This is a genomic window from Pseudomonas helleri, from assembly GCF_001043025.1.
GTDB classification, from domain to species: Bacteria; Pseudomonadota; Gammaproteobacteria; order Pseudomonadales; family Pseudomonadaceae; genus Aquipseudomonas; species Aquipseudomonas helleri.
The window spans coordinates 288,358-345,415 of record NZ_JYLD01000005.1 but is presented as its reverse complement, the minus strand read 5'-3'; the positions used below and the strand labels follow the sequence as shown (position 1 = coordinate 345,415).

Below are 57,058 nucleotides of genomic sequence, written 5' to 3'. Positions count from 1 at the left end.
TGGGATATATACGTTAACTACATAAAAACAGCACGCTGATTACTGTCTATAACTGCCGATAAGCCTCTCACACTTGTAAGTGACCAAGTAGACCCCGCGATTTGGCATGGCATCCCCTAATCGGCCCCTCTCCTTCGGGGATCGTTATTTTCAGGAAACTGTAGTCGCTGACGAGGAACGAAGGCTGCGATCGACTACGATCGACTGCGTGGTTTAACGGGGCCTTTTGGATCAAGATCAAAAGATCGCGAGCAAGCTCGCTCCTACAGTGGGTTAATAACAATCAGTTATTTTGTATTTGAGAGGCGCTGTCGCGGTCATTAATACACAGTTCGAAGTCGTCGGACTCCATGCCGGGTTTTCCGTAGTACGTAGCAATAGCAGGCGGTCATTGATCAACGACGTGATGTCGGCGCCGTCTGCGACGATGCGAAAGGTGGGTGTCATAAGTGCTCCAGACGACAAAAGCCCCGCACAAGGCAGGCCGTAAAGGGCAAAACGGCTGCATTGCGGGCAGTATGTATAGAACATGACCACACGTCATACACTGCCAAGGAGTCGCTAGGTTTGGCTTTGAGGATGGAGTAGGATTAAAACCTACTCAGCCCGGGAGGCTTATCATGCGCAGCACTCAGCAATTCAGTATCACTCTGCCCATTCAGATGGCAGAAGCGGTGAAAGCTAAAGTGGCTGCTGGTGAGTACGCCACTGAAAGCGAAGTCATTCGTGATGGCCTACGAGCGTTGATGGCCCGTGACCGCGCGCTGGAAAGCTGGCTGGTCAGCCAGGTAGCTCCCGCTTACGATGCCCTGAAAGCAGACCCTTCTCGAGCAGTAAGCATCGATGAAGTGCGTGCCCGGTTAGCAGCAGAGCATCAGAACGCAACGACCGAATCTTGATGGCGTATTCCATTGAGTTTTCACCTGAATCTTTGGAGCAATTGACGGCGCTCTACCGATTTATAGCCACGGCGGCGTCCCCAGAAGTTTCCAAACGTTACACCGACGCTATCGTGGCCTACTGCGAAGATTTACGAACGTTCCCCCTGCGAGGAAATCAACGCGACGATATACGCCCGGGTCTGCGTATAACGAACTATCGCAAGCGGGCCGTGATTGCTTTTGCCGTTGATGGCAAGCAGGTTTTTATCATTGGCATTTATTACGGCGGGCAAGATTTTGAGACGGCCTTGCTGTTCGAGCCCGATGATTAGCACACAACAAAAAAGCCCCGTAGACGTTAATCTACGGGGCTTTCGTATGTGGAGGCCGAAGCCGGAATCGAACCGGCGTGGGCGGATTTGCAATCCGCTGCATAACCATTTTGCTATTCGGCCATTGCGCTTGAAACTTCTGTTTGGAAGTATCAAAAGCAAGGAAATTTGCGATTTGATCGCTACAACTCTTTGATTCTTCAGCTATTCAGGTAGTTGCCCCGAGCTGATGGCGCGCATTATGTACTAGAAGATCGAAGCTGGCAACCCCCTGAATTCTAATAATTTTTAGTGTCGGGTCTCACCCTGTAGTCGTTGACGAGCCTGCGAGGCTACGTCTGTAGAGTGCGGTATTCGCGCAAAGTCTGTGTGAGTCTGGGTTTCGCAATTATTCAGTTGATCGTGCTGTCAGGGTTTACGATCGCTGTGCAATCTGACGTAGCCTCGCAGGCTCGTCAACGACTACGGTTTGCAGGAAATTATTGGGAGCTTCCTCTTGCCCCATCACGCGCATCCACCCAAGCTATGCGCCACATGATTTAAGACCGTCAGGGAATAAGGGATATTCACATGCGCATTTTAGTCACCGGCGGTGCCGGCTTTATTGGTTCGGCTCTGATCCGTCACTTGATTAAAGACACCTCCCACGAAGTGCTCAACGTCGACAAGTTGACCTACGCTGGCAATCTGGAATCGCTGCAAAGCATCGCTACGGACACCCGTTACGAGTTCGTTCAGGCTGACATCGTTGATCAGGCGGCGATGAGCGCCGTTATTGAGCGCTTCCAGCCGCAGGCGATCATGCATTTGGCGGCCGAGTCGCACGTTGATCGCTCCATCGATGGCCCATCGGACTTTATCCAGACCAACATTGTCGGCACTTACAGCCTGCTTGAGGCCACTCGTGCTTATTGGTCGACGCTTGCAGAACCTGCAAAAAGCGCCTTCCGTTTCCACCATATTTCGACCGACGAAGTGTATGGCGACTTGCATGGCGTTGATGATCTGTTCACCGAAACCACGCCGTACGCGCCAAGCTCGCCTTATTCGGCCAGCAAAGCGGCATCTGACCACTTGGTGCGCGCCTGGAACCGCACTTACGGTTTACCGGTACTGGTAACTAACTGCTCGAACAACTATGGGCCGTTCCACTTCCCGGAAAAACTGATCCCGCTGGTCATTCTCAATGCGTTGGCCGGTAAACCGCTGCCTGTATACGGCAATGGCCTGCAAGTGCGCGACTGGTTGTTCGTAGAGGACCACGCCCGCGCCCTGCTCAAGGTGGTGACGGACGGTGTGGTCGGCGAGACATACAACATCGGCGGCCATAACGAGCAAAAGAACATCGACGTGGTGCGCGGCATCTGCGCCTTGCTCGAAGAGTTGGCACCTGAGCGCCCGGCCGGTGTCGCGCAGTTCGCTGACTTGATTACCTTTGTTCAGGACCGCCCCGGCCATGACCAGCGTTATGCCATCGACGCCAGCAAAATCGAACGCGAGCTGGGCTGGGTACCCGCAGAAACCTTTGAAACCGGCCTGCGCAAAACCGTGCAGTGGTACCTGGACAACCTGGAATGGTGCAAACGCGTTCAGGACGGCAGCTACCAGGGCCAGCGTCTGGGCTTTACTGACGCCAAGGATCTGATTGCATGAGCCGCACCGCCACGCCTTTAAAAATCCTTATCAGCGGCAAGACCGGCCAGGTGGCCGTTGAGCTGCAAAAGCAGCTTGGCGATGTGGCCGAGTTGATTGTGCTGGGCCGTGATGAGCTGGATTTGAGCCAGCCCGAGCAGATCCGCGCACAGGTTCGCGCCCATCGCCCGGATTTGATCATTAACGCCGGTGCACACACGGCGGTGGATCTGGCAGAAAGCGAGCCGGACTTGGCGTTTGCCATCAATGGCACCGCGCCGGGCGTTTTTGCGGAAGAAGCCAAGGCGCTGGGTATCCCACTGATCCACTACTCCACTGACTACGTGTTCGATGGCAGCAAGCCCGGGCCTTATACCGAAGACGATCCAACCGGCCCGCTGGGCGTCTACGGCAAAAGCAAATTGGCGGGTGAGCAAGCGATCACTGCAGTGGGCGGGCAGCATTTGATCCTGCGCACCAGTTGGGTGTACTCCACCCACGGCAAGAACTTCCTGCTGACCATGCAGCGTTTACTCCCGGAAAAAACCGAGCTGCGCGTGGTGGCTGACCAGATTGGCGCACCGACCTGGGCCGGCACCATTGCCAGGAGCACGCGCGCGTTGATCGAGCGCTGGCAAGCGGGCCAGGCCGGCGCATGGGGGGTGTACCACCTGACAGCAGCCGGTGAAACCTCCTGGTTTGGTTTTACCCAAGCCATTGCCGAGCACCTGACGGCCCAAGGCAAAACGTGCGCCACCCTTGAGCCGATACCGGCCAGCGCCTACCCGACCCCCGCGGCCCGCCCGCAAAACTCGCGTCTGGACTGCAGCCGCCTGGTCCGTGAATGGCAGGTCAGCCAGCCAGACTGGCGCGCCGCGCTAAATGAGTGCTTGACCGAACAGCGCTAAAACGGGTTCAGGCTATTTCAGCATGCCGTGGGAGCGGGCTTGCTCGCGATTGCATCGACAGGGTGAAACATCCATACCGAGTCATCTGTATCGCGAGCAAGCCCGCTCCCACGGGTCTTATATTCGCCACAAAACTTGCCTCGCGATCTTTTGATCTTTCCGTACCTCCCGCGTATTACACCCCGCCCTGCCCCGTACCTACAGTGAACTCCCGTAAAAGTAGGAGGTAATCCAAATTCCTACCGCCAATAGGTTTTATGCCTGCGCGAGAGAGGGACTTAGCTGACTTTAATCCTAGGGGTGCTCACGTACAGTCTCGCCGCCGTTAACGAACGGACTGACAAATCTCTTGGAGCTTTACGATGAAAAAAATATGGATGCCTGTCGCATTAGTGGCAGCAGTTCTGGCCACCAGCGGTTGCATGAGCCACAACGTGAGCCAGCCAAATGCTCCAATCGCGGGTACTGTCACTGCTGACCTGAAAGCTAACATTGAAGTGGGCGGCGAGATCACCGGCCAATCGTCTTCGGACATTCTGTTCGACGTGCTGAAAATCAGCGGCGACAGTGAGTTCGCAGACGGCGTGACCTATGGCGGCCCTGCTCCTGCTTTCAGCCTGCCAGACCCAGTGTCTGCCACTAAAGCAGCTGCTGCTTACAAAGCGGTCAAGAGTTCGGGTTCGGATTTGATCGTCGCACCTCGTTACGCCGTGTCGGTTGAAGACTACTTCATCTTCAAGAAGGTGAACGTGACGGTTACCGGTAACAAAGGCACCATCAAAAACATCCGCTAAGCGGAGTGTTGCGTCAGGCCTGCGGTGCAGCCTACGTCGCTCGGGCTGATTCCCCAGTCAGCACATACCCTGTTCAAGCCAATTGACCTGATGATTGGCCTGGACCGCGAGCGAACGGTGTGCGGCAGCCTGGCTCGGCGGGACATTTGTCCCGCCACCTTTCTCAAATAACCACGTTGCGGATAAAGCGAACCACTTCATCGCCGTCATTGCGGTAGGAGTGCGGTTTATTGCTGGCGTACATATAGAACTCCCCTGCGCCGAACGTGAACGACTGCTCGTCAATGACCAGCGTCAAGCGCCCTTCAAATACGTATAACTGCTCGCTCCAGCCGTCGGCATCAGCCTGCGAGTGGTATTCGTCGCCCGGCACCAGGGTCCATTCCCATAGCTCAACCTCTTTACAGGCCACCGCCTTGGCCAATAACACCGCCTTGCTCGCCGTGCTGTTGCCGGCCCACGCCAGTTCGTTGATGCGACTCGGGTCAACTGAACCCGGCGCCTGAATCAAATCACTGAACGCCACGTTCAACGCCTCTGCCACGCGATCAAGGGTGCTCAGGCTGACGTTTTTCTCGCCGGCCTCTATCGCAACCAGCATCCGACGGCTGACACCCGACAAATCAGACAGGGCACTTTGGCTAAGGTGAGCGAGCAGCCTCAAGCGCCGAACGTTCTGACTGACGTGCTGCAATACCGAAGTACGTTGCATGAAACCTCTCTGTGACGAATCAGAATGGGGAATTTCGTTGGGCACTATATTGCTCACTCTATGGGGGTGCGCAGTATACTGCTCAGCTTTGACGCATTGTGCGTCTCTCATCTTGTGGCGTGCAAGGTTATGTCAACGTTGAAAACTTCCAGGCTCGGGTCGATAACGGCTCGTTTCAGTAAAGCAGAATGTGTACTGATCCTGATCACCATGGTCTGGGGCGGCACCTTTTTGTTGGTACAGCATGCATTGACGTCCAGCGGCCCGATGTTTTTTGTCGGCCTGCGCTTTGCTGCCGCGGCGACGATCGTGGCACTGTTTTCCTGGCGAAGCTTGCGCGGTTTCACACGACTTGAGCTTAAAGCCGGGTTTTTCATTGGTACGGCAATCATGTTCGGTTACGGCTTGCAAACCGTAGGCCTGCAAACCATTCCCAGCAGCCAGTCGGCCTTTATCACCGCTCTTTACGTACCTTTCGTGCCGCTGCTGCAGTGGCTGGTACTGGGCCGCAGACCCGGCCTGATGCCGAGTATCGGTATCGTGATGGCGTTTACCGGCTTGATGCTGCTGTCCGGGCCCAATGGTGCAGCGCTGAACTTCAGCCAGGGCGAAATCGTGACCCTGATCAGTGCTATCGCCATCGCCGCCGAAATAATCCTGATCAGCGCCTATGCCGGCAAAGTCGATGTGCGACGGGTGACCGTCGTGCAGCTCGCCACCGCGTCTATTCTGTCATTCTTGATGGTGGTGCCGAGCGGCGAGGCCATCCCTGACTTCTCTTGGCTGTTGCTGATCAGCGCGGTGGGCCTGGGGGCTGCTAGCGCGATTATTCAAGTGGCGATGAACTGGGCACAAAAAAGTGTTTCACCGACCCGCGCCACGCTTATTTACGCGGGCGAACCGGTATGGGCCGGAATCGTCGGGCGTATCGCCGGGGAGCGTTTACCCGGCATCGCATTGCTCGGTGCGCTATTGATTGTTGCAGCGGTGATCGTTAGTGAGTTAAAAACAAAAGGTAAAACGCCCGGCGAGTCGGATGAAAAGCAAGGTAATCAAGCCTGCGAGTGATGCCTTGGCACTACATTCACCCGGTTAAACCTCATCTCCTGGCATGACTCGCCCCCACGTATGGGGGCGACGCTCGCATCACGCAAGCGGGTCAATAAGGAAGAGACCTGGCTCGTTGTTAAAGTTTTGCACACATTTTGTAGGATTCATCTACAGATACGTTGTTGGTGATCGTCAAGTCGCCACGTATGATCGTTCGCAAACTCCTGCAGATTAGAAGCCTATGTCCCTGATAGTTCTACTGCTTCTGCCATTTATTGGCAGCTGTCTGGCGGCTGTTTTGCCGCACAACGCACGTAACAGTGAATCACTGCTGGCCGGTTTGATTGCTCTGATCGGCTTAGTTCAAGTTGCCCTGCTCTATCCACAAATCGCCCATGGTGGGGTGATTCGTGAAGAGTTCATGTGGCTGCCGAGTATCGGCCTCAATTTTGTCCTGCGCATGGACGGGTTTGCCTGGCTGTTCTCGATTCTGGTCCTGGGCATTGGCGCGCTGGTGTCTCTGTACGCCCGTTACTACATGTCACCCGAAGACCCGGTGCCGCGCTTCTTCTCGTTTTTCCTGGCGTTTATGGGCGCGATGCTCGGCCTGGTGATTTCGGGCAACTTGATCCAGATCGTATTTTTCTGGGAGCTGACCAGCCTCTTCTCGTTCCTGCTGATCGGCTATTGGCACCACCGCTCTGACGCCCGACGCGGCGCCTATATGGCACTGATGGTCACTGGCGCGGGGGGCTTGTGCCTGCTGGCGGGGGTCATGCTGCTCGGCCATGTTGTCGGCAGCTATGATCTGGACGTCGTGCTGGCCGCAGGCGACCAGATTAAAGCTCACAGTCTGTACCCCATTCTGTTGCCGCTGATTCTCATCGGCGCCCTTAGCAAAAGTGCACAATTCCCGTTTCATTTCTGGTTGCCCCATGCCATGGCGGCGCCGACTCCGGTTTCGGCTTATCTGCACTCAGCAACCATGGTCAAGGCCGGGGTGTTCCTGTTGGCGCGCCTGTGGTCGCCCCTGTCCGGCACCGAAGAATGGTTCTGGATTGTCAGCGGCGCCGGGGCCTGCACCCTGGTGCTCGGCGCGTACTGCGCAATGTTTCAAAACGATCTCAAGGGCCTGCTGGCCTATTCGACCATCAGTCACTTGGGCCTTATTACCCTGCTGCTGGGCCTTAACAGCCCGCTGGCGGCCGTTGCGGCGGTGTTCCATATTCTCAACCACGCCACCTTCAAGGCCTCGCTGTTCATGGCGGCCGGGATCATCGACCACGAAACCGGCACGCGGGATATTCGCAAGCTCAGTGGCCTGTTCAAACTGATGCCGTACACCGCCACACTGGCGATGGTGGCCAGTGCGTCGATGGCCGGTGTGCCGTTGCTCAACGGTTTCCTGTCGAAAGAAATGTTCTTCGCCGAAACGGTGTTCATCAACTCCACAGCTTGGGTCGAAATTGCCCTGCCTGTCATCGCCACCATTGGCGGTACGTTTAGCGTGGCCTACGCGCTGCGCTTTACCGTGGATGTGTTCTTTGGCCCGCCTGCTACCGACCTGCCGCACACCCCGCACGAGCCGCCGCGCTGGATGCGGGCGCCGGTCGAGTTGCTGGTGTTTACCTGCCTGATGGTCGGTATCTTCCCGGCCCACACTGTCGGCCCGCTGCTCGCTGCGGCCGCGCAACCAGTGGTGGGGGGAGACCTGCCCGAATACAGCCTGGCCATCTGGCACGGACTGAATGCCCCGATGATCATGAGCCTGATCGCCATGTCCGGCGGTATTGTGCTGTACGTGTTGTTGCGCAAGCAGCTCAAGCTTGAGCGCTTCCCGCTGCCGCCGCTGATCAAGTACTTCAACGGCAAGCGTTTCTTCGAACGCAGCATGGTGGTGATCATGCGTCGGGCGCGGCGCGTCGAGCGGCGCGTGAGCACCTTGCGCCTGCAAACCCAGTTGTTCCTGCTGGTGCTGGCGGCGGTGGTTGCCGGGCTGATCCCGATGCTCTACAGCGGCTTGAGCTGGGGCGACCGGCCGAACATTCCGGGTTCCATTGTGTTTGTGACCTTGTGGCTGCTGGCAATTGCCTGTGCCATCGGCGCTGCCTGGCAAGCCAAGTATCACCGTCTGGCCGCTTTGACCATGGTCAGTGTGTGCGGCTTGATGACCTGCGTGACCTTCGTCTGGTTCTCGGCGCCGGACCTGGCCTTGACCCAACTGGTGGTTGAGGTGGTGACCACGGTACTGATTCTGTTGGGCCTGCGCTGGCTGCCACGGCGGATCGAAGAAGTCTCGCCGTTGCCTGGCACCCTGAACAAAGCCCGTATTCGTCGTCTGCGCGACTTGCTGTTGTCGATCGCCGTCGGCGGCGGCATGGCGGTGCTGTCGTATGCCATGTTGACCCGGCAAACCCCGAACCACATCTCTTCGTTCTTCCTCAGCCGTGCGTTGCCCGAAGGCGGCGGCACCAACGTGGTGAACGTGATGCTGGTGGACTTCCGCGGTTTCGACACCCTGGGGGAAATCACCGTACTGGCCGCCGTGGCCCTGACCGTGTTCGCCCTGCTGCGCCGGTTCCGCCCGCCCAAAGAAAGCATGCAATTGCCTGCCCAGCAGCGCTTGCTGGCCAAAGACGTGGTCACCGACCTGGTGAACCCGCGCAGCGCCAGCGACACCGCCCTGGGCTTCATGATGGTGCCTGCGGTGCTGGTGCGTTTGCTGTTGCCGATTGCGTTTATGGTCTCGATGTACCTGTTTATGCGCGGTCACAACCAGCCGGGTGGTGGCTTCGTCGCCGGCCTGGTGATGTCGGTGGCGTTCATCCTGCAATACATGGTGGCCGGCACGCAGTGGGTCGAGGCGCAAATGAGCCTGCGGCCGCTGCGCTGGATGGGTACCGGGTTGCTCTGTGCAACGTTGACCGGGCTGGGCTCGCTGCTGTGGGGCTACCCGTTCCTGACCACCCATACCGCGCATTTCAGCTTGCCGGTGCTGGGTGAGATTCACGTGGCCAGTGCGCTGTTTTTTGACATTGGTGTGTTTGCCGTTGTGGTCGGCGCCACGCTGCTGATTCTGACAGCACTGGCTCACCAATCGGTACGAGCCCATCGTCCCGCCCTCCAATCCAAGACGGGAGCTGCCTGATGGAAGAAGTTATCGCTATTGCTATCGGGGTGCTTGCCGCCTCTGGTACCTGGCTGATCCTGCGCCCTCGAACCTTTCAGGTGGTGATGGGCCTGTGCTTGCTGTCGTACGGGGTCAACCTGTTTATTTTCAGCATGGGCAGCCTGTTTATCGGCAAGGAGCCGGTGATCAAAGAAGGCGTGCCCCAAGACTTGCTCAACTACACCGACCCTTTGCCGCAGGCACTGGTGTTGACCGCCATCGTCATCAGTTTTGCCATGACCGCGCTGTTTCTGGTGGTCTTGCTGGCCTCTCGCGGCCTGACCGGTACCGACCATGTGGATGGCCGGGAGCCTAAAGAATGAATTTGATGCCGCATTTGATAGTCGCGCCCATCCTGCTACCGCTGTTTACCGCTGCGTGCATGCTGTTACTGGGCGAAAAACATCGCCCGCTCAAAGCCCGTATCAACCTCGGCTCGACCCTGCTCGGGTTGTGCATTTCGATCACCTTGCTGCTCTGGACTCAACAAAACGGCAGCCCGGCCTCGATAGGCGTGTACCTGCCGAGCAACTGGCAAGTGCCGTTCGGCATTGTGCTGGTGGTGGATCGCTTGTCGGCGCTGATGCTGGTGCTCACCGGGGTGATCGCCAGTTGCGCGCTGATGTTCGCCATGGCCCGCTGGGACCGCGCCGGTTCCAGTTTCCATGCGCTGTTCCAGATCCAGTTGATGGGGTTGTATGGCGCTTTCCTGACCGCCGACCTGTTCAACCTGTTCGTGTTTTTCGAAGTGTTGCTGGCGGCCTCTTACGGCCTGATGCTGCACGGTTCGGGCAAGGCACGGGTGTCGTCAGGCCTGCATTACATCGCGATCAACCTGCTGGCTTCGTCACTGTTCCTTATTGGTGCGGCGTTGATCTATGGCGTCACCGGCACGCTGAACATGGCCGATCTGGCGTTCAAAATCCCCTTGGTGCCCGAAGCCGATCGTGGCCTGTTGCACGCCGGTGCGGCCATTCTGGCCATCGCCTTCCTGGCAAAAGCCGGCATGTGGCCGCTTAACTTCTGGCTGGTGCCCGCCTACTCCTCGGCCAGCGCGCCGGTAGCAGCGCTGTTCGCGATTATGACCAAGGTCGGGATCTACACCGTATTGCGCCTGTGGACGCTGCTGTTCTCGGGCCAGGCCGGGGCGTCGGCCTACTTTGGCAGCGACTGGCTGATCTACGGCGGCATGGCAACCATTGTCTGCGCCGCCATTGCCATCCTCGCGGCCCAGCGCCTGGAGCGCATGGCCAGCCTGAGCATTCTGGTGTCGGCCGGCATTCTGTTGTCGGCGGTGGGCTTTGCCCAAACCAACCTGATTGCGGCGGCCTTGTTTTATCTGGTCAGCTCCACCCTGGCACTGAGTGCGCTGTTCTTGCTGGCCGAGCTGATTGAGCGTTCGCGCTCGTCCATTGAAGCGCTGGACGAAGAAGATGCTGAAGCGTTGCCAGCCATCGTTGAGCCGCCCCCACGCGGGACCAACCTGGACGACGAGCAAAACGTCGTGGTCGGGCAGATCATTCCGTGGGCGATGGCATTTCTGGGCTTGAGCTTTATCGCCTGTGCCCTACTAATTATTGGCATGCCGCCGCTGTCCGGGTTTATCGGCAAGCTCAGCTTGCTCAACGCGCTGCTGAACCCGGCCGGGCTGGGCAACGATATAAACGCCCCGGTGTCTACCGCCGCCTGGTGCTTGCTGGCTCTGTTGATTCTGTCCGGGCTGGCTTCTTTGATCGCCTTCTCGCGCATGGGCATCCAGCGCTTTTGGACGCCGCTGGAGCGGCCATCACCGATTTTGCGTCGCCTTGAGTGCGTGCCCATCGTAGTGCTGCTGGCGCTGTGCGTGGTCCTGACGATCAAGGCCGAGCCGCTGTTGCGCTTTACCCAGGCCGCCGCCGAGACCTTGAGCAACCCTGAGCGTTATGTGCAGGCGGTGCTGGAGTCTCGCCCTGTGCCTGGCCCCACAGCCAAAGCGGCGTTGCAGGAGGTGCAGCCATGAAGCGTTTATTCCCGGCACCGTGGTTGTCCCTGGCGTTGTGGGCACTGTGGTTGTTGCTCAACTTGTCATTGAGCGCGGGCAATCTGTTGCTCGGTGCAGCGCTGGGCTTTTTGGCGCCGATCATGTTCGCGCCCCTGCGGCCCCTGCCGATTCACATCCACCGTCCGGGTGTGATCCTCAAGTTGTTCTTTTTGGTGGGGCGTGACGTGATCATGTCCAACATCGCCGTGGCCTGGGGCGTGCTCAATGCTGGCAAGCGCCCGCCACGCTCGCGGTTCATCAAAATCCCCCTCGATCTGCGTGACGCCAACGGCCTCGCGGCCTTGTCGATGATCACCACGGTAGTGCCGGGTACGGTCTGGTCCGAACTGGCGCTGGACCGCAGCGTGCTGTTGTTGCACGTCTTTGACCTGGATGACGAAGCGCAATTTATCGAGCACTTCAAAACGGCTTACGAGCGCCCCTTGATGGAGATCTTTGAATGAGTGCCCTGCTCTCCAATGCAATCCTGATCAGCCTGTTTTTCTTTAGCCTGGCGATGGTGCTGACCGTGGTCCGCCTGTTTAAAGGCCCTTCGGCCCAGGACCGGGTTCTGGCGCTGGACTACCTGTACATCGTGGCCATGCTGATGATGCTGGTGCTGGGCATACGTTATGCCAGTGACACCTACTTCGAGGCCGCCTTGCTGATCGCCCTGTTCGGGTTTGTCGGGTCGTTTGCGCTGGCCAAGTTCCTGCTGCGTGGGGAGGTAATTGAATGAATTCCGTCAGCGAGCTGTCGCTCTGGATCGAGATACCGGTGGCCGTACTGCTGGTGGTCAGCAGCCTGTTTGCGCTGTTTGGTGCCATCGGGATGCTGCGCCTCAAGGACTTTTTCCAGCGCATGCACCCGCCTGCACTGGCTTCAACCCTTGGCGCCTGGTGCGTGGCACTGGCCTCGATTGTGTACTTCTCGGCACTTAAATCGACACCGGTCTTGCACGCCTGGCTGATCCCGATTTTGCTGGCGATTACCGTGCCGGTGACCACCTTGCTGCTGGCCCGCACGTCATTGTTTCGCAAACGCATGGCCGGTGAGGATGTACCCGCCGAAGTCAGCAGCGGCGGGCGCAGCGAAGGTGGTAGCTAACTCCACCCTGTAGGAGCGAGCTTGCCTCGCGATCTTTTAACGATCAAAAGATCGCGAGACAAGCTCGCTCCTGCAGGTGGGGTTACATCCAGCCCAGCCAGCTCCAGTACGTCGCGCCAAACAGCAGCATCAGCAGGTAACCCACCACGGTGACTATCAAGCCGACCTTGGCAAACTGCTTGGCGGTGAAGGTTTGTGTGCCCAGGCACACCATGTTTTGCGGGGCGTTGATGGGCAGGATAAAGCCGTAGCTCACCACAAAGCCCAGCAACATGGTCATGCCCAAGCGGCTGAATTCACCCGGCAAGGTCTGCAAGACCGCAATCAGAATGGGCAGCAAGGCCGATGTCAGCGCCGTCGCACTGGCAAAGCCCAGGTGAATCAAAATCAGAAACGCCCCCAGAATCGCAAAAATCCCCAGTGGCCCTACCTGATCCAGCCCGGTGTTATGCACCACCTGCCCGCCCAGCCATTGCCCCGCCTGGGTGGTCAGCAACGCCGTCCCCAGGCTGATCCCCACGCCGAACACAATCACCGTGCCCCACGGGATACGCGACTGCACGTCCTTCCAGGTCATTACCCCGTAACGCGGCAGCAACAGGATCACCAACCCGGCGTAGGTAATGGAGGTGGTGTCGAAGCTGTGCAACTTGCCTTCCGTGGCCCAGCCCAGCAACAGCGCGATGGAAACCGCCATCAGGCGTTTCTGCGGCCCGGTCATGGGGCCCAGTTCGGCCAGTGATTTTTCCACGGCTTCTTTACCGCCCGGGATGCTGTCGCTTTCCGGCGGGAGCATTTTCAGCACCACAAACAGCAACACCGCCGACATGATGATGGCCCACGGCGCACCGGCGATCAGCCAGTCGAGCCAATTGACCCGTTCGCCGAGCATCTTGTCCATAAATCCGACCGTCAGCAGGTTTTGCGCGGCGGCGGTTTGAATGCCGACGTTCCAGATACTGGTGCCCTGCGCCACCACAATCATGATCCCGGCGGCGATGTTGGAGCGCTTGTCGACGCCAAACGCCAGAATCACCCCCATCATGATCGGCACCACACATGCACTGCGCGCCGTGGCGCTGGGCACCACCAGGCTGAGTAGAATGGTCACCGCAATCGCACCGATCAAAATGCGCCGAGTGCTGGTGCCGATGCGTGACAGGGTCACCAGCGCAATGCGCCGATCCAGCCCGGTGTGGGTCATGGCCGCCGCAATAAACAGCGCGCCGGCCACCAGCGCCAGTGCGGCATTGGAAAACCCGGTGAGGGCCATGGTGATCCCGGCGTTGGTGCCGTAGATTTTCGACGGGTCGGCCAAGGTGGGTGCCATGCCAATCAAAAACGCCATCAGCGACGTGATCATGATGGCGCTGGCTTCGTATGACACCGCTTCGGTGATCCACACCACCACGGCAAACACCAGAATCGCCAACATCCGGTGCCCGGCGACCGGCAAGTCGGCGGGCAACGGCATCATCAAAACGCCCACCATCGCCACAATGGCGATGACCAGACCTATGGGTAACTTAACTTTCGCCGTTGCCGGCGGCGGGGTCGTAGCGGGCGCGTTCACGGCCATCTCCTTGTGCTTGAAAACGCATGCAGCATAGGTCAAGGACGCGGGTTTCGCGTTGATGCTTGTCAGGTATTTATTGAAGCTCACACCAAAAACTGTGGGAGCGGGCTTGCTCGCGATGGTCGTTAACGATGACGCTTCTTTGCCGGGCAAATGAGGCGCACTGAAGCGCATCGCGAGCAAGCCCGCTCCCACCCTTGAGCCGTGTTGCTCTTAGATGAGTCAGCGGATTTTATAGTGAAACGTATTGCGCACCCCAGGCACTGTCACTGCCTGACCATCGACGATGCGCGGCTGATAGCGAAACGTCGCTGCCGCCACCAATGACGGGCGAATAAACGCCGGGTGGCAGTCACCGACCACTTTGGGGCTTTCGACCTTGCCCTGCGGCGTCACCGAATACTCAACCGTGCAATCGCCCTCAATGCCTTTGTCCAGCGCGCGCTGCGGGTAGTCCGGGGCCTGTTTGCTGATCGGCAAGTATTGCCGCACATCCGCCGCCGCGGCCGCCTGTTGCGCACGCCTGGCGTTATCCACTGCCACTCGGGCTTGCTGCGCAGCCGCTTCAGCCGCCACTTGCTGACGTTGCATCTCGGCCTGCTCGGCGCGTTGTTGGGCCATTTTTTGCTGCTCTTCTTTGAGCTGCTTTTGCTCCTCTACCCGTTTACGCGCCAACGCCGCCTGTTCCAGTTTGCGTGCCTGTATCTGCGGGTCCGGCTTGGCCACTTCGGGCTTGGTTTCGACCACCGACGGCGGCACTACCACCGGTTGTGGTGCCGGTTCAGGCGGCGCCACCACAGGTTCCGCTGGCATCATCACCAAGCGGGTTTTCAAGGTACTCGGCGCGGGCGCGGCCATTTCGTGCTCCATGCTCCAGCCCAGCACTAAAAACGCAATCACCGCACTGTGCAACGCAACCGTGACCGCCACCGCCTGGCTGTTGTGCCAGAGCCGGGTCCAGGGCAGCGGCCGGGTCTCAACGCGCCCGGCACTCATCAACGCGGCACTCATTGCGGGGCCTCTGTGACCAGCCCCAGGTTGGTCACGCCGCCTTGTTGCAAGGCCGCCATGGCCTTGACCACGCTGCCGTAACCGGCGTCGTTGTCGGCACGAATATACACCTGGGTGTCGCCGTCTTGCGCCACCACCTGGCCGATTTTGGCTTGCAGCTCTTCAAGGCTGACGGCGCTGTCGGTCTGGTTTTTGGTGTCCAGTTCACTGCCCAGGTTCCAGTAGTAGCCGCCATCGGCCTTGACCGACAAGGTGAGGATTTTCTGCTGGGTATCATTGGCCAACGCTTCACTGGCGACTTTGGGCAGGTCAATTTTGACGCCCTGGGTCAACATCGGCGCAGTCACCATAAAAATCACCAGCAGCACCAACATCACGTCGATGTAAGGCACTACGTTCATTTCGGCCTTGGGCCCGTGTTTGCGCTGTGGTCGAGCAAGCATCTTCAAACTCCCTGTTAAGCGGCAGCGGCCATGTTCCGTGAACCCGCATGAAAGCCACGGTACAAGCGCATTTGCAGTTCATTGCCCAAGCTGTAATAGCGGGTCAGCAGGGTTTGCCCACGGGACGAGAAACGGTTGTAGGCGATGACCGCCGGGATCGCGGCAAACAAGCCAATCGCGGTGGCGATCAAGGCTTCGGCAATGCCCGGTGCCACAGTCGACAACGTGGCCTGTTGCACCTGGGACAAACCGATAAAGGAGTTCATGATCCCCCACACGGTGCCGAACAGACCGATATACGGGCTGACCGAGCCAACGGTGGCCAGAAATTGCAGGCCTTTTTCGAGGCGGATTTCCTGCTCGGTAATGGCTACATACAGCGAGCGTTCGATGCCTTGCATCAGCCCGTCAGCATCAATGCCCGGCTGCTGGCGAAGCTGCGCGTATTCGCTGTAGGCCGCGACAAACACCTGCTCGGCACCGGCATCCGGGTTGCTGGCGTCGCGGCTTTCACGGTACAGCGCGCCCAGGTCACCCGGCGCCCGCAAGCGCTGGGTAAAGCTTTCAATGTCGCGCTCGCTGCGGCGCAGGATGGCGCTACGACGCACAATCAAGAACCAGCTCAGTACCGAAGCGGCGAGCAGTATCAACATCACGCCTTTCACCAGCAGGCTGGCATCGTTGATCAGACCCCAAATGGTCATGTGTTCCATGGTTGCTTGCATGTTGTAACTCCTGATGACTGTTGATTTAAATACACCCCCCGTGTGACCGGGTTATGGCAGGCGCAGAGCCTTGGCCACGTCGCTCCATGGGATGTACTTGAAGTTCTGGGCCTGCTCGGGCATGCGCTTGCGGCCGTCCTGCACCACCAGCATGCCTTTACTCCAAGGCCCGCCGAGGTTGGCTGAGGTCACGTCGAGGCCATCGGTTTCGGAGGTGCCGTCAATCCCGGCTTCGGCGTTCACGCCTACCCGGAAGGCACCGCGCAGGGCAAACGGCGGCTCGGCATCGACCACCACGTAGCTGTCATTGCCCTGGCTTGAAATCACCAGGTACTTGTCTTTTTCTGTCTGGTACAGCGCCAGCCCTTCGATGTCGTCATGCACCTGCTCACCGACCTTGATCACACTGGTCAACGTGGCGGGCTGATCCGGGCGCGCATCCACGGCCCACACCGCCACATCCTCTTCGCCCAAAAACAGGCGTTGGCGCTGGTCGTCGGCGACACAACCTTCAGGCTGGGTCGGCACCTTGAACTGGCGTACCAGCTCGCCTTGCACCTGGTCACCCTTGGCAAACAGACGGTGCTGCACAAAGGTCCCGTCCTTGTCGTTGGCGAAGCTGTAGATCTCGCCCGACGGCGCCTTGAACAGGCACAGCCCGTAGATGTCTTTGACCGGCGTGGCGATCTCGCCCACGGCTTTCAACTCGCCAGACTCACGATCAATGCTGAACACATTCAAGCTGTTGTGATCACGATTAGTGGCGACCGCCAGGTCAACGGTGCGCGAACCCAAGGTGAACCCCGGACGCACATCGACGTTGTTCAGACGTCCTACCGGCAAGTGCTGCACGCGCTTGCCTTGCAAGTCGTACACCTCAAGCCCTTGCTGTTTGTTGGTGCCCAGCACGCGGCTCTGCGCCGGATTTTTGGGGTTGACCCAAATCGCCGGGTCGTCGGCGGCATCGCCCTGGCTCATCACCACGTCGGTCTGCACCACCGGCTTGACCACCGACAGCACGGGCGGCAGAGCCACCGGTGTGGCTTTCCAGTTGAGCGAGCCTTGGAACAGACGATTGGTCGCGCCGTCCTGCACCAGTACATCCAGCCCTTTGGCGGTTTCACGCAGGGCCAGATGCTCAGGCTCGGTCACACCGTCAAGTGCCAGGCTGGCCACCGGCGACCAGCGCTTGCCTTGCTGTTGATAGAGGTTCAATTGCGCGGCTTCGGGGTCCAGCCCGAGCAGGCCACCGGGCACCACCGCCATGGCCCCGGCGGCCTTTTTGACGTTGCCGAAGGGCTCGACGATGGCCACCGGCAAGCGCTCAACGTCAGACTCGGCATGGGCCGGGTAAGCCCACCAGCCGACGTTCTCTTCGTTGACGAACAGTTGCTGCGCCGCATCCTCCACCTGGCAGAACTTGGCTTGCGGCGGCATTGGCAGGCTGCGCACCAACAAGGGTGCGGCCAGTTGTTTGCTGTCCGCCGCCACCAGCCATTGCTCACCCTTGCCCTCTTCACCCACGGTAAACAGGTACAGATTGCTCGCCTGATCGCGGTACAGGCACACGCCATTTACCGCGTAGTCGCGTTTGGGCAGGTACGTCGGTGTCTGCCACTCGCGGGTTTTCGGGTCCAGGCTGAACAACGCGACTTGCTGCTTGGCCTTGTCCTGGCTGGCCACCAGCACGTTGTCGCCCAGGGGGCGGCTGTCCAGCCCGGCGAACGAACCGGCGATCTGGCTCAGGGTTTTGCCTTGCGCATCGAGCAGCCGCAGACCGTCGCGCTTGCTCACGGCCAGGCGATCATCGCCTGTGGGCAGGTAACTCAGCGCCTGGGCTTTGCCCGTGCCCCAGGGTTGCAGGGCTGGCGCGCTGATTGGTGCCGCCTGTGCGCCGCCTGCGGCCAGGCACACCAGCAAAGGTAAAAGCCGCGGTGGGTGTTTGAACAAAAGAAACATGGATATACCGTCCGTTGAAGCCGTATCTGTAGCCGCTGCCGCAGGCTGCGATGGGTTGCGCAGCGACCCCGCTCTTGCTCGAAGGCGAAGGTCCTGCGGCCCTTATCGCAGCCTTCGGCAGCGGCTACAGAAAACGTCCAATGCTTTAGAAATGGGTGAAGGTCAGGCCTACAGAGTAGGTTGGACCGTACTCTTCGTACTGGTTGTTGTAGCGGCTGTTGCCGCTGTACACGAAGTACGGCTGGTCGGTCAGGTTCTGCGCGTCAAAGCTCACTTGCAGGTTTTTGGTCAGCGAGTAACGCGCGCTGAAGTCCACAAAGGTCTGCGCAGCCACATGGGTGTCGTGGGCTTTGTCGTTGACCCCGGCCAGCTCATAGAGGTAGGCCGATTTGTAGTTGGCAGACAGGCGCACGCTGAGCTTGTCGTCTTCCCAGCCGAGCATCAGGTTGCCGACGGTGTTGGACTGGCTCGGCAAGTCGATGTCGCGCTTGAGGGTTTGCCCGGATGCGGCGTCGTAGCCTTTAATGCTGGCGTTGGAGCGGCTGAAGGTGGTGTTCGCCCCCACAATCACGCCGTTCCAGGGCGCAGGCAACCAGTCGAATTTCTGCGAGTAGGCCAGTTCCAGGCCGTACAGCTTGGCGTTGTCGCCGTTGGCATAGGAATGCGCCTCGGTGAAGTCGCGCCACGCGCCCGTACCGGCAAGGTCATTGTTGTAGACGAAGTTTTTAATGTCTTTGTAAAACAGGAACGCCGACACCGTACCGGCCTGCCCCATGAAGTGCTCAATGCCCAGGTCGAAGTTGCTCGACTCCAGCGGTTTGAGGTTCGGGTTGCCGAATTCAGCCTTGTCATCCTCGATCACAAAGCCCGGCGCCAGTTGGCCGAAGGTCGGGCGCACCACCGCGTTGGTCCAGGCGGCACGCACCTGGGTGTTTTTCGCCAACTGGTAACGCGCATGCAGGCCCGGCAACCAGTGGTGGTAGTCGCGCTTGGTGTTCTGGGCTTCATACACGCCGTTGCGGATGCCCGTGCCCTTGGCGTCGAACTCGGTGCCTTCGTAGCGCAGGCCGGCGATAAAGCGCCAGTCGTCGATGTCTACGGTGTTCATCAGGTACGCCGAGTTGATGTCTTCGTGCATGGTGAAGTCATTCACCCGCGACCCTTGCTCATCGTAGAACTTGTCGCGGTTCAGCCCGCCGATCAGGTCTTTGATCGCCCCTGCGCTGATGCCCGGCCCATAACGGCCGAGGGAGTAATCCAGCTCGCCCTTGCTGAAGCGATCGAGGTTCAACTGGTCATCGCTGAAGCCCAACTTAGAGAAGTTTTTGTAGGTCCAGGCTTCGGTGTCGTTGTCTTTGCTGCGACGGCTGACTTTGCCGCCGAACTTGAACTGCGAGGCGTAGCCGTCCACGTCGTAATCGCGCGCCAGGTCGAGGCGGATGTTCTTTTCTTTGTCTTTGGTGATTTCTTTCTTCACGTCGACTTTGTCGAGGATGAAGTTGGCCGGGTCATAAAAACCCGCGCCGATGATCGGCCGGGGCTTTTCCGAGTCGTACCAGCCGCTGTCGGGGAAGCTTGAAATGCTTTTGAAAGTCGCCCCGGCAATGCCCGCCGGGCTGTCTTCGCTGGACTCGCTGTAACCGGCCTGCCCGCTCAGGGTCCACAGGCCCATGCTGCGCTCGCCGCCGAACACGTAAGACTGGATTTCCTGAGTCTCGTCGCGCTGCTTGAGTTTGCGCTTGGCTTTGGCCTTGCCCAATTCGCCTTCGGCTTGCGGGTTGGCGTATTCAATCGAGTCCGAATTGCGGATTTCGCTGTCTTTGAAGCGGCTGTACAGCGTGCGCAAGTAGAGTTTGGTGTCGTCGTCGGGCTTGTAGTCGAAGTTCAGACCGCCCCCGGAGCGCTCGCGACTGATGTCGTATACCCGTTGTTCGAAGCTGTTGAGCTTGGCGCCGTCGGTAAAGTCCCAGGCACCGGCTGTTTCGACGTTGTCCGAACCAAAATCGCGCTTGTTCCAGCTCAGGGCTGCCGCCACACCGAAGTTGTCGATGCCGTCGCCGAGGCTGAAGCGATCACTGATGGCGCCCGACACTTTGGGGCTGGTCTGGTGGGTGTTCTTGTTGTATCCGGCCTGGGTGGTGGCGGTGTAGAACAGGCCGTCGTGGTCAAAGGCCGACAAGCTTTCGACGTCGACCGTGCCGCCCAGCGAGTTGGCGTCCATGTCCGGGGTCAGGGTTTTGATCACCGACAGCGACTGCACCAGCTCAGAGGGCAGCACGTCCAGAGCAACGGCGCGGCGCTTGCTTTCAGGGGACGGCACCAGCGTGCCGTTGATGGTCACGCTGTTCAGGTCCGGGCCCAGGCCACGCACGCTGACGAAGCGGCCTTCGCCCTGATCGCGCTCGATGCTGATGCCCGGCAGGCGCTGTACGGCTTCGGCAACGTTAGCGTCCGGCAACTGCGCGACGCCATCGGCGTGCACCACGCTTTGGATGGTGTCCGAATTGCGTTGCTGCTTGAGCGCCTTGTCCAGGCTCACGGCCTGCCCGACCACCTCAACGTGTTCAGTGGCACCGGCGACCGAAGCTTCAGCGGCGCTCAAGCGTTCGCTGGCAATGGCCATGGCCAGTGCACTGAACGTAAAGCCGACCCATTGCGTCTTGCTGCGACCCTTGTACATGTTTGCTCTCCCCCAATTCGCGCTTAAGGCCAGGCAAATGGCCCGACAACTTGGGAGCGAACGCTAGGGGTGCTCAATGACAGTGCCGTGACAGTGCTCAGCACACACCCCGGAAATAGAGGCTTTTAGGGGGGTAATCTGCGCCGGATGAGCTGATTTGACCTTTTTCAGCCCAAGACCCTGTAGGAGCGAGCTTGCCTCGCGAGCTTTTAAACCATCAAAAGATCGCGAGACAAGCTCGCTCCTACACACTTCATATCAACGATTTTTGGCAGGACCCTTGAGCTGATTCGACCCTCACACCTCGTAACATCACTGTCACAGAGCTCTGTTCTGCTGGCCTGCATTACGTTTGGGTAGACCCGTCATGACTTGGCTCAACATCCTTAAGCACCATCGCTGGAAACTCGGGTTGCTGGTTCTGGCCGCCAATATCGGCGTGCTGCTGAACTTGGCGTTCGGTACGCCCAAGGCCTTTCACGAATGGCAGTGGCTGGACATCATCGGCGAAGGCGGCACCGCGCTTTTTGTGCTGCTGTGGCTGGTGCTGGTACTTAAAAGCCGCCCCACAGGACGGGTCACCAATTACCTGTCGATTGGCCTGTGCTGCATCTTCTTTTCCTGGTGGATGGACGTTCTCGACGAATTTATCCGCCTGCCCAAACACCTGGGCTGGAACCACTGGCTCGAATCCGGGCCGATGCCGGTCGGGATGGTTCTGCTGACCCTCGGCCTGTACCACTGGCACCGCGAACAGCAAGCCATCAACCAGCAGATGGAAAAGCGCGAACGCATATTCCGCGAGCATCGCCTGTTCGACAAACTCACCCCGCTGGGCGGTGCCGATTACCTCAAGCGTCAGGTCAGCGACTGCATGGCGCAGAGCCTTGAGCAGCAACAACCGCTGTCATTGCTGGCACTGGATATCGACGATTTCGCCTCGCTCAATCAGCACTATGGCCACGCGGAAGGCGACGCGGTGCTGCAAGCTTTGAGTCAGCTGTTGCTTCTCAATCTGCGCCGCCACGACCTGCTCTGCCGCTTGGCCGGGGACCGCTTTGTGGTGCTGCTGCCAAACACCGGCGAAAGCCAGGCCCGGTTACTGGCTCTGGAGCTGCAACAGGCCGTGCAGAGCCTTGCGCACAAAACCCGTCAGCATGGCGAGCGGGTCTATTTGTCGGCCAGCACGGCGGTGGTCATGGCCTTCAACGAAGCCCCCGATGAATTGCTCAAACGCTTGAACCTCGCTCTGGCGCGGGCCAAACCGGTACGGAGCAAACGGGCATGAGCCTCGACAGCCGCTGGTATGAAGCCGACACGCGCTTTATACCCGGGCACTACCAACCCGCGACCCTGATTGACCTGGCGTTGTCCCGCGACATCGACAGCCATCGGCTGCTGCGCGGCACCGGCTTGTTCTATGACGACATCGTCGGCGGCAATACGCGCCTGAGCCCGCAACAGTTCTTCGGCCTGATCGCTAACGCCCAGCGCTTGCTGGGGGCCGATGACAGCAGTTTTCTGTTCGGTCAACGCTTGTTGCCGGGCCACTACGGCCCGGCCAGCCATGCCCTGCAACAGGCGCAAAACCTGCATCAGGCGCTGGAAACCGTCATTCACCACCGGGCGCTGCTCAGCCCCTTGTTGACGCCACGGCTGTTGCTGGATGAGCGCTACGCGTATGTGTATTGGCTCGACAGTTGCGGCGCCCAAGAGCAATTACGCTTTGTCCAGGAAGCCAGCATGACCGCCTTGAAATCCATGAGCCAATGGCTCAGCGGCGAGCGTTTGCCGTGGGAATGCAGCTTCAGCTACCCCGAGCCGCGCTACGTGGAGCAGTACTGGGTGCACTTGGGCGAAAACACCCAGTTCGGGGGCCAACTCGACCTGATGCGCCTGCCCCGCGAGTATCTGACACGGCCTTGGCCAAACGCCTCGGCGATTGCCCGGCAAGTCGCGCACCAGCAAGCACAAAGCCAATTGCACGAGCTTGGCTTCAGCGCAAGCCTGCTTGACCGGTTGTATGTGCACTTGCGCGATCAGGCGCAACGCGCCCCTGGCCTTGAAGAAGTGGCCCAGCATTTTGCGATGAGCCAGGCCACCCTCAAGCGCAAACTGAACAAACACGGCACACACTTTCAGGCCCAACAAGACCAGGCGCGCAAACACGTGGCGCTGTACCTGTATCAGATCAAGGGGTTCAGCAACGAGGCGGTGGCCGAATACCTGAACTTCAACGACCCGGCCAACTTCCGCCGGGCGTTGAAACGCTGGACCGGGTGCACGCCGAATTTGATCCGAAAGTTCATGACCCTGTAAAAACCCTGTGGGAGCGGGCTTGCTCGCGATTGGGGCGACTCGGTTAGTCTGATAAACCCAGTCGATCCCATCGCGAGCAAGCCCGCTCCCACGGTTTTAATGCATCGGGTTATTCAGCCAATGCGCGCAGTTTGGCCAATTCTTCTACGCCCAACGGAATGCCGGCTTCCAGGGATTTGGCACGTTCGATAAAGCGTCGGTCGCCCGGCATGCGCTCAAGGCCCACGGCGTGCATCTGCCTTACCAGTTCGGCGCTGCGCTGGGCGAAGCTGTTACCACCGGATTTGCTCGGGTCAATCACGATCAGCAACTGGCCGGTCCAAGGGGTTTGCGCGCCCGGGTGTTTTTTCCAGTCGAATTCAAACGAGAAGTTGCCACCCGTCAACGCCGCCGCCAGCAGCTCCACCATCATCGACAGTGCCGAGCCTTTGTGGCCACCAAACGGCAGCAAGGCGCCGCCGTCGAGAATGGCTTTCGGGTCTTCGGTCGGCTCGCCCTGTTTGTCGACGCCCATGCCCGCTGGCAACAGGTGACCTTTGCGCGCAGCGATTTGTACGTCGCCATGGGCAATGGCGCTGGTGGCCAGGTCGAAAACGATAGGGCTGGCGCCTTCACGGGGTGCCGCGAAGGCGATCGGGTTGGTGCCAAACAAGGGTTTTTGCGCACCGTGCGGCACTACGCAGGTCATGCTGTTGACCACGCTTAAGGCCACCAGGCCTTCTTCGGCAAACGGCTCAACATCGGGCCACAACGCCGCGAAGTGGTGGGAGTTGCGAATCGCCAGCACGGCAATCCCGGCGCTGCGGGCCTTTTCAACCAGCAGCTCGCGGGCCGCCGCCAAGGCCGGTTGCGCAAAGCCATTGGCGGCGTCCACGCGGATAAAACCGGAGGCCACGTCTTCAACCTTGGGGACGGCCTGGCCATCGACCCAGTTGCTCGCCAGCGACGCCAGATACCCCGGAATGCGGAACACCCCGTGGCTATAAGAACCGTCGCGCTGAGCCCGGGCACAGTTGTCGGCCAGTACCTGCGCCACAGCGCGGGAGGTGCCATGACGCTCAAAAATCTGTTGCAGCAAAGCGGTCAGTTCGCTCAGAGAAAGCGACTCGGTGGCCGATGTGGCGGTGACGGGCTGGGACATTAGGGGGCTCCGATCTCGTTGTTATTGTCGAGTTATGACGGTAAAGCACTATCCTGCGATGACAGTTCTCTGTCAATTCTTGACTTAATGACAGAAAACATTCACTTTCTCCACCGCGCTGAAACAAGAACAGGAAGCAGCCGTGAGTCAGTCGATCAAACAACGCCTTGAAAGCAGTCTGTCTACCGCCGCGCCTTCGGGCCGGGCGATTGCCAGTTATATGCTGGCGAACCTCTACGAGCTACCGTTTCAGACCGCCGCCGACATTGCCGCCAAGCTGGGTGTCAGCGAGTCCAGCGTTGGGCGTTTCTGCCGTGCGCTGGGTTACAGCCATTTCAAAGAACTGAAAAACGATCTCAAGGACGACCTCGGCGATGGCCCGTGGCTGGTCGGAGATCGCCTGCAAGAATTCCGCCAGCAATCAAGCCAAAGCCCGCAGGCATTGCCGCGCAGCTTTGAGCTGGAAGTCGCAGCGCTGGTCAAGGTTTACGAATACAGCCTGACCCCCGCCTGGCAAACCGTCAGCCAGCGCCTGGCGACCCGGCGCAAAGTGTTTGTCGCAGGGTTCCAGACCGAGCGCGGGATCGCCGCCTCCATGGTGCATTTGCTGCAATACCTGCGTGATGGCGTGCAATTGGTCGATGGCGCTGCCGGGCATTACGCCGATGTGTTGCTGTGCCCGGCCGACGATTGCGCGCTGGTGGTGTTTGAAGCCCGCCGGTATTCGCGCCACGCCCAGCAACTGTGCCGCAAGGCACGTGAAGCGGGCATCCCGGTCACGCTGGTGACCGATACCTTTTGCGACTGGGCCGATGCCTGCGCCGATGAAGTGTTTCGCGTACCGACCGAATTCAACCTGTTCTGGGAATCCACCGCAGCCATGCTGTCGCTGGTGCACCTGCTCATCAATGAAGTGTGCAAACAACTGGGGCCTGACGTTGAGAAGCGTCTTGAGGCAACCGCGGCCTTACACAATGAGTTCGTGGGTTACACATCCTCACCCGGATCAAAACAATAAAACGAGGTGCTAGATGAACAACGTCCTTCGCTTTGCCAGTGCTTGTGCAATGGTGTTCGCGGTCGCGGCCAACGCCCAGGCAGACAAACTGACCATCGCCACAGAAGGTGCTTACCCACCGTTCAACTACGTTGATTCGGACAACAAACTGCACGGCTTCGACGTCGATATCACCGAAGAGCTGTGCAAACGCATGGACGCCCAGTGCACCATCGTGGCCCAGGACTGGGACGGCATCATTGCCGGTTTGATGGCCAAAAAGTACGACGCCATTGTCGCCTCAATGATCGTCAACGAAGAGCGCAAAAAGAAAATTGCGTTCACCAACCACTACTACCGCACCCCGCTGTCCATCGCCGTGGGCAAAGAGTCGGACATCACCGATGCCCAGTCGGACTTCGCCGGCAAGACTGTGGGCGCACAAAACGCCGCCACGCAAAGCCTGTACGCCGAGTCCCACTACAAAAAAGCCGACATCAAGCTGTACCCGACCCTGGACGAAGCCAACGCCGATTTGAATAACGGGCGTGTCGACGTGGTGATTGCCGATAAATTCCCACTGTTGGAGTGGGTCAATAAAACCGGCAAGGACTGCTGCAAAATCATTGGTGACGTTGACGGCACCCTGGATGACGCCGCCATTGCCGTGCGCCAAAACGATGATGCCCTGCGTGAACGCTTTAACAAAGCGCTGGACGAAATCGTCGCCGACGGCACCTATAAAAAGATCTCCAGCAAGTACTTCGACTTCGACATCTACTAAGTCTTTCGCCCTCGATTGAGGGCCTCCCTGCCGATGACCCTGCCCTGCGCGCCCATGGTGCGCAGTGGCTGACCTTCGCCTTTTTTTGACCGGGGACTCGAGCATGCTCGAACAACTTTCACTTCTCTCATTTGCCAGTGGCGGCTGGGGTTCAGCGCTGCTGGCCGGTTCGCTGGTGACCATTGCCCTGGCCTTGAGCTGCCTGCCCATCGGTTTGCCGCTGGGGCTGCTGGTGGCCGTCGCCGCACGCTCGAAAAACCGCTGGGTACGTGCCTGGGCCACGACCTTTTCCACGGTGTTCCGGGGTTTGCCGGAACTGCTGACGCTGCTGATCATTTACTACGGCTGCCAGATCGCCGCGCAAAAGATCCTTGAGGCCATGGGGTATGACGTGCAGTTCACGATCAATACCTTTGTTGCCGCCATGATTGCCTTCAGCCTGGTGTTTGCCGCGTTCTCCAGCGAGATCTGGCTGGGCGCGTTCAAGACCATCCCTAAAGGGCAATACGAAGCCGCCTCGGCGCTGGGCCTGTCGAAGTTCACCACCTTTCGCAAAGTAGTGCTGCCGCAACTGGCGCGCATCGCCCTGCCCGGCCTGTCGAACAACTGGCTGTCGCTGCTCAAGGATACCTCGCTGGTCTCAACCATCGCCCTGGTCGACCTGATGCGCCAAACCAACCTGGCGGTCAGCGTGACCAAAGACCCGATGCTGTTCTACACCGTTGCGTGCTTTATCTACCTGTTTTTCTCGACGATTTCCGGGCGTCTGTTCGCCTTTATGGAACGCTACTTCAACCGCCACATACGGAGCGTGCAGTCATGAGCCTGGCGGATCTGCAAAACATGATTCTCGACCCCGAATTGCTCGAACGCTTCGCCCCGCGCTTTATTGACGGGCTGCTGGTGACCGCCAAGCTGGTGGCGATTTCATTCACCCTCGGTGCGTTGCTGGGCTTGCTGATTGCGCTGGGACGTTTGTCCAGCAATCGCCTGCTGCGCAATTTTACCGGCGCCTATGTGTACTTCTTCCGTGGTTCGCCGCTGCTGGCGCAGTTGTTCTTGCTGTATTACGGCCTGGGCTCGTTCAAGAGCTTTTGGCAAGACATCGGCTTGTGGTGGTTCTTCCGCGATGCCTGGCTGTGCACCCTGTTGGCCTTTACCTTGAACACGGCGGCGTATCAGGCCGAGATTCTGCGCGGCAGCATCATGTCAGTCGCCCAGGGCCAGCGCGAAGCGTGCAAGGCACTGAACCTGTCGCGCTGGACGACGTTTCGCAAGGTCATCTTGCCGCAGTCGCTGCTGGTGGCCATCGGCCCGCTGGGCAACGAACTGATCCTGATGATCAAGGCCAGCGCCATCGCCTCGCTGGTGACCATTTATGACCTGATGGGCGTGACCAAAATGGTCTTTGCCCGCACGTTCGATTTCCAGGTGTACCTGTGGGCCGCGGTGCTGTACCTGCTGATCGTCGAGATCGTGCGCCGCACCCTCAAATTTATCGAAGGCCGCCTCAGCCGCCATCTGCAGTAAGCCCATTGTTCGGGCTGCACAATCGGCCCCTGTTTTAAGGATTTGTTTATGCATTGCGACACTCTCGTTCTGGGGGCCGGCATTGTCGGCGTCAGTACCGCGTTGCAACTCCAGGCCCGCGGACGCAACGTTGTCTTGCTCGACCGCGACCAACCGGGCAGCGGCACCAGCCACGGCAATGCCGGGCTGATCGAGCGCGCCAGCGTGATCCCGTATTCGTTCCCGCGTGAGCTCTCCCGCTTGCTGCGTTACGGCCTCAATCAGCAGCCCGATGTGCGTTACAGCCTCAAGCACCTGCCCAAAGCCGGGCCGTGGCTGATGCAGTACTGGCAGCAGTCCGGCAGCAAAGGCCTGGCCAAAGCCACTGAAGCGATGCTGCCGCTGATTGAAAAGTGCGTGAGTGAACACGACCTGCTGGCAGAACCTGCGGGCATGACCGAGCTGATTCAGGACAGCGGCTGGGTCGAGGTGTACCGCACCCCGGCAGACTTCGACAAAGCCCAGCGTGACGCGGCGGCCTTGGGCCGGTTCAAGCTCAACTATCGCGTGCTCGACAAGCAACAGGTGCACGCCCTTGAACCGGGCCTGCACAGCGACGTGCTGGGCGGCATTCACTGGCTCGACCCCAAGACCGTCAGCGACCCCGGCGGCTTGACTCGCGGTTACGCCGAGCTATTTGTGCAGCGCGGCGGCCGCTTTGTGATCGGCGACGCCAACAGCTTGCGAGCGACAGCCGGGCAATGGCAGGTTGAGAGCCAAAAAGGCTTGATTGTGGCCAATGAAGTGGTGGTTGCATTGGGCCCGCAGGCCAGGGGGATTTTCGAGCCGCTGGGCTATCGCATCCCCTTGGCGATCAAGCGTGGTTACCACATGCACTACGCCGCCAAAGACGGCCACACCATGCAGCACCCGATCCTCGATTCAATCGGCGGTTACGTGTTGGCGCCCATGGTAGGCGGTATTCGCCTGACCACCGGTATCGAATTTGCCGACAGCGATGACCCGATCAATGAAATCCAGCTGCGCCGCTGTGAAGAACGCGCCCAACGCCTGTACCCACTCGGCCCGCGTGTCGATGCCGAGCCGTGGCTGGGGCGCCGCCCGTGCCTGCCCGACATGTGCCCGGTGATCGGCCCGGCCAGTCGCCACAAAGGCTTGTGGTTCAACTTTGGGCATGCCCATCACGGCCTCACCCTGGGCCCGGTCAGCGGGCGCCTGCTGGCAGAAATGATGACCGGCGAAACACCTTTTACCGACCCGACTCCCTACAGCGCCGAGCGCTTTAACTGATCGTTGGAGACACACTATGCAAGCTCATTCTGCTTACGTTCATAACCCCGTGTCGCCATCGACTGACACCCGCAAGGTGGTGGTGGATATCTCGGGCCTGAACAAGTACTACAGCGCGTTCCATGTACTCAAAGGCATCGACCTGAAAGTGCACGAAGGCGAGCGTATCGTCCTGTGCGGCCCGTCCGGTTCAGGCAAATCGACCTTGATCCGCTGCATCAACCGCCTCGAAATCGCTGAAAAAGGCCAGATCCTGGTCAACAGTACCGACCTGTCACAGCCCAGCCGTGAAGCGGCCAAAGTGCGCAGCGAAATCGGCATGGTGTTCCAGCACTTCAACCTGTTCCCGCACATGAGCGTGCTCGACAACTGCATTCTGGCGCCGATGTCGGTGCGCGGATTGCCGCGTAAAAAAGCCGTGGAACTGGCCCAGCACTTTCTGGAGAAAGTCGGCATTGCCAGCCAGGCCGACAAATACCCGAGCCAGCTCTCTGGTGGCCAGCAACAGCGCGTGGCGATTGCCCGGGCGCTGTGCATGGAACCGAAGATCATGCTGTTTGATGAACCGACCTCGGCCCTGGACCCGGAAATGGTCAGCGAAGTGCTGGACGTGATGGTCAAACTGGCAGGCAGCGGCATGACCATGCTGTGCGTGACCCACGAAATGGGCTTTGCCCGGCAAGTGGCCGAGCGGGTGTTGTTTCTCGATGGCGGCATGATCATCGAAGACTCCCCGCCCGAAGACTTCTTCAACGCCCCGAAAAGCCCAAGGGCCAAAGCATTCCTTGCGCAGATCGTGCATTGAACGGTTGATCGGTTGATCGGTTGATCGTCGTAGCAGTTGACGAGCTTTGCGAGGCTACGTCCGCTTCGTGGGGCCACACCGAAATAGCAGTCGTAAATGAATTAATGCGGCGCCTCAGTCAGGCCTTGCACTTAGCATTTACGATCGCTTCGCAATCGGACGTAGCCTCGCTGAGCTCGGCAACTGCTACGGGAGTAGCCTGGCGCAAAAACCACAGGATCAGCAGGGCAACGGCCACGGTCAGGGCGGCCAGCCCGTAAAGCAGTACCTGGAACGCTTGCAGGTAGGCCGCGCCCAGCACGGCCTGCTCCAGCCCCTGGGTCACTCCCGCGGCCTGGCTCAGGTCGCCCGTTGCCAGGTACTGCGCCGCCCCCGCGCTTTGGCTGGGTAAATGGCGTTGAATCAATACCGCCAGCAGCGCGCTGACAACCGCCAGCGAGATCCCCTCGCCCGCAACACGGGTGGTGCCGAAGATGCCGGTCGCCATGCCCGCACGCTCCTTGGGCACGACGCTCACCGACAACCCGTCCATCAAGCCCCATGGCAACCCCGTGCCGATGCCGATCACCAGCAGCGGGACGGCCCATTCGAGCGTCGGCTGATTGATCCCCACCCGGCTCAGCAGCAACAACCCGGCCGCCGCGATCAACAAACCCGCTGCCGACAACACCCGCGCCGAGGCCCAGTGGGTCAGCACGCCTGCCAGATAAGGCACGATCAGCATCGGCGCCGACAAGGCAATCATCAGCAACCCGGTGTCGGTTGCACTGCGCCCTTCGATGCCAATCAAACGGACGGGCAGCAACACCAGCAGCACCACAAAACAAAAACAGGTGGCCACAGGCAGCAATTGCACGCCGACAAAACGCGGGTAACGGAACAGTGACAGGTCAAGCATGGGCCGCGTCACCCGCCGTTCTATACGCACAAACGCCAGCACACAAACCAGCGCCCCGAGCAACATGCCGATCACCGGCGCGCTGTTCCAGCCCGTGCTCGGCACCAGCAAAATGCCCCAGGTAAACAGCACCAATGCGGCGGTGAAACTCACGGTGCCTTTAGCGTCCAGCTTGCTGGCGTGCGGGTCTTTGGACTCGTGCATCATCGGGATCGCCATCAGCAACGCCAGCCCGCCGATTAACGCGCCCGAAACAAACACCGCGCGCCAGCCGATATGTTCGATCAGCACCCCCGCCAGAATCGGCCCCAGCGCCAGGCCGACGCCAAAGCTGGTGCCCAACAGGCTGAATGCCTTGGTCTGACTGCGCCCTTCGAACGTATTGGCCAAGGCCGCGCTCCCGCCCGCCAAGGCCGCGGCGGCGCCTACACCTTGTAACGCGCGCAGCCCGTCCAGCCAGACAATGTTCGGCGCCAAGCCCAAAGCCAGCGACGCCAATACAAACACGCCAACGCCCGAGACAAACATGCGTTTACGCCCATAGCGGTCCGCCAGGGTGCCGGCGGCCATCAACAAACTGCCAAAACTCAACATAAAGGCGTTGGTGATCCAGGTCAGCGCCAGCGGCCCGGCGCCCAGATCAAGGCCAATGGCCGGTGTGGCCAGCGCTCCACCGGAAAAACTCAGCGGCAGGATCAGCGCCGCCGTGCAGACGGCAAGCAAGGTCCAGCCAGCGGACACGCTGGATGTGCGATCAAGACTCATGGGTAACGCTCCGGCCAGACGGCCCAGCAAAAGAAGGTTCAACGAGGATAAAAGCGATCCAATCGGAGAAAAACAGGCTATAAATCCGCTCTAACCCAACCAAAACTCCTTAATAAAGGCAGCACATGGAAAGCTTGAGTGGTCTGAACGCGTTCGTGATTGCCGCCAGACTGGGCAGTTACGTGGCCGCCGCTGAGCGGCTGGGGATTTCGGCTTCAGCCGTTGGCAAGAGCGTTGCGCGCCTGGAAGACGGGCTCGGCGTGCGCCTGTTCAATCGCAGCACCCGACGCTTGAGCCTGACCGAAGGCGGCACGCTGTTCTTTGAGCGTTGCAGCAAGATCCTCGATGAACTGGAAGAAGCCGAGGCCGAACTGCACTCATCGCGGGATGCGCCACGCGGTCGCTTGCGCGTGAGCCTGCCCGCGATTGGCTACCGCATGTTGCTGCCAATACTCGGCGAATTCACCCGGCGCTACCCCGAAATCGAACTGGACATGGACTTCAGCGACCGCATGGTCGATGTGATAGGCGAAGGCATGGACGCGGTGATCCGCAGCGGCGACTTTGCCGACTCGCGGCTCAAGAGCAAGCCGCTGGGCACCTTCCACTTTGTGCTGGTCGGCGCACCGGACTATTTTGCCCGCCAGGGCGTACCGCAGACGCCCCACGACTTGAAGCAGCACGTGTGCCTGCGCTACCGGTTCCCCAGCAACGGCCAGTTACAGGAATGGACCTTCACCGGCGACGAGGACGACGACAGCCAGTGGAAGCGTTCAACCCCGCTGGTGTTCAACAACCTGGAGGCATTGATCAGCGCCGCTACGGGCGGTTTTGGCCTGGCTTACGTGCCCGACTTTGCCGTACGCCAGGCATTGCAGAGCCAGCAATTGGTCGCCGTGCTGGCCGATCACATCAGCGCACACGGGCGATTTTCGGTGCTGTGGCCCAGCAGCCGCCATTTGCTGCCGAAGTTGCGCGTTTTCGTCGATTTTCTGGCCGAACACATGACCCTGAACGCACGCCCCCAGCCCTTGTAGGAGCGAGCTTGCCTCGCGATCTTTTGATCTGAAAGGTCGACAAGGTGTGACAATCACACCGCGCCGCCCGCATCGCGAGCAAGCCCGCTCCCACAGGATGCTGTGCTTCTTAGAGCTGTGCCGCCAGCCGCGAGCCCTGGTTGATCGCGCGCTTGGCATCCAGCTCGGCGGCCACGTCAGCGCCACCGATCAAGTGCACGCTCTGGCCGGCAGCCAGCAGGCCATCCTGCAGCTCGCGCAAAGGGTCTTGCCCGGCGCATATCACGATGTTGTCGACGGGCAGCACTTGCGGCTCGCCTTCGCCAATGCGGATGTGCAGGCCGTCGTTGTCGATGCTCAGGTACTCCACGCTGTTGAGCATTTGCACGTGTTTGTTCTTCAACCCGGCCCGGTGGATCCAGCCGGTGGTTTTGCCCAGGCCGTCGCCCACTTTGCTGGCTTTGCGCTGCAACAGAAACACTTGGCGCGCCGGTGCATGCACCTCGGGCTTGATCCCGGCCACACCGCCGCGTGCCTCAAGACGGCTATCAATGCCCCACTCGCGCCAAAACGCTTCGCGGTTCTGGCTGGTGGCCTCGCCCTCTTGCACCAGGAACTCGGACACGTCAAAGCCAATGCCGCCCGCACCGATCACCGCGACGCTGGCACCCACCGGCTTGCGCTGCAAAATCACGTCCAGGTAGCTGAGCACTTTAGGGTGGTCGATCCCGGTAATCGCCGGGGTGCGCGGGGCAATCCCGGTGGCCAGGATGATTTCGTCAAATTCGCCCGCCACCAGTTGCTGCACATCCACGCGGGTATTGAGCCGCAGGTCAACACCGGTGGTGCGCAGTTTGTGCGAGAAGTAGCGCAGGGTTTCGTAGAACTCTTCTTTGCCCGGCACGCGCTTGGCCACATTGAACTGGCCGCCGATTTCACTGGCCGAGTCAAACAGCGTGACCTGATGCCCGCGCTCAGCGGCTACGGTGGCCGCCGAGAGCCCCGCAGGCCCGGCACCGACCACGGCGATTTTCTTCACCGCAATAGTCGGCAGGTAGTTGAGTTCAGTTTCGTGGCAGGCCCGCGGGTTGACCAGGCAACTGGTCAGCTTGCCGCCAAAGGTGTGGTCCAGGCACGCCTGATTGCAGCCAATGCAGGTGTTGATTTCGTCGCCGCGACCCGCGGCGGCTTTGTTGACGAACTCCGGGTCGGCCAGAAACGGGCGCGCCATAGAGACCATGTCGGCATCGCCTTCGGCGAGGATCTGCTCGGCAATTTCCGGCGTGTTGATGCGGTTGGTGGTAATCAGCGGCACGCTGACCGAACCACGCAGCTTGGCGGTGACTTTGCTGAACGCGCCACGCGGCACTTTGGTGGCGATGGTCGGAATGCGCGCTTCGTGCCAGCCGATCCCGGTGTTGATCAGGGTCACGCCAGCCTGCTCCACGGCCTTGGCCAGTTGCACGATTTCTTCCCAGACGCTGCCACCGGCTACCAGATCGAGCATCGACAGGCGATAAATGATGATGAAGTTCGGGCCTACGGCTTCACGGGTGCGGCGCACGATTTCTAGGGGCAGGCGCATGCGGTTTTCGTAGCTGCCGCCCCAGCGGTCGGTACGATGGTTGGTCTGCGCAGCCAGGAACTGGTTAATCAAATAACCTTCGGAGCCCATGATCTCAACGCCATCATATCCGGCACTTTGCGCCAGTTTGGCGCAGGTCACGAAATCGCTGATCTGCTTCTCGATACCCGCTTCATCCAGCTCTTTGGGAGTAAACGGGTTGATCGGCGCCTGAATGGCGCTAGGGGCGACTTGTCGCGGGCTGTAGGCGTAGCGCCCGGCGTGAAGGATCTGCAGGCAGATCTTGCCACCTTCGGCGTGCACGGCCTGGGTCACGACCACATGTTTCTCAGCTTCTTCAGCCGTGCTCAGCTTGGCCGCCCCGCTGTACACCCCGCCCTCATCGTTGGGCGCAATGCCGCCGGTGACCATCAGGCCGACGCCCCCTTTGGCCCGCTCGGCAAAATAGGCGGCCATGCGTTCAAACCCGCCCGGCTGCTCTTCAAGGCCGGTGTGCATCGAGCCCATCAGGGTGCGGTTACGCAAGGTGGTAAAGCCCAGATCAAGCGGGGCGAGCAAATGGGGGTAGTGGGAGGCGGTCATCAGGGATGCTCCGTTACAGGCTAAATCACGGAAAGCGAGGTGCTCTTTGGCCCTCGTCGGTTGTGTCTGGCACAGTAAAGGCACGCCCGGGCTCGCTCAATGACCCAAAATGACAAACTCCTAACCTTAATGAGCAGCCCCCCTTGGCAAGCCGGGCTGAGCGACCTACCCTAGTCGACGAATTCTGCACACGGTTACCGCTTTCGTTCTCATGCGTAAATTATTTACTTGTACCTTATTGACCGCCCTGGTCGCCGCTGGCGCAGGCTACGGATACTGGACCGGACAGCGCCCGGCCAGTCATTACTTGTCTGATCTGCGGGTGGAGCTGGCCATCAACGAGGGCGTTGATCAGGGCCGTGGCAATCTGCTGGGCATCGAGCCCGACCTGTCACCGCGCGACTTTCAAAGCCTGGACCTGGTGCGCTTGAAGCTCGCCGCGTACTTGAACAGCGCACGCAATGACGGGCTGCTCAACGATAAAACCGTGGTGGTGCTGCCTGAGCACATCGGCAGTTGGCTGGTGTTTGAGGGTGAGAAGAACGAGCTGTACCAGGCTGCCAATTTGAATGAAGCCATGCACATGCTGGTGCTCAGCCACCCGTTGGCCTTTGCCAATGCCTGGCTGCGCGCAGATGGCGACAGCCGGACCAACGATGCGCATCTGCGCATGAAGGCCCGTTCGATGGCGCGCGATTACCAGAGCCTGTTTGGCGGCCTGGCCAAAGAATTTGGCGTGACGCTGGTGGCTGGCAGCATCGCCCTGCCCGACCCGCGCATTGAGGACGGCAAGCTGGTACCGGGCAATGGCCCGCTGTACAACAGCAGCGTGGTGTTTGGCCGTGATGGCGCGCCGCTGGGCACACCGCAGCGTCAGTTGCTGCCGACCTACGAAGAGCAGAGCTATATCCAGCCAAGCCCCGATCATCAGTTGAATGTGGTCGACACCCCCGCCGGGCGCCTGGGCATTTTGATCGGCAGTGACAGCTGGTACCCCGAGCATTACCGAACCCTGAACGAGCACGGCGCGCAAATGATCGCCGTGCCGGCGTTCATCATGGGTAAAAACACGTGGGAACAACCCTGGGGCGGCTACAAAAGTGTGTTGACCCCCAGCGAGGTCAGCCTCAAGCCCGGCGAAGTGTCCGAAGGTGAAGCCTGGCACCGCCTGACGCTGATCAGCAGCGTACCCAGCAGCACGGCCGAAGCAGGCGTTACGGTGTTTCTGCGCGGCAAGTTCTGGGACAAACGCAGCTCCGGGCACGGTTTTATCAGCCGCGAGGGTCAGACCAGCGCCAATAACACCGGCGATGGTGCCCGCTTGTTGAACGTGTGGCTGTAAGACCATGAAACCGCTGCCGATGCGTTTGGGTGACCTTTCTGTCGGTTTTGTCGATTCCATGGCCGAGGCCATTCGCAGCCACGGCCATGACCCGCAGCCGCTGCTGGATCAATACGGGCTCGACCCGGCCCGACTGGCGCAGCCTTCGGCGCGCTTGTCGATCCCGCGTTACATGCGCCTGGGGCATGCCGCGATCGCACTCACCGGCGACCCGGCACTGGGCTTGCGCATGGGCCAATTGAGCCGCTTACCTCAGGCCGGGCTGGCCGGGGTCACTGCGGCTCAGGCCCCGACGGTGCGTGAAGCAGCCCGTACCCTCACCCGTTTTGAACCGTTGTACGGCTCCAACTATCGCGGCCAGTCGAGCTTGCACGAAGATGCTCAGGGCGCCTGGCTACGGTTTTACTCCATCAGCCCGTATAACGCCTACAACCGCTTTGTGGTGGACTCGATCATCGCGGGCTGGCTGCAACAGTTGTCGTCGGTGGCCAATCAAGCTTTGTGCTGCGAGCAGGTTGATATTGAGTTCAGCGAGCCGGAATACGCCGAGCACTACCGCTCATTGAGCGAGGCAACAGTGAACTTTCGTGCCGAGACCAATCAGATCCGCCTGAGCCACGCGACCCTGGATCTGCGCAACCCCGTGCACTGCCCGAGCACCTGGGCAAGCCTGCTGCAGGTGTGTGAGCGCGAACTGGAACAACTGACCCGCACCCGCAGCCTGCGCGAACGCATCACACAACTGTTGGGGCCTTTGCTCAATGGGGGCCGGGAACCGGACCTGGAAGAAGTGGCAGCACGTTTGAAGCTACCGACCTGGACCTTACGTCGCAAGCTGGCAGAAGAAGGCACGCAATTTCGCGCGATTTTGAATGACACGCGGCGAGATCTGGCCATGACCTATATCCGTGACACGGAACTGGCCTTTGGCGAGATTGCCTATTTGTTGGGGTTTGCCTCAGCCGAGGCGTTTCAGAGGGCCTTTAAGCGCTGGAACGCGGAGACTCCAGGAGAGTTCCGTCGTCGCCAGCGTCAATTGGCCTGATTCAAAGCTCAGTCGCGTCGTCAGCAGACTCTGGGGAGTCCAGCTCCGAAGCCTGATACTCGAGCAGTTCTTCTTGATAGTCGTCCATGGGTGCATCCTCTTAAAAGCCTATTGGTTCAAGTCATGCCTGAGTGGCGCTGGTTGAGCTTAAGGCGCGCGCATGAAGGTTAAATGACACCTTCGCGGGCCTGTCCAGCACTGACTTTAAACGTAGCAGACCTCTGAAATTTAGCACAAGCCTTTATTGTGCCGACGCAGGCTCTAGCACGGCGGGTACAGCAGGCTTTGGCGACTCGGCTGGCGGCGTGACGGGGGACGTTGGCGCCGGGGCAGCCGGTTCTGTGGTTTTCTCTGAAGGTGTTTCAACAGATTTCTCGGCGGCTGGCGGAGTTACCGCCGCCGGGGCCGCAGGCGTTATTGGAGCCACAGGCGCCGGAGTGACTGGCGTTTCAATCGGCACGATCGGCTGCAAGTCTGCAGGCGGCGCTACGGGCTTGAAGCTTGTGGCTTCTACTGCAGGCTCAACAGCGGGTGTTGGCGCAGGCTCAAGGGCCGCAGGCGTGGCAGGCGTTGCAGGAGCTGTCGGAGCCACTACCGGCGCCACAGGTGCTACTGGCACAGCCTGAGGCTTTACAGCGGCTTCAGGCACACCCAGCTCAGCCTTGGGCTTGTCATCGGTTGGTGTCACTTTTTTCGCATCCTTGGGCAAGAACGCTTCAACCAACGAGAAATAGCGGTCATAGAAATCCGGGGACGACACGGTTTCACTGGCCACCTTGACCATTGAGTCGTCGGACGAGCCGATCGGCATCGACACAGACCCCAGCACACCCACCCCGAGGCTGGCCGAGTTATTCACCTTTTTCAGCGCGTAACGGTCGAGCAAGGCGTTGGCGAACATGGTCGCGTGGTGCGCCGAGCCACCATCGTCGGCACACACCACGTTAAAGCTGATTTCCAGATGGCTTTCGCCACTTTGCTGGAAGCTCTTGTGGCCGCTGATCATTTTCGGATCGTTGCTGGTGATGATGTAGCCCTGACTCAGCAATGCCCGGCGCGCGGCTTCGCAAGAGACCTTGTCACTCACCGGGTAATTGCGCGAGAACGTGCCTGAATCATCGAAGCTTTCATGATCGTAAATCGTCGGCTTATTCGATGAACAACCTGCGAGGCCGGCCAGACACAAGGCAACTACCGCGGTACGCAAGGAGAAGGACATGGGCATTAACGATCCTGAAGAAAACGGTACGGGGCGTATTGTGCATCAGATCGCGTTTTTCGCGTGCGATTTGATTGCGTGTCGCCGCTGACGAGGTACAGTCGCGAAGGAATCGCAGGCACAAAAAAAGCGACCCTAAGGTCGCTTTCTTTGTAGCTTCAGAGAGTTCAAGGGCTCTGAAGCAAATATGGCGCAGCGGACGGGACTCGAACCCGCGACCCCCGGCGTGACAGGCCGGTATTCTAACCGACTGAACTACCGCTGCGTATCGCTCGGACTTGCGTCCGTTTGAATCTTTAAAACCGTTGATCGAGAAGCTTCGGTGCTTTTCAATCGCAAGCCAGGCTAACCTGACTTGTACAAATATGGCGCAGCGGACGGGACTCGAACCCGCGACCCCCGGCGTGACAGGCCGGTATTCTAACCGACTGAACTACCGCTGCGCGTCGGTTGGTTGCTTCGTTAAAAGCGACCTTCTCTTTCGAGAAACTCAAGAAGTGGTGGGTGATGACGGGATCGAACCGCCGACCCTCTGCTTGTAAGGCAGATGCTCTCCCAGCTGAGCTAATCACCCTTTGCTTCGTTGAGGCCGCGAAATTTACGCAGGTATTGAAGCTAAGTCAAGGACAAGGTTGAGTTTTTTTCAAAAAAAGCAAAAAAACTCAGTTACTCGTCATAAACCATTTTCTTGCTCATGCCACCGTCCACGACAAACTCCTGCCCGGTGACAAAACCGGCATTGCGCGACAGCAACCAGGCGACCATCGCCGCCACGTCTTCAACGGTCCCTACCCGGCCAGTCGGGTGTTGCGCGTGATCGGCGTCGGTTAACGGCTCTGCGCGGCGCACAGAAGGGTCACGTGCGTCGATCCAGCCGGGGCTGACAGCATTGACGCGGATCTCCGGCCCAAGGCTGATGGCCAGCGCATGGGTCAACGCCAGCAACCCGCCCTTGCTCGCCACGTAAGCCTCGGTGTCTGGCTCTGACTGGCGGGCGCGGGTGGACGCCAGGTTGACGATCGAACCGCAATGCGCGCGCAAATAAGGCGCACAGTGCTTGGCCAACAGCATCGGCCCGGTGAGGTTGACGGCCAGTACGCGGTTCCAGTGATCCAGATCGAGGCTTTCAAGGGTCATGTTGTGCGGATCGGCAATCGCAGCGTTCGATACCAGCGCATCCAGACGCCCGAACTGCCCCAACACTTGGGCCACACACTGAATCACGTCGGCCTCGACCGACACGTCCATGGCCACGAACCAGGCGCTGTCACCCAGCGCCTTGACCACTTTTGAGCCACGCGCACGATCAATGTCGGTCAGCACCACTTGCCAACCTTCACTGATCAACCACGCCGCAATCCCCAGACCAATGCCGCGTGCAGCACCGGTCACCAGTGCTACACGGCCATTGCCCTCAATCGCTGGTTCAAGCGCCCATTCGGTCACAGTACGGCCAAGCCTCGCGACAGGTCAGCTTGCAGGTCAGCTACGTCTTCCAGGCCGACCGCAATGCGGATCAGACTGTCACGGATGCCGGCCGCTTCGCGCTCTTGTGGCGCCAGACGACCGTGGGAGGTGGTCGCCGGGTGGGTAATGGTGGTTTTGCTGTCACCCAGGTTAGCGGTGATGGAAATCAGGCGGGTGGCGTCGATAAAGCGCCAGGCGCCCTCTTTGCCGCCTTTGACTTCAAAGCTGACCACTGCACCGAAGCCGCGCTGCTGGCGCTGGGCCAATGCATGCTGCGGGTGGCTCTTAAGGCCCGCGTAGTGAACTTTCTCGACGCCGTCCTGCTGCTCCAGCCACTCGGCCAGAGCCAAGGCGCTGGCGCAGTGCGCGCGCATACGCAGGTTGAGGGTTTCCAGACCTTTGAGGAAGATCCAGGCGTTGAACGGGCTCAGGGTCGGCCCGGCAGTGCGCAAAAAGCCGACGACTTCTTTCATCAGTTCGCTGCGCCCCGCCACAACACCGCCCATGCAACGGCCCTGGCCGTCGATGAACTTGGTCGCCGAGTGCACAACGATGTCAGCGCCCAGCTTGACCGGCTGCTGCAAGGCTGGCGTACAGAAGCAGTTGTCGACCACCAGCAGCGCACCCTTGGCGTGGGCAATTTCTGCCAGCGCGGTGATGTCTACCAGTTCCGCCAAGGGGTTGGACGGCGACTCCACAAACAGCAATTTGGTGTTCGGCTTGATCGCCGCATCCCATCCTTGCAGTTCGGCCAGCGGCACGTAGTCCACCTCAATGCCAAAGCGCTTGAAGTATTTTTCGAACAGGCTGATGGTCGAACCAAAGACGCTGCGCGAAACCAGCACGTGGTCTCCAGCGCTGCACAAGCTCATCACCACCGACAAAATGGCGGCCATGCCGGTTGCCGTGGCAACGGCCTGCTCCGCCCCTTCCAGTGCCGCGATACGCTCTTCGAACGCACGCACCGTAGGGTTGGTGTAACGCGAATAAACATTGCCCGGGACCTCACCCGAGAACCGCGCCGCCGCATCGGCAGCCGTGCGGAACACGTAGCTGGAGGTCAGGTACATTGCATCACCGTGCTCGCCTTCTGGCGAACGGTGCTGGCCAGCACGCACAGCCAAGGTGTCGAACGCTACGCCCTCGAGGTCGCTGTCCAGCCGACCGGCATCCCAATCCTGACTCATGCTGCCCACTCCTTGCCTTGTATATAAATGCTTTTAAGTAAGAACAATGCAAACCGGCCCATCAGGGCCGGTGTGTTGAAGCTTAGTTGTTGTACAAGCCTATCGTTGCACCGACGCCTTGAGCAATCACCTTGGAGGCATCATTGCGCGCACGCTCGATGCGGTCCAGATAGTTCTCGTCAATGTCGCCGGTCACGTACTTGCCGTCAAACACCGCGCAGTCGAACTTCTCGATCTTGATCTTGCCGCCACCGACCGCTTCGATCAGGTCCGGCAGGTCTTGATAGATCAGCCAGTCAGCGCCGATCAGGTCAGCCACGTCCTGGGTAGTCCGGTTATGGGCGATCAGTTCGTGGGCGCTTGGCATGTCGATGCCGTACACGTTCGGGTAGCGTACAGCCGGGGCTGCCGAGCAGAAGTAAACATTCTTCGCACCCGCTTCACGGGCCATCTGAATGATCTGCTTGCAGGTGGTGCCACGCACGATCGAGTCATCGACCAGCATCACGTTCTTGCCACGGAACTCCAGTTCGATGGCGTTGAGCTTCTGGCGCACGGATTTTTTACGTGCAGCCTGGCCCGGCATGATGAAGGTACGGCCGATGTAACGGTTTTTAACGAAGCCTTCGCGGAACTTGACGCCCAAGTGGTTCGCCAGCTCCAGCGCAGCGGTACGGCTAGTGTCCGGGATCGGGATGACCACGTCGATGTCGTGGTCTGGACGCTCGCGCAGGATCTTCTCGGCCAGCTTTTCGCCCATGCGCAGACGCGCCTTGTACACCGAAACGCCGTCGATGATCGAGTCCGGACGCGCCAGGTACACGTGTTCGAAGATGCACGGGGTCAGTTGCGGGTTTACTGCGCACTGACGGGTGTGCAGCTTGCCGTCTTCAGTGATGTAAACCGCTTCGCCCGGCGCCAGGTCGCGAATCAGGGTAAAGCCCAGCACGTCGAGCGACACGCTTTCGGAAGCGATCATGTACTCGACGCCTTCGTCGGTGTGACGCTGGCCGAACACGATCGGGCGGATGCCGTTAGGATCGCGGAAACCGACGATGCCGTAACCGGTGATCATCGCCACCACGGCATAACCACCGCGGCAACGGTTGTGCACGTCAGTCACAGCGGCGAAAACGTCTTCTTCAGTCGGTTGCAACTTGCCACGTTGCGCCAATTCATGGGCGAAGACGTTGAGCAGGACTTCCGAGTCCGAGTTGGTGTTGACGTGACGCAAGTCAGATTCGTAAATCTCCTTGGCCAGCTGTTCAACGTTGGTCAGGTTGCCGTTGTGCGCCAAGGTGATGCCATACGGCGAGTTGACGTAAAACGGCTGTGCCTCTGCTGAAGTCGAGCTACCTGCTGTTGGATAACGCACATGGCCGATGCCCACGTTACCAACCAGGCGCTGCATGTGGCGCTGATGAAACACATCCCGCACCAACCCGTTGTCCTTGCGCAGGAATAACCGGCCATTATGGCTGGTTACAATACCGGCAGCATCCTGGCCGCGGTGCTGGAGGACGGTTAGCGCGTCATACAGCGCCTGATTGACGTTCGACTTACCGACGATACCGACGATGCCACACATGCGACGCAACCCCTACTTAATGGATCTGAACTGAACACCGCTCACTTGGGCTGGATAGCCGGCAAGAGGTGCTCCTTGAACGGTAGATCAGCAGGTGCGCTGATACCGCTGGCCAACCATTGGCTACTCCACCCCAAAATGAGGTTTTTCGACCAATCGGCAACCAATAGAAATTGTGGCATGAGCCTGGACTCCTGCCACCACGAGTCTTGCTGCACCGGCCCCAGGCTCAAGAGCCCGACCCCCACGACCACCAGCAGCGCGCCACGCGCAGCGCCAAAGGCCATGCCGAGAAAACGATCGGTCCCGGACAACCCGGTGACGCGAATCAGTTCGCCGATAAGAAAGTTGATCATTGCGCCTACCAGCAAGGTGGCGACAAACATGATGGTGCACCCGACGATGATGCGGGCGGAAGGTGTTTCGATGTATCCGGTGAGGTACTGTGACAACGAACCGCCGAACATCCAGGCGACAACCCCGGCAATGATCCAGGTGCACAGCGACAGCGCTTCTTTTACGAAGCCGCGCTTCAAGCTGATCAATGCAGAAATGGCGATGATTGCAACGATCGCCCAGTCAACCCAGGTAAATGGCACAGTTCAGTCTACAGACAGATAAGGCGGCGCATTTTAGCAGAGTGCCGCCTCTCAAGTCAGGCGATTTATCAGTGCATTGGCTATCAGACCCAACCTTTTTATGCGCTTAGCCACGCTCAGGCTGGAAGCGCACCACAAAACCCTTGAGATTTTGCTGCTTGTCGAGAATGTCACGCATCCGATCGGCCTCTGCACGTTCCAGCAACGGCCCTACAAAAACCCGGTTCATCCCGCCAGACGATCGAACGTAAGCGTTATAACCTTGATTACGAAGGGTTTTTTGCAAGTTATCGGCGCTGGCACGATTGGACAGACTCACCAACTGGATCGACCAACTGATGGGCAAACCGTTAGGGTCTACACGCTTTTGCGTGGTGTCGAGCTTGGCTGGCGGCTGCGCCACCGTTTGCGCTGGCGTGACTGCAGGCGGCTTGGCGGGCGCTACCGGTTTGCTGACCACTGGTGCAACCGGCGCCGGAGCAGGTGCAGGCGCAGGTTTTGGCGCTGCAACCACGGCTTGCTCGACCGGCAGTTCCGGCTCTTGCTCAATGACTTGCGGCTCTGGCACCGGCACAGGCTCTACCTGAACCTGAGGCATGACGGGTGCTTGTGGCGCCGTCGGCGCATCGACCTGAACCTGGCGCTGCTCATCCTGACGCGAAAACAGCATGGGCAGAAAAATCACCGCCAGAGCGATCAGTACCAGCGCCCCAACCATCCGCTGCTTGAATACCTTATCCAGCAAAGCCATTTGCAGCCTCCTCCTTGGCGCGCCGCTCCAGCCATTCAAGCGCCTGAGCGACACAATAAAATGACCCGAACAGCAAAATTTCATCTTGCGGCGTAGCCCGTTCGCACTGCGCCTCAAGTGCTGCATCAACACTGTCGTACGGGGTAACCGATGCGCCCAACGCTTGCAGCGCAGCCTGCAACTCAGCCGCAGGGCGCGAACGCCCGGTGTTCAGTGGCGCGACTGCCCAATGCTCGACAACATCAGTGAGTTGCGACACAACGGCATCCAGATCCTTGTCTGCCAACAGACCAAACACCGCCAAACGCTTGCCCGCCAACGGTCGTTGTTGCAAACGCTTGCGTAAATACTCGGCAGCATGGCCGTTATGGCCGACATCCAGCAACAGGCTCAGCGGCTTGCCGTTCCAATTGATCTGGCGACGGTCAAGACGCCCGGTGACCTTGGTCGCCAACAGCGCCTTGATCACCGTCTGCGGATCCCAAGGCCACTGCGTCAGGGCATACGCCTGAAGCGCCAGCGCTGCGTTTTCCATGGGCAGATCCAGCAACGGCAAATCGCGCAGCTCGAGCGTTTGCCCTTGTGCATCACGCCCCTGCCAATGCCAGACAGTGTCGGCAATGGTCAGATTAAAATCACGCCCGCGCAGCAACAGCGGGCAAGCCAGCTCTTTGGCTTTGTCGAGCAGAGGTTGAGGCGGGTCAAGATCACCGCACAAGGCCGGCTTGCCCTGGCGGAAAATCCCGGCCTTTTCATAGGCAACGGATTCACGGGTATTACCGAGGTACTCCACGTGATCGACGCCAATGCTGGTGACCAGCGCCATGTCAGCGTCAACCAGGTTGACCGCATCCAGTCGCCCGCCCAGCCCGACTTCAAGCACCACAACGTCCAGTTGTGCGCGCTCGAACAGCCAGAACGCAGCCAGCGTGCCCATCTCAAAGTAGGTCAGGGATGTTTCCCCGCGACCGGCGTTCAACGCCTCAAAGGCTTCGCACAACTGCGAGTCCGAGACTTCAACCCCGTCGATCTGCACACGCTCGTTATAGCGCAGCAGATGCGGCGAGTTGTAAACCCCGACCTTGAGCCCTTGCGCACGCAGCAACGAGGCAACGAATGCACAGGTCGAACCTTTACCGTTGGTGCCAGTGACTGTCACCACCCATGGCGCGGGCTTTTGCAAGCCCATGCGGTTCGTTACCTCTCGTGCGCGGTCCAGCCCCATGTCGATGGCAGCCGGATGCAACTGTTCAAGATAGGCGAGCCACTCGCCAAGGGTGCGCTGGGTCATAGGTTTGCAGGTGCCGGTGGGACAACGACGGTTTCAACAGGCACAGCCACAAACTCAGGTGTTGGCAGGCCCATCATTTGTGCCAGCAGGTTACCCAGGCGCGGACGCAGCTCCTGACGCGAAATAATCAGGTCAATGGCGCCATGCTCCAGCAGGAATTCGCTGCGCTGGAAGCCTTCTGGCAGTTTTTCGCGAACGGTTTGCTCAATCACTCGCGGACCGGCGAAACCGATCAGCGCTTTTGGCTCAGCCACGATCACGTCACCCAACATCGCCAGGCTGGCCGAAACACCGCCGTACACCGGGTCAGTCAATACCGAGATAAACGGAATGCCTTCTTCACGCAGACGCGCCAGTACCGCAGAGGTCTTGGCCATTTGCATCAGGGAGATCAGCGCTTCTTGCATGCGCGCACCGCCGGAAGCGGAGAAGCAGACCATTGGGCAGCGGTTTTCGAGGGCGTAGTTGGCGGCGCGAACGAAGCGCTCACCGACGATGGCACCCATCGAGCCACCCATGAAGGAGAACTCAAACGCCGACACCACAATCGGCATGCCCAGCAGGGTACCGCTCATGGACACCAGAGCGTCTTTTTCGCCGGTCTGCTTTTGCGCGCCGACAATGCGGTCTTTGTACTTTTTGCTGTCGCGGAATTTGAGACGGTCAACAGGCTCCAGATCAGCACCCAACTCGTTGCGACCGTCAGCGTCCAGGAAGATGTTGATGCGTGCACGTGCGTCGATGCGCATGTGGTGATTGCACTTGGGGCAAACGTCCAGGGTCTTTTCCAGCTCTGGACGGTAAAGCACAGCGTCACAAGACGGGCATTTGTGCCACAGGCCTTCAGGTACCGAGCTCTTTTTGACCTCGGAACGCATGATCGAAGGAATCAGCTTGTCTACCAACCAGTTGCTCATGCTTTTTTTCTCCAGTACCGGCGACCTGAACACTGCGGTTCAGGCCCCGTGTATGCCCTTGAGCTTAATTCAATAAGTGTGTGGCGATGATTGTCCGGGAACAGCGGTCAGCCATGGCAAACCAGCGCATCCCTTTCAACCCTCAGCCTTCCCGACAACACGCCCTGAAGCGGTTGGCGCTTTAATTTCTGCCCGTCATGTCACCGGGCCCGCCCGTATCACGAAGCGGTAATGATGGACGGTGGCAGGCTGCCAACCGTCACATCGAGTATCAGTTTGTTGCGCGTACAGCCTGCATAAAGGCCCGAATCTTATCGTGATCCTTGATGCCTTTGCTCTTTTCTACGCCACCGCTGACGTCAACAGCGTAAGGCTGCACCTGAGCAATGGCTTGCGCCACGTTCTGCACGGACAGGCCACCAGCCAAAATAATCGGCTTGCTTAACCCTTGAGGTATCAGAGACCAGTCAAAGGCCTGCCCGGTTCCACCCGGCACACCCTCAACGTAGGTATCGAGCAAGATCCCGCTGGCAGAGGCGTAAGCCGCACAGGCTGCAGCAATGTCGTCCCCTGCTTTGACCCGTAGCGCTTTGATGTAGGGCCGGTGATAGCCCTCGCACTGCTCCGGGGTTTCATCGCCGTGAAATTGCAGCAAGTCCAGCGGCACAGCGTCCAGCGTTTCGTTCAGTTCACAGGCGCTGGCATTCACAAACAGACCCACGGTGGTCACAAACGGCGGCAGCGCGGCAATGATGGCCCGCGCCTGCGCGGCAGTCACCGCTCGTGGGCTTTTGGCATAAAATACAAAGCCAATCGCATCAGCCCTGGCGGCCACGGCGGCCAGTGCGTCATCTATGCGGGTAATCCCGCAGATCTTGCTGCGAACGGCTGACATGTAAGCGATACCCCTGAGCACGAGCGTGAAAGTGCCGGATGTTAACAAATGCTTACCCGTGCGTCAGCCGTCGAGTTCGCTAAAACCGGTCAAGAAATGTGGGCCAATGTAACGCTCGGGCAACGGGAACTCGTCGCGGTATTCCACCTGCACCAGATACAGCCCGTAAGGATGCGCCGTCACGCCGCCTGAGCGACGCTCACGGCTCTCCAGCACTTCTTTGATCCATTCCACCGGACGCTCGCCAGAACCGATGGTCATCAGCACTCCGGCAATATTGCGCACCATGTGATGCAAGAAGGCGCTGGCGCGGATGTCCAGCACGATCATCTGCCCGTGGCGCGTCACACGCAGGTGATGCAGTTCCTTGATCGGCGACTTGGCCTGGCATTGCCCAGCACGGAAGGCACTGAAGTCGTGTATACCGAGCAGGTATTGCGCGGCTTGCGCCATGCGCTCGACGTCCAGCGGGCGGTGGTTCCAGGTGATTTCCTGGTTGAGGTGCGCGGGGCGAATCGGATCGTTGTAGATCACATAGCGGTAACGCCGGGCGATCGCCTTGAAACGCGCATGGAAGTTCGCCGGCATCACCTTTGCCCAACTGACACTGATGTCGTGGGGCAAATTGATGTTGGCGCCCATGACCCACGCCTTCAACGAGCGTTCGGCCTGGGTATCAAAGTGCACCACCTGCCCGCAGGCATGTACCCCGGCATCAGTACGCCCGGCACACATCAACGACACCGGTGAGTCGGCGACTTTTGACAGCGCGTTTTCAAGGGTTTCCTGGACCGTCAGCACGCCATTGGCCTGACGTTGCCAGCCGCTGTAGCGCGAACCTTTGTATTCAACGCCCAGGGCGATGCGGAAAAAGCCTTCGGCGGCCATTTCGGCTGCCGGGTTATCTATATTTGCCAAGGAGTTACAGCCTGCTCATAAACGCAAAGGCGGCCATTATAAGGCCCACCCGCGAAGACGCCATGAATCAAATGACCGGCGCGAACAAATTGAGCGTTGTAGGAGCGAGCTTGCCTCGCGATCTTTTGATCTTTTTAAAAGATCGCGAGGCAAGCTCGCTCCTACAGGGAGGGGTCAGGCCAGGCGGGAGAGCAGTTCGATGGCCTCGGCCTGTTGCTCCGGACTGCCCTCGCCCATGACTTCGGTCAGGATGTCACGCGCGCCTTCGTCGTCGCCCATGTCGATGTAAGCCTGGGCCAGGTCAAGCTTGGTCGCGGCTTCATCGGCGCCCGACAGGAAGTCGAACTCCGGTTCTTCGTCAGCGCCCGCTACAGCTCCGGCAAACGGCTCGGCCATCGCCGGCTGTTCCAGGCTCTGGGACAGGCGCTGCAATTCAGCGTTTACCTTGTCCAGTTCCATCGAGAAGCTGTCCGGCACTTCAGGCACCGCTGGCGCTTCTTCTGCCAGGGACAAATCAAAGTCATCCGGCAGATCAAGGTCAAAATCTGCTGCCTTGTCCAACGCAGCCTGGGTTTCAGCCTGTTGCTCAAGCACCGCATCGAAGCTCTGCCCGCTCGCCTCAACCAGATCATCAAGCCCCTGCTCAGGCGAGACCCGGGTCGGCGAGACCTCTTCCAGATCATCGAGACTCAAGTCGAAGTCGTGGTCAAACTCTTCAACTGGGGGCGTGATCACGGGTGCCGGCTTGAGTTCGGGCTCAGGCTCGACAACCCGGTCGTCGCGCATCATTTCTTTGACGAAATCAGCCTGGAACTGCGAAGCCACCGCTGCCGCGACAATCCCTGCCGCCACCGCAGCCATGGCCGGGTAACGCACCTTGAGCTGAGCCACTTCGGCGTAGTTTTTGCCATTGGCAACCAGTTGGCGCTCTTGCGCGATAAAGGCTTCACGCTCGCCCAACTCGCCATAGACCTGCATTAATTTCAAACGCAGGTCGCTGCGCTGCGGTGCATGGCTGATGGCACTTTCGAGCAACCCGGCCGCTTCATGGAACTGGTGCTGCTGAATCAATTGCTCCGCTTCAACCAGTACTTCAGCGCCTGACTTGGCGGGTGCAGCCACCGGCGCGACAGGTGCGACCACTGCGGCCGGAGCCGGGGTCGGCGCGGGTGCAGGTGCTGGAGCGGCGTCCAGATGAACGCTCGGCGATGCCACTTCAATGCCTTCAAAGCTGCTTTCTGGCAGGTCGAAGTCTGCCGCGAACTCAGGCTCTTCTTCCAGCGCCCGCGCCATACGCGCATGGCGCTCGGCCGCTTGCTGGGCCTTGCGCCGACGTACCAGCAGCAGCAACAAGAGCAACAGCAACAAGACCGCTGCACCACCCACGGCGGCTGTCAGCATCGGGCTGGCGAGCAGGTCCTGGATGTTGCGTTCATCACTGGGCGTATCGCCCGGTGCCGGTGCGACCGCGGTTGCCGGCGCCCCTTCGGTGGCCGGGGCGATGTCGTCTTCAGGTGTGTCTGCCGCCTCGCCTACCAGGCTGGCTGGCAAGGCAGCGCTGGCGTCGAGCGGCGCGGGAGCTTCACCCTGCAACTTGGCCAACTGGTTGTTTTTCAATTCGATCAAGCGTTGCAACTTGTCGACCTGGCTTTGCAGGTCTTGTACCCGGCTTTGCAACTCGGCACTTTGACGACGGCTGCTGTCGAGGCTTTCCTGGGTCATCGCCAGCTTGTCGCTGACATTCTTGGCGTCGCTGCCCGCGCCCTTGCCCGCCTGCCCTGCAACCAGGCTCAAGCCATCTTTGACTTCAGCTTTGGGTTGCGCCGTGGCTGCCGGTTTGCGCGCGGTGGCATCCAGCTGCTGAGCGCGTGGCGCGGTACGCCGACCACTGCGCCAGTCAGCGTTTTGCGTCGCGACTTCGGCAACAGCCTTGGACTGGGCCAACTCGACACTTTGCGCCGCCGTCGGCAAACGCAGCACTTGGCCGGTTTTCAGGCGGTTGATGTTACCGCCGATAAAGGCATCGGGGTTGAGCGCCTGAATCGCCAGCATGGTTTGCTGCACCGAACCGCCATTGCGCGCCTTGGCGGCAATTTCCCACAAGGTGTCACGAGCAGACGTGGTGTATTGCCCTGCTTCCCCGCCGGCAGTGCTGGCTGCGCTAGCCGGAGCTGTCGCCGCGGCGGCTGCGGTTTGTGGCGAATATTTAGCAGGGTCCAGCAGGACGCTGTAGTCACGCATCAAGCGGCCATTGGGCCACATGACTTGCACCAGAAATTTTACGAAAGGTTCCGACAACGGTTGGCTGGAGGTTACCCGCAACACGCTCTTGCCATTGGGATTGATCACCGGGGTAAAACGCAGGTCGTTCAGATACGCCGGATGCGGCACCCCGGCTTTGGTAAATTCGTCTGCCGGGGCCAAGCTTGGCACTACTTCGGCAGCGCTCAGGTCCTTGACGTCCAGCAGCTCGATCTCGGCCAGCAGCGGCTGGTTCTGCGTCGACTTCAGGGTCAGCTCGCCGAGCCCAAGTGCCTGCGCCATACCGGATGACAGCGCCGAAGCGGCGGCTATTGCTAACACTAATTTGCGAACCTGAACCATAGCCTCTTCCTTATTGGTACAGGCCTCGTCCCACGAGACCTGTAAAGCTGCTGCCTGACGACAGTCGAGGGCTGTCATCGGCCCGCGCATTGCCTCATTGAATCTGTAAGCCCTGACAGCAGCTTGACTGCGACGCCGCCTCGGCAAACCCGCCAAATAGCGACGCCAAGTATCTTTTACAGTGGGTCTTTTATCAACAACTCAGCCAGTTGTACGGCGTTCAATGCCGCACCTTTGCGTACGTTATCTGACGCCAGCCACAGATTTAGTTCACTGGCGTCATCGACACCGTGGCGAACGCGGCCGACATACACCACGTCCTGCCCCACCGCATCGCCTACGGCTGTCGGGTAGTCATCGGCCTCTACCCACTCAATCCCCTCACCGGCTTCAAGCGCAGCATTGACGGCCTGCAGGTCAACCGGCGCAGCCAGTTGTAACGACACACTATAGCTATCGCCAAAAAATACCGGAGCTTGAATGCACGTCACGGAAACTTTCAGGCCCGGCATGCCGAGCACTTCACGCAGCTCGGTGACCAGGCGTTTTTCCAGCGGCACATGCCCCTGTTCATCCGGTTTGCCCACCTGCGCCAACAGGTTAAATGCCATCTGGCGGTCGAAGAAACGGGTTTCCAGCGGGTGCATATTCAGCAGTGACGTGGTTTGGCGGGCCAACTCAGACACCGCTTCGCGACCTTGGGCCGAGACCGCCAGGCAAGCGGTGACCGTGACGCGCTGCAAGTCCAGCAATTGACGCAGTGGCGCCAGCACCACCGCCAGCGCGGTGGCCGAAGGGCTTGGGCTGCTGATCTGGAACGGCTGCGCAAGCCCGGCCAGGATATGCCCATTGGACTCAGGCACGATTTGCGGGGCCTGGTCGGCTGGCAATGCGCCCGACAAATCGATCACGCTGCAACCGGCAGCACGGGCCTTGGCGGCAAAGCTCAAGGTTACGGCAGGGCCAGCGGCAAAAAATACAAGTTTGGCTTTGCTGAAATCGAATTCGTCGACTTCACGCACTCGAACGTTTTTACCCCGAAAAGGCACCGAACTGCCGGCCGACTCGCTGCTGGCCAGCAGATGCAAGTTGGCAACCGGGAAGTCGCGCTCTTCAAGGATTTGCACAAGTGTTTCGCCGACAGTGCCGGTGGCGCCGACGACGGCGATATCAAAGGACTGGTTCATGTGTCTACCTCAGGCGAAACGTGGGGAGCGGCACTGTACCGGGAGCCACCGATGGAGGCAACGGACAGCGCTTTGTAGCGCCATGGATGACAATAGCGCATGGATAAAAAAACCCGCGGCCCTTGCGAGACGCGGGTTTTCATTGCAACCGGGGCGATTAACGCTCCAGCAGAATCCGCAGCATGCGGCGCAACGGCTCAGCCGCACCCCACAGCAACTGGTCGCCCACGGTGAATGCACCGAGGAACTGCGAACCCATGTTCAGCTTGCGCAGACGGCCAACCGGCACGTTCAGGGTGCCTGTAACCTTGGTCGGGCTCAGCTCTTGCATGCTGATTTCACGCTGGTTCGGCACCAGTTTGACCCAAGGGTTGTGCTGGCTGATCAAACCTTCGATGTCCGCAATCGGCACATCTTTGTTCAGCTTGATGGTCAAGGCCTGGCTGTGGCAACGCATCGCACCGATACGCACGCAGATGCCGTCAACCGGAACCGGGTTTTTGAAGCGACCCAGGATCTTGTTAGTCTCAGCTTGCGCTTTCCACTCTTCGCGGCTCTGGCCGTTTGGCAGTTCTTTGTCGATCCACGGGATCAAGCTGCCAGCCAATGGCACGCCGAAGTTCTCGGTCGGGTAGGCATCGCTGCGCATGGCTTCGGCCACACGGCGGTCGATATCGAGAATGGCGCTGGCCGGGTCAGCCAGTTGATCGGCGACCGCAGCGTGGGTGGCGCCCATCTGCTTGATCAGCTCACGCATGTTCTGCGCACCGGCACCGGAAGCCGCCTGATAAGTCATGGCGCTCATCCACTCGACCAGACCGGCTTCGAACAGACCGCCAAGGCCCATCAGCATCAAGCTGACGGTGCAGTTGCCACCGATGTAGTTCTTGGTGCCTGCATCCAGCTGCTGGTCGATGACCTTGCGGTTGACCGGATCCAGAATAATGACCGCGTCATCCTGCATGCGCAGGCTCGACGCCGCATCGATCCAGTAACCTTGCCAACCCGCCTCACGCAGCTTTGGGAACACCTCATTGGTGTAGTCGCCGCCCTGGCAGGTCAGAATCACATCGAGGGTTTTTAACTCTTCAATGCTGTAAGCATCCTTCAGCGGGGCAATGTCTTTGCCCACGGAAGGACCCTGCCCACCGACATTGGAGGTAGTGAAAAACACCGGCTCAATAAGATCGAAATCCTGCTCTTCCAGCATCCGCTGCATGAGCACGGAACCAACCATACCGCGCCAACCGACAAGACCTACACGTTTCATCGCAACTACACCTTTAACAAAAAGTGGGGTCGTTACTTCCACCAACAGGAAGTAACGGGCCCGAGAGATTACAGATTCTGTAGCGCCGCGACTACTGCATCGCCCATTTCCTGTGTACCGACCTTGGTGCAACCGGTCGACCAGATGTCACCGGTACGCAGTCCCTGGTCCAAAACCAGGCTCACGGCCTGCTCGATGGCGTCAGCGGCAGCCTGCTGATTGAAGCTGTAACGCAGCATCATCGACACCGACAAAATGGTCGCCAGCGGGTTGGCAATGCCTTTGCCGGCGATGTCCGGCGCCGAACCGTGGCACGGCTCGTACATGCCTTTGTTGTTGGCATCCAGCGAGGCCGACGGCAGCATGCCGATGGAACCTGTGAGCATCGAGGCTTCGTCAGACAGGATGTCGCCGAACATGTTGTCGGTGACGATTACGTCGAACTGCTTGGGTGCACGCACCAGTTGCATGGCCGCGTTGTCGACATACATGTGGCTCAGCTCTACGTCCGGGTAGTCCTTGGCCACTTGCTCGACCACTTCACGCCACAGTTGGCTTGAGGCCAATACGTTGGCTTTGTCGACCGAACACAGCTTTTTGCCACGCACACGGGCCATGTCGAAACCGACGCGGGCAATGCGGCGGATTTCGCTTTCGCTGTACGGCAGCGTGTCATACGACTGACGCTCGCCGTTTTCCAGCTCGCGAGTACCGCGCGGCGCGCCGAAGTAGATACCGCCCGTGAGCTCACGAACGATCAGGATGTCCAGGCCTGCAACGATTTCAGGCTTGAGGCTCGATGCGTCAGCCAGTTGCGGGTACAAAATGGCCGGACGCAGGTTACCGAACAGGCCCAGCTGCGAACGGATTTTCAACAGGCCGCGCTCAGGGCGAATATCACGTTCGATGGTGTCCCACTTCGGGCCACCCACGGCGCCCAGCAATACAGCGTCAGCAGCACGAGCACGCTCCAGGGTCTCGTCAGCCAGCGGCACGCCGTGCTTGTCGATGGCTGCGCCGCCGATCACGTCGTGAGTCAGCTCAAAGCCGAGCTGAAACTTGTCATTGGCCAGTTCAAGCACTTTAACTGCCTGAGCCATGATTTCTGGGCCAATACCGTCGCCTGGGAGAATCAGAATCTGCTTGCTCATGTGTTCCTCTGTCTTGTCGGTTGATGCCCCCGCAGGCGCATCCTGAAAATTTTAAAAAAACCGTGGGAGCGGGCTTGCTCGCGATTCAGGCGCCTCGGTTCAAGAGACAAACCGGGGTTTATCCTCGCGAGCAAGCCCGCTCTCACACTTCAAAAAATACGCTTATCAAGCGTCACGGAACAACCATGGCTGGCTTGCGCGGTGCTTGCTTTCAAACGCTGCAATCGAATCGCTGTCCTGCAAGGTCAAGCCGATGTCATCGAGGCCGTTGAGCAGGCAATGCTTGCGGAATGCATCGATCTCAAAGTTCAACACTTTACCGTCAGGACGGGTCACGGTCTGGGCTTGCAGGTCGATGTTGAGCTGATAACCCGGCGTCGCTTCAACCTGGGCGAACAGCTCGTCCACTTCAGCGTCGCTCAAAATAATCGGCAACAGGCCGTTTTTGAAGCTGTTATTGAAGAAGATGTCGGCGTAGCTCGGCGCGATGATGCTGCGAAAGCCGTACTCTTCCAGGGCCCAAGGGGCGTGTTCACGGCTGGAGCCGCAGCCGAAGTTTTCACGGGCCAACAACACGCTGGCGCCCTGATAGCGCTCGGCGTTGAGCACGAAGTCCTTGTTCAAGGGGCGCTTGGAGTTGTCCTGGTAAGGCTGGCCCACGTCCAGGTAGCGCCACTCGTCAAACAGGTTCGGGCCAAAGCCGGTGCGTTTGATCGACTTCAAAAACTGTTTCGGGATGATCTGGTCGGTGTCGACGTTGGCGCGATCCAAAGGTGCGACAAGCCCGGTGTGCTGGGTAAAAGCTTTCATGCTGCGCTCCTTAAATCAATTCACGGACGTCGATAAAGCGACCGTTTACCGCCGCGGCAGCGGCCATGGCCGGGCTCACCAGGTGAGTACGACCACCGGCACCCTGACGGCCTTCGAAGTTACGGTTGGAGGTCGAAGCGCAGTGCTCGCCCGACTCCAGACGGTCCGGGTTCATGGCCAGACACATCGAGCAACCTGGCTCACGCCATTCAAAACCGGCTTCGAGGAAGATTTTGTCCAGGCCTTCAGCCTCGGCCTGTTCTTTAACCAGGCCCGAACCTGGCACCACAATCGCCTGCTTGATGGTCGAAGCCACTTTGCGGCCTTTGGCAATCACTGCCGCAGCGCGCAAGTCTTCGATCCGCGAGTTGGTGCACGAACCAATGAATACGCGGTCCAGCTGGATGTCGGTGATCGCCTGATTGGCGCTCAAGCCCATGTACTTCAAGGCACGCTCAATCGAGCCACGCTTGACCAAGTCAGCTTCCTGCGCCGGATCCGGCACGTTCTGATCCACGGCCAAGACCATTTCTGGCGAAGTACCCCAGCTCACCTGCGGCTTGATCTGGGCTGCATCGAGTTCAACCACGGTGTCGAACGTGGCGTCGGCATCCGACACCAGGTCTTTCCAGGCTTCTACGGCCAAGTCCCACTCAGCGCCTTTGGGTGCGAACGGACGACCCTTGACGTACGCCACGGTTTTTTCGTCGGCAGCCACCAGGCCCACACGGGCACCGGCTTCAATCGACATGTTGCAGATGGTCATGCGGCCTTCTACCGACAAGTCGCGAATCGCGCTACCGGCAAATTCAATGGCGTGGCCATTACCGCCAGCGGTGCCGATTTTGCCAATCACGGCCAGCACGATGTCTTTGGCGGTCACGCCGAACGGCAATTGCCCTTCGACCAAGACCAGCATGTTCTTCATTTTTTTCGCGACCAGGCACTGCGTGGCGAGCACATGCTCAACCTCGGAGGTGCCGATACCATGAGCCAATGCGCCAAACGCGCCGTGGGTCGAGGTGTGCGAGTCGCCGCAAACGACGGTCATGCCCGGCAAGGTGGCGCCCTGCTCCGGGCCAATCACGTGCACGATGCCTTGGCGGACGTCGTTCATCTTGAATTCAGTGATGCCGTACTCGTCGCAGTTGTCGTCGAGGGTTTGCACCTGCAAACGGGAAACCTGGTCAGCAATCGCTTCGATCCCACCCTTGCGCTCTGGCGTGGTCGGTACGTTGTGGTCCGGGGTCGCGATGTTGGCATCGATGCGCCAAGGCTTGCGCCCGGCCAGACGCAGGCCCTCAAAGGCTTGCGGCGACGTCACTTCGTGAATGATATGACGGTCGATGTAGATCAGCGCCGAACCATCGTCGCGCTGTTTGACCAAATGCGAATCCCAGAGCTTGTCGTAGAGCGTTTTGCCGGCCATCAGACGGTTTCCTCATCAGCTACTTTCTATGCCAATAACCACTTGGCTTGTGAGGTCGATGCTATGGGGTTACAGTGAATAACTCAAATTCATATTTTTTATGCTTTGGATAACCAACAGGAATTCACCTAGATGGATCTCGCGAATCTCAACGCTTTCATCGCCATTGCAGAAACCGGAAGCTTCTCTGGCGCCGCCGAACGGTTGTTTTTAACCCAGCCTGCGATCAGCAAACGCATCGCCAGCATTGAGCAGCAACTCAAGCTGCGACTGTTTGACCGGCTGGGTCGCGAGGTCAGTTTGACCGAGGCAGGCCGGGCGTTGCTGCCACGCGCCTACCAGATTCTCAACGTGCTGGATGACACCCGACGGGCGCTCAACAACCTTAATGGTGAAGTCAGCGGACGCCTGACTCTGGCCACCAGTCACCATATCGGCCTGCACCGTTTGCCGCCGTTGCTACGTGAGTTCACCCGCACGTATCCCAAAGTTGCGCTGGATATTCAGTTCCTGGATTCAGAAGTTGCCTACGAAGAAATTCTCCATGGCCGCGCCGAATTGGCCGTTATCACCCTGGCGCCGGAACCTCACTCGCTGATTCGCGCGGTGCCGGTGTGGGACGACCCGCTGGATTTCGTGGTGGCGCCCGAGCACAGCCTCACTCAGCAAGCCAGCGT

Annotated in this window: 50 protein-coding genes, 4 tRNA genes and 1 pseudogene (1 of these 55 cut by a window edge); 24 read left to right on the top strand and 31 right to left on the bottom strand. The window is 59.5% G+C overall.

Annotated elements, in window-relative coordinates; genetic code table 11:
• Window positions 1-304 precede the first annotated feature (304 nt).
• Window positions 305-447 (bottom strand): annotated as a pseudogene (locus TU84_RS26445) (phage late control D family protein); the annotation flags it as partial.
• Window positions 448-620: 173 nt separating this feature from the next.
• Between TU84_RS26445 and TU84_RS10865 the strand changes: the two are divergent.
• Both TU84_RS10865 and TU84_RS10860 read left to right on the top strand, forming a co-directional pair.
• On the top strand, window positions 621-899 hold the full coding sequence (locus tag TU84_RS10865) for a ribbon-helix-helix domain-containing protein (RefSeq protein WP_048369057.1): 279 nt from the start codon (window positions 621-623) through the stop codon (window positions 897-899).
• Window positions 899-1,213, top strand: coding sequence for a type II toxin-antitoxin system RelE/ParE family toxin (locus TU84_RS10860; protein ID WP_048369056.1), 315 nt, complete (start codon window positions 899-901; stop codon window positions 1,211-1,213). The genes TU84_RS10865 and TU84_RS10860 overlap by 1 nt, the downstream gene beginning before the upstream one ends.
• Before the next feature lie 49 nt (window positions 1,214-1,262).
• On the opposite strand, the gene TU84_RS10855 is transcribed toward TU84_RS10860, so the two are convergent.
• A tRNA-Cys gene (locus TU84_RS10855) sits at window positions 1,263-1,336 on the bottom strand.
• A gap of 447 nt (window positions 1,337-1,783) precedes the next feature.
• Here TU84_RS10855 and rfbB point away from each other — a divergent pair.
• From rfbB to TU84_RS10840, 3 genes are all read left to right on the top strand, one after another.
• The gene (gene rfbB, locus TU84_RS10850; protein WP_048369055.1) at window positions 1,784-2,866 is read left to right on the top strand and encodes a dTDP-glucose 4,6-dehydratase; all 1,083 of its coding nucleotides are present in this window, start codon (window positions 1,784-1,786) and stop codon (window positions 2,864-2,866) included.
• Window positions 2,863-3,753, top strand: coding sequence for a dTDP-4-dehydrorhamnose reductase (gene rfbD, locus TU84_RS10845; RefSeq protein WP_048369054.1), 891 nt, complete (start codon window positions 2,863-2,865; stop codon window positions 3,751-3,753). Before rfbB ends, rfbD begins: the two co-directional genes overlap by 4 nt.
• Window positions 3,754-4,115: 362 nt before the next feature.
• Complete coding sequence (locus tag TU84_RS10840; protein ID WP_048369053.1) at window positions 4,116-4,547, top strand: hypothetical protein; 432 nt, start codon at window positions 4,116-4,118, stop codon at window positions 4,545-4,547.
• Between the two features lie 163 nt (window positions 4,548-4,710).
• Here TU84_RS10840 and TU84_RS10835 read toward each other — a convergent pair whose 3' ends face one another.
• Window positions 4,711-5,259: a helix-turn-helix domain-containing protein gene (locus TU84_RS10835; RefSeq protein ID WP_048369052.1), complete on the bottom strand. Its 549-nt coding sequence runs from the start codon at window positions 5,257-5,259 to the stop codon at window positions 4,711-4,713.
• A gap of 129 nt (window positions 5,260-5,388) precedes the next feature.
• On the opposite strand from TU84_RS10835, the gene TU84_RS10830 reads away from it, so the two are divergent.
• From TU84_RS10830 to TU84_RS10800, 7 genes are all read left to right on the top strand, one after another.
• Complete coding sequence (locus TU84_RS10830) at window positions 5,389-6,327, top strand: DMT family transporter (protein ID WP_048369051.1); 939 nt, start codon at window positions 5,389-5,391, stop codon at window positions 6,325-6,327.
• 223 nt (window positions 6,328-6,550) lie between these two features.
• Complete coding sequence (locus TU84_RS10825; RefSeq protein ID WP_048369050.1) at window positions 6,551-9,457, top strand: monovalent cation/H+ antiporter subunit A; 2,907 nt, start codon at window positions 6,551-6,553, stop codon at window positions 9,455-9,457.
• The gene (locus TU84_RS10820) at window positions 9,457-9,801 is read left to right on the top strand and encodes a Na+/H+ antiporter subunit C (RefSeq protein ID WP_048369049.1); all 345 of its coding nucleotides are present in this window, start codon (window positions 9,457-9,459) and stop codon (window positions 9,799-9,801) included. The genes TU84_RS10825 and TU84_RS10820 overlap by 1 nt, the downstream gene beginning before the upstream one ends.
• Complete coding sequence (locus tag TU84_RS10815) at window positions 9,798-11,477, top strand: monovalent cation/H+ antiporter subunit D (protein ID WP_048369048.1); 1,680 nt, start codon at window positions 9,798-9,800, stop codon at window positions 11,475-11,477. Before TU84_RS10820 ends, TU84_RS10815 begins: the two co-directional genes overlap by 4 nt.
• Window positions 11,474-11,962: a Na+/H+ antiporter subunit E gene (locus TU84_RS10810; RefSeq protein ID WP_048369047.1), complete on the top strand. Its 489-nt coding sequence runs from the start codon at window positions 11,474-11,476 to the stop codon at window positions 11,960-11,962. The genes TU84_RS10815 and TU84_RS10810 overlap by 4 nt, the downstream gene beginning before the upstream one ends.
• The gene (locus tag TU84_RS10805) at window positions 11,959-12,237 is read left to right on the top strand and encodes a K+/H+ antiporter subunit F (RefSeq protein ID WP_048369046.1); all 279 of its coding nucleotides are present in this window, start codon (window positions 11,959-11,961) and stop codon (window positions 12,235-12,237) included. Before TU84_RS10810 ends, TU84_RS10805 begins: the two co-directional genes overlap by 4 nt.
• Window positions 12,234-12,605 (top strand): Na+/H+ antiporter subunit G, encoded by a 372-nt coding sequence (locus TU84_RS10800; RefSeq protein ID WP_048369045.1) that lies wholly within the window; start codon window positions 12,234-12,236, stop codon window positions 12,603-12,605. The genes TU84_RS10805 and TU84_RS10800 overlap by 4 nt, the downstream gene beginning before the upstream one ends.
• Before the next feature lie 82 nt (window positions 12,606-12,687).
• Here TU84_RS10800 and TU84_RS10795 read toward each other — a convergent pair whose 3' ends face one another.
• The 6 genes from TU84_RS10795 to TU84_RS10770 form a co-directional block, all read right to left on the bottom strand.
• Entirely contained in the window at window positions 12,688-14,178 is a 1,491-nt protein-coding gene (locus tag TU84_RS10795; RefSeq protein ID WP_048369100.1) for a DASS family sodium-coupled anion symporter, read from the bottom strand.
• A 225-nt stretch (window positions 14,179-14,403) separates the two neighbouring features.
• Window positions 14,404-15,192: an energy transducer TonB gene (locus tag TU84_RS10790; protein ID WP_048369044.1), complete on the bottom strand. Its 789-nt coding sequence runs from the start codon at window positions 15,190-15,192 to the stop codon at window positions 14,404-14,406.
• The gene (tolR, locus tag TU84_RS10785) at window positions 15,189-15,635 is read right to left on the bottom strand and encodes a protein TolR (protein ID WP_048369043.1); all 447 of its coding nucleotides are present in this window, start codon (window positions 15,633-15,635) and stop codon (window positions 15,189-15,191) included. Before tolR ends, TU84_RS10790 begins: the two co-directional genes overlap by 4 nt.
• 14 nt (window positions 15,636-15,649) lie before the next feature.
• Complete coding sequence (tolQ, locus tag TU84_RS10780) at window positions 15,650-16,360, bottom strand: protein TolQ (protein WP_048369042.1); 711 nt, start codon at window positions 16,358-16,360, stop codon at window positions 15,650-15,652.
• A 51-nt stretch (window positions 16,361-16,411) separates the two neighbouring features.
• Entirely contained in the window at window positions 16,412-18,319 is a 1,908-nt protein-coding gene (locus TU84_RS10775) for a phytase (protein WP_048369041.1), read from the bottom strand.
• Between the two features lie 145 nt (window positions 18,320-18,464).
• Entirely contained in the window at window positions 18,465-20,999 is a 2,535-nt protein-coding gene (locus TU84_RS10770) for a TonB-dependent receptor (RefSeq protein ID WP_048369040.1), read from the bottom strand.
• Window positions 21,000-21,366: 367 nt separating this feature from the next.
• On the opposite strand from TU84_RS10770, the gene TU84_RS10765 reads away from it, so the two are divergent.
• Together TU84_RS10765 and TU84_RS10760 are read left to right on the top strand one after the other, a co-directional pair.
• Entirely contained in the window at window positions 21,367-22,287 is a 921-nt protein-coding gene (locus TU84_RS10765) for a GGDEF domain-containing protein (protein ID WP_048369039.1), read from the top strand.
• The gene (locus TU84_RS10760) at window positions 22,284-23,318 is read left to right on the top strand and encodes an AraC family transcriptional regulator (protein WP_048369038.1); all 1,035 of its coding nucleotides are present in this window, start codon (window positions 22,284-22,286) and stop codon (window positions 23,316-23,318) included. Before TU84_RS10765 ends, TU84_RS10760 begins: the two co-directional genes overlap by 4 nt.
• A gap of 109 nt (window positions 23,319-23,427) precedes the next feature.
• Here the strand turns inward: TU84_RS10760 and TU84_RS10755 are convergent, their stop codons facing one another.
• Window positions 23,428-24,459 carry an Ldh family oxidoreductase gene (locus TU84_RS10755; RefSeq protein WP_048369037.1) on the bottom strand — a complete coding sequence of 344 codons (1,032 nt, stop codon included), beginning with the start codon at window positions 24,457-24,459 and terminating at the stop codon, window positions 23,428-23,430.
• 142 nt (window positions 24,460-24,601) lie between these two features.
• Here TU84_RS10755 and TU84_RS10750 point away from each other — a divergent pair, with 142 nt between their 5' ends.
• The 6 genes from TU84_RS10750 to TU84_RS10725 all read left to right on the top strand — a co-directional run bounded on the left by TU84_RS10750 (window position 24,602) and on the right by TU84_RS10725 (window position 29,865).
• Window positions 24,602-25,477, top strand: a complete 876-nt coding sequence (locus TU84_RS10750) for a MurR/RpiR family transcriptional regulator (RefSeq protein ID WP_048369036.1) — start codon at window positions 24,602-24,604, stop codon at window positions 25,475-25,477.
• Window positions 25,478-25,490: 13 nt separating this feature from the next.
• Window positions 25,491-26,240: a transporter substrate-binding domain-containing protein gene (locus tag TU84_RS10745; protein ID WP_048369035.1), complete on the top strand. Its 750-nt coding sequence runs from the start codon at window positions 25,491-25,493 to the stop codon at window positions 26,238-26,240.
• 103 nt (window positions 26,241-26,343) lie between these two features.
• Window positions 26,344-27,063, top strand: a complete 720-nt coding sequence (locus tag TU84_RS10740; protein WP_048369034.1) for an ABC transporter permease — start codon at window positions 26,344-26,346, stop codon at window positions 27,061-27,063.
• Entirely contained in the window at window positions 27,060-27,770 is a 711-nt protein-coding gene (locus TU84_RS10735) for an ABC transporter permease (RefSeq protein WP_048369033.1), read from the top strand. The genes TU84_RS10740 and TU84_RS10735 overlap by 4 nt, the downstream gene beginning before the upstream one ends.
• Before the next feature lie 48 nt (window positions 27,771-27,818).
• Window positions 27,819-29,060: an NAD(P)/FAD-dependent oxidoreductase gene (locus TU84_RS10730; RefSeq protein ID WP_048369032.1), complete on the top strand. Its 1,242-nt coding sequence runs from the start codon at window positions 27,819-27,821 to the stop codon at window positions 29,058-29,060.
• 79 nt (window positions 29,061-29,139) lie between these two features.
• A complete protein-coding gene (locus tag TU84_RS10725; RefSeq protein WP_082148686.1) occupies window positions 29,140-29,865 on the top strand; it encodes an amino acid ABC transporter ATP-binding protein in 726 nt (241 codons plus the stop codon).
• A gap of 118 nt (window positions 29,866-29,983) precedes the next feature.
• Here TU84_RS10725 and TU84_RS10720 read toward each other — a convergent pair whose 3' ends face one another.
• Complete coding sequence (locus tag TU84_RS10720) at window positions 29,984-31,528, bottom strand: MFS transporter (protein WP_048369030.1); 1,545 nt, start codon at window positions 31,526-31,528, stop codon at window positions 29,984-29,986.
• 125 nt (window positions 31,529-31,653) lie between these two features.
• Between TU84_RS10720 and TU84_RS10715 the strand changes: the two genes are divergently transcribed.
• Window positions 31,654-32,565 (top strand): LysR family transcriptional regulator, encoded by a 912-nt coding sequence (locus TU84_RS10715; RefSeq protein ID WP_048369029.1) that lies wholly within the window; start codon window positions 31,654-31,656, stop codon window positions 32,563-32,565.
• A gap of 109 nt (window positions 32,566-32,674) precedes the next feature.
• On the opposite strand, the gene TU84_RS10710 is transcribed toward TU84_RS10715, so the two are convergent.
• Window positions 32,675-34,711 (bottom strand): NADPH-dependent 2,4-dienoyl-CoA reductase, encoded by a 2,037-nt coding sequence (locus TU84_RS10710; RefSeq protein WP_048369028.1) that lies wholly within the window; start codon window positions 34,709-34,711, stop codon window positions 32,675-32,677.
• Window positions 34,712-34,922: 211 nt separating this feature from the next.
• On the opposite strand from TU84_RS10710, the gene TU84_RS10705 reads away from it, so the two are divergent.
• Both TU84_RS10705 and TU84_RS10700 read left to right on the top strand, forming a co-directional pair.
• Complete coding sequence (locus tag TU84_RS10705) at window positions 34,923-36,053, top strand: carbon-nitrogen hydrolase family protein (RefSeq protein ID WP_048369026.1); 1,131 nt, start codon at window positions 34,923-34,925, stop codon at window positions 36,051-36,053.
• Between the two features lie 4 nt (window positions 36,054-36,057).
• Window positions 36,058-37,098: an AraC family transcriptional regulator gene (locus TU84_RS10700; protein ID WP_048369025.1), complete on the top strand. Its 1,041-nt coding sequence runs from the start codon at window positions 36,058-36,060 to the stop codon at window positions 37,096-37,098.
• Between the two features lie 241 nt (window positions 37,099-37,339).
• On the opposite strand, the gene TU84_RS10695 is transcribed toward TU84_RS10700, so the two are convergent.
• The 19 genes from TU84_RS10695 to leuC form a co-directional block, all read right to left on the bottom strand.
• Entirely contained in the window at window positions 37,340-38,323 is a 984-nt protein-coding gene (locus TU84_RS10695) for a DUF2242 domain-containing protein (protein ID WP_048369024.1), read from the bottom strand.
• 182 nt (window positions 38,324-38,505) lie between these two features.
• Window positions 38,506-38,582: transfer RNA gene (locus tag TU84_RS10690), tRNA-Asp, on the bottom strand.
• Window positions 38,583-38,683: 101 nt separating this feature from the next.
• Window positions 38,684-38,760 (bottom strand) — tRNA-Asp (locus tag TU84_RS10685).
• Window positions 38,761-38,815: 55 nt separating this feature from the next.
• Window positions 38,816-38,891: transfer RNA gene (locus TU84_RS10680), tRNA-Val, on the bottom strand.
• 92 nt (window positions 38,892-38,983) lie between these two features.
• On the bottom strand, window positions 38,984-39,763 hold the full coding sequence (locus TU84_RS10675; protein WP_048369022.1) for an SDR family oxidoreductase: 780 nt from the start codon (window positions 39,761-39,763) through the stop codon (window positions 38,984-38,986).
• Window positions 39,760-40,971, bottom strand: a complete 1,212-nt coding sequence (locus TU84_RS10670; RefSeq protein WP_048369020.1) for an O-succinylhomoserine sulfhydrylase — start codon at window positions 40,969-40,971, stop codon at window positions 39,760-39,762. The genes TU84_RS10675 and TU84_RS10670 overlap by 4 nt, the downstream gene beginning before the upstream one ends.
• Window positions 40,972-41,053: 82 nt before the next feature.
• Complete coding sequence (gene purF / locus TU84_RS10665; protein WP_048369019.1) at window positions 41,054-42,559, bottom strand: amidophosphoribosyltransferase; 1,506 nt, start codon at window positions 42,557-42,559, stop codon at window positions 41,054-41,056.
• Window positions 42,560-42,600: 41 nt separating this feature from the next.
• Window positions 42,601-43,158: a CvpA family protein gene (locus tag TU84_RS10660; protein ID WP_048369018.1), complete on the bottom strand. Its 558-nt coding sequence runs from the start codon at window positions 43,156-43,158 to the stop codon at window positions 42,601-42,603.
• A 106-nt stretch (window positions 43,159-43,264) separates the two neighbouring features.
• Window positions 43,265-43,909: an SPOR domain-containing protein gene (locus TU84_RS10655; RefSeq protein ID WP_048369017.1), complete on the bottom strand. Its 645-nt coding sequence runs from the start codon at window positions 43,907-43,909 to the stop codon at window positions 43,265-43,267.
• Window positions 43,893-45,200, bottom strand: a complete 1,308-nt coding sequence (gene folC / locus TU84_RS10650; RefSeq protein ID WP_048369016.1) for a bifunctional tetrahydrofolate synthase/dihydrofolate synthase — start codon at window positions 45,198-45,200, stop codon at window positions 43,893-43,895. The genes TU84_RS10655 and folC overlap by 17 nt, the downstream gene beginning before the upstream one ends.
• Entirely contained in the window at window positions 45,197-46,117 is a 921-nt protein-coding gene (gene accD, locus TU84_RS10645; RefSeq protein ID WP_048369015.1) for an acetyl-CoA carboxylase, carboxyltransferase subunit beta, read from the bottom strand. Before accD ends, folC begins: the two co-directional genes overlap by 4 nt.
• Window positions 46,118-46,388: 271 nt before the next feature.
• Complete coding sequence (locus TU84_RS10640; RefSeq protein WP_048369014.1) at window positions 46,389-47,012, bottom strand: phosphoribosylanthranilate isomerase; 624 nt, start codon at window positions 47,010-47,012, stop codon at window positions 46,389-46,391.
• 63 nt (window positions 47,013-47,075) lie between these two features.
• Window positions 47,076-47,900 carry a tRNA pseudouridine(38-40) synthase TruA gene (gene truA / locus TU84_RS10635; RefSeq protein WP_048369013.1) on the bottom strand — a complete coding sequence of 275 codons (825 nt, stop codon included), beginning with the start codon at window positions 47,898-47,900 and terminating at the stop codon, window positions 47,076-47,078.
• Between the two features lie 204 nt (window positions 47,901-48,104).
• Window positions 48,105-50,534, bottom strand: coding sequence for a FimV/HubP family polar landmark protein (locus tag TU84_RS10630; protein ID WP_048369012.1), 2,430 nt, complete (start codon window positions 50,532-50,534; stop codon window positions 48,105-48,107).
• 176 nt (window positions 50,535-50,710) lie between these two features.
• Window positions 50,711-51,721, bottom strand: a complete 1,011-nt coding sequence (locus TU84_RS10625) for an aspartate-semialdehyde dehydrogenase (protein WP_048369011.1) — start codon at window positions 51,719-51,721, stop codon at window positions 50,711-50,713.
• A 157-nt stretch (window positions 51,722-51,878) separates the two neighbouring features.
• The gene (gene asd / locus TU84_RS10620) at window positions 51,879-52,991 is read right to left on the bottom strand and encodes an aspartate-semialdehyde dehydrogenase (RefSeq protein WP_048369010.1); all 1,113 of its coding nucleotides are present in this window, start codon (window positions 52,989-52,991) and stop codon (window positions 51,879-51,881) included.
• Window positions 52,992-53,059: 68 nt separating this feature from the next.
• Window positions 53,060-54,142 (bottom strand): 3-isopropylmalate dehydrogenase, encoded by a 1,083-nt coding sequence (gene leuB / locus TU84_RS10615; protein WP_048369009.1) that lies wholly within the window; start codon window positions 54,140-54,142, stop codon window positions 53,060-53,062.
• Window positions 54,143-54,307: 165 nt separating this feature from the next.
• Complete coding sequence (gene leuD, locus TU84_RS10610) at window positions 54,308-54,952, bottom strand: 3-isopropylmalate dehydratase small subunit (RefSeq protein WP_048369008.1); 645 nt, start codon at window positions 54,950-54,952, stop codon at window positions 54,308-54,310.
• A gap of 10 nt (window positions 54,953-54,962) precedes the next feature.
• Window positions 54,963-56,381, bottom strand: a complete 1,419-nt coding sequence (gene leuC, locus TU84_RS10605) for a 3-isopropylmalate dehydratase large subunit (protein ID WP_048369007.1) — start codon at window positions 56,379-56,381, stop codon at window positions 54,963-54,965.
• A 132-nt stretch (window positions 56,382-56,513) separates the two neighbouring features.
• Between leuC and TU84_RS10600 the strand changes: the two genes are divergently transcribed.
• Window positions 56,514-57,058, top strand: the 5' portion of a protein-coding gene (locus tag TU84_RS10600) for a LysR family transcriptional regulator (protein WP_048369006.1). The gene runs 349 nt beyond the window's last position; 545 of the gene's 894 nt are visible here — the first part of the coding sequence; the start codon lies at window positions 56,514-56,516; its stop codon lies beyond the right edge, outside the window.

What these genes read in the sequence shown, in the direction of transcription:
- rfbB (WP_048369055.1), top strand. Translation starts at nt 1,784, where the DNA reads ATGCGCATTTTAGTCACCGGCGGTGCCGGCTTTATTGGTTCGGCTCTG.
- TU84_RS10745 (WP_048369035.1), top strand. Translation starts at nt 25,491, where the DNA reads ATGAACAACGTCCTTCGCTTTGCCAGTGCTTGTGCAATGGTGTTCGCG.
- TU84_RS10710 (WP_048369028.1), bottom strand. Translation starts at nt 34,711, where the DNA reads ATGACCGCCTCCCACTACCCCCATTTGCTCGCCCCGCTTGATCTGGGC.
- rfbD (WP_048369054.1), top strand. Translation starts at nt 2,863, where the DNA reads ATGAGCCGCACCGCCACGCCTTTAAAAATCCTTATCAGCGGCAAGACC.
- accD (WP_048369015.1), bottom strand. Translation starts at nt 46,117, where the DNA reads ATGAGCAACTGGTTGGTAGACAAGCTGATTCCTTCGATCATGCGTTCC.
- TU84_RS10655 (WP_048369017.1), bottom strand. Translation starts at nt 43,909, where the DNA reads ATGGCTTTGCTGGATAAGGTATTCAAGCAGCGGATGGTTGGGGCGCTG.
- TU84_RS10865 (WP_048369057.1), top strand. Translation starts at nt 621, where the DNA reads ATGCGCAGCACTCAGCAATTCAGTATCACTCTGCCCATTCAGATGGCA.
- TU84_RS10720 (WP_048369030.1), bottom strand. Translation starts at nt 31,528, where the DNA reads ATGAGTCTTGATCGCACATCCAGCGTGTCCGCTGGCTGGACCTTGCTT.
- TU84_RS10830 (WP_048369051.1), top strand. Translation starts at nt 5,389, where the DNA reads ATGTCAACGTTGAAAACTTCCAGGCTCGGGTCGATAACGGCTCGTTTC.
- TU84_RS10860 (WP_048369056.1), top strand. Translation starts at nt 899, where the DNA reads ATGGCGTATTCCATTGAGTTTTCACCTGAATCTTTGGAGCAATTGACG.
- truA (WP_048369013.1), bottom strand. Translation starts at nt 47,900, where the DNA reads ATGGCCGCCGAAGGCTTTTTCCGCATCGCCCTGGGCGTTGAATACAAA.
- tolQ (WP_048369042.1), bottom strand. Translation starts at nt 16,360, where the DNA reads ATGCAAGCAACCATGGAACACATGACCATTTGGGGTCTGATCAACGAT.
- TU84_RS10790 (WP_048369044.1), bottom strand. Translation starts at nt 15,192, where the DNA reads ATGAGTGCCGCGTTGATGAGTGCCGGGCGCGTTGAGACCCGGCCGCTG.
- TU84_RS10815 (WP_048369048.1), top strand. Translation starts at nt 9,798, where the DNA reads ATGAATTTGATGCCGCATTTGATAGTCGCGCCCATCCTGCTACCGCTG.
- TU84_RS10730 (WP_048369032.1), top strand. Translation starts at nt 27,819, where the DNA reads ATGCATTGCGACACTCTCGTTCTGGGGGCCGGCATTGTCGGCGTCAGT.
- TU84_RS10740 (WP_048369034.1), top strand. Translation starts at nt 26,344, where the DNA reads ATGCTCGAACAACTTTCACTTCTCTCATTTGCCAGTGGCGGCTGGGGT.
- leuD (WP_048369008.1), bottom strand. Translation starts at nt 54,952, where the DNA reads ATGAAAGCTTTTACCCAGCACACCGGGCTTGTCGCACCTTTGGATCGC.
- purF (WP_048369019.1), bottom strand. Translation starts at nt 42,559, where the DNA reads ATGTGTGGCATCGTCGGTATCGTCGGTAAGTCGAACGTCAATCAGGCG.
- TU84_RS10805 (WP_048369046.1), top strand. Translation starts at nt 11,959, where the DNA reads ATGAGTGCCCTGCTCTCCAATGCAATCCTGATCAGCCTGTTTTTCTTT.
- leuB (WP_048369009.1), bottom strand. Translation starts at nt 54,142, where the DNA reads ATGAGCAAGCAGATTCTGATTCTCCCAGGCGACGGTATTGGCCCAGAA.
- TU84_RS10770 (WP_048369040.1), bottom strand. Translation starts at nt 20,999, where the DNA reads ATGTACAAGGGTCGCAGCAAGACGCAATGGGTCGGCTTTACGTTCAGT.
- TU84_RS10835 (WP_048369052.1), bottom strand. Translation starts at nt 5,259, where the DNA reads ATGCAACGTACTTCGGTATTGCAGCACGTCAGTCAGAACGTTCGGCGC.
- TU84_RS10695 (WP_048369024.1), bottom strand. Translation starts at nt 38,323, where the DNA reads ATGCCCATGTCCTTCTCCTTGCGTACCGCGGTAGTTGCCTTGTGTCTG.
- tolR (WP_048369043.1), bottom strand. Translation starts at nt 15,635, where the DNA reads ATGCTTGCTCGACCACAGCGCAAACACGGGCCCAAGGCCGAAATGAAC.
- TU84_RS10625 (WP_048369011.1), bottom strand. Translation starts at nt 51,721, where the DNA reads ATGAACCAGTCCTTTGATATCGCCGTCGTCGGCGCCACCGGCACTGTC.
- TU84_RS10765 (WP_048369039.1), top strand. Translation starts at nt 21,367, where the DNA reads ATGACTTGGCTCAACATCCTTAAGCACCATCGCTGGAAACTCGGGTTG.
- TU84_RS10825 (WP_048369050.1), top strand. Translation starts at nt 6,551, where the DNA reads ATGTCCCTGATAGTTCTACTGCTTCTGCCATTTATTGGCAGCTGTCTG.
- TU84_RS10705 (WP_048369026.1), top strand. Translation starts at nt 34,923, where the DNA reads ATGCGTAAATTATTTACTTGTACCTTATTGACCGCCCTGGTCGCCGCT.
- TU84_RS10700 (WP_048369025.1), top strand. Translation starts at nt 36,058, where the DNA reads ATGAAACCGCTGCCGATGCGTTTGGGTGACCTTTCTGTCGGTTTTGTC.
- folC (WP_048369016.1), bottom strand. Translation starts at nt 45,200, where the DNA reads ATGACCCAGCGCACCCTTGGCGAGTGGCTCGCCTATCTTGAACAGTTG.
- TU84_RS10820 (WP_048369049.1), top strand. Translation starts at nt 9,457, where the DNA reads ATGGAAGAAGTTATCGCTATTGCTATCGGGGTGCTTGCCGCCTCTGGT.
- leuC (WP_048369007.1), bottom strand. Translation starts at nt 56,381, where the DNA reads ATGGCCGGCAAAACGCTCTACGACAAGCTCTGGGATTCGCATTTGGTC.
- TU84_RS10840 (WP_048369053.1), top strand. Translation starts at nt 4,116, where the DNA reads ATGAAAAAAATATGGATGCCTGTCGCATTAGTGGCAGCAGTTCTGGCC.
- TU84_RS10810 (WP_048369047.1), top strand. Translation starts at nt 11,474, where the DNA reads ATGAAGCGTTTATTCCCGGCACCGTGGTTGTCCCTGGCGTTGTGGGCA.
- TU84_RS10630 (WP_048369012.1), bottom strand. Translation starts at nt 50,534, where the DNA reads ATGGTTCAGGTTCGCAAATTAGTGTTAGCAATAGCCGCCGCTTCGGCG.
- asd (WP_048369010.1), bottom strand. Translation starts at nt 52,991, where the DNA reads ATGAAACGTGTAGGTCTTGTCGGTTGGCGCGGTATGGTTGGTTCCGTG.
- TU84_RS10670 (WP_048369020.1), bottom strand. Translation starts at nt 40,971, where the DNA reads ATGAGTCAGGATTGGGATGCCGGTCGGCTGGACAGCGACCTCGAGGGC.
- TU84_RS10775 (WP_048369041.1), bottom strand. Translation starts at nt 18,319, where the DNA reads ATGTTTCTTTTGTTCAAACACCCACCGCGGCTTTTACCTTTGCTGGTG.
- TU84_RS10715 (WP_048369029.1), top strand. Translation starts at nt 31,654, where the DNA reads ATGGAAAGCTTGAGTGGTCTGAACGCGTTCGTGATTGCCGCCAGACTG.
- TU84_RS10640 (WP_048369014.1), bottom strand. Translation starts at nt 47,012, where the DNA reads ATGTCAGCCGTTCGCAGCAAGATCTGCGGGATTACCCGCATAGATGAC.
- TU84_RS10760 (WP_048369038.1), top strand. Translation starts at nt 22,284, where the DNA reads ATGAGCCTCGACAGCCGCTGGTATGAAGCCGACACGCGCTTTATACCC.
- TU84_RS10755 (WP_048369037.1), bottom strand. Translation starts at nt 24,459, where the DNA reads ATGTCCCAGCCCGTCACCGCCACATCGGCCACCGAGTCGCTTTCTCTG.
- TU84_RS10800 (WP_048369045.1), top strand. Translation starts at nt 12,234, where the DNA reads ATGAATTCCGTCAGCGAGCTGTCGCTCTGGATCGAGATACCGGTGGCC.
- TU84_RS10735 (WP_048369033.1), top strand. Translation starts at nt 27,060, where the DNA reads ATGAGCCTGGCGGATCTGCAAAACATGATTCTCGACCCCGAATTGCTC.